This is a genomic window from Enterococcus pernyi, assembly GCF_045371165.1.
GTDB classification, from domain to species: domain Bacteria; phylum Bacillota; class Bacilli; order Lactobacillales; family Enterococcaceae; genus Enterococcus_B; species Enterococcus_B pernyi.
The window spans coordinates 287,982-345,652 of record NZ_JBIQDM010000001.1 but is presented as its reverse complement, the minus strand read 5'-3'; the positions used below and the strand labels follow the sequence as shown (position 1 = coordinate 345,652).

Genomic DNA, 57,671 nt, shown 5'->3' with positions numbered 1-57,671 from the left:
TAAAATGAAGCATATTACCTTCTTGTTGGACCGATAATTTTTCAATTGTACGTACTGTTGATTTTTTTGTTTTTTTCAATGCTGAAAATCCAATAAAATCATGTTTTCCTTCTAGTTTCCGACAAGCTTCTTCCATTTTCTCCAAATCAAGTGCCTTCGGATAATCAAAACTATGGTTTCTTTCAAACACTGTTGGAATTGGAGCATTCCAAACGTAGTAACTATATTTTTTCCCTTTTGCATTATATCTAGCATGAAAACGTTCAGGTACTTCTTCCACTTTTTTTACCACAATATCTCTTGGCAAATAACGATTAAGAAAATCCAGCATCTCCATTCGACTCATTGTACTAGCTGTTTTGAAATTAGCTACTTGACCTCTGGCGTGTGTTCCAGCGTCTGTTCGGCCAGAACCGATAATCTCAATCGTTTCCCCGGTCATTTGCGAAATGATCGCTTCGATTTTTCCTTGGATCGTTTTTTCATCATTACCAAGTCGCTGCCAACCAGAATATCTTTTTCCATCATATTCGATCGTTAATTTTATATTTCTCATGTATTCTCCTTCTATTGGATCAAATGATCCATTGTTTTCATTTAGTGTCAGTATAGCAGATAACACCATCTTCTTCTCAAAAAAAAAACGCAATCCAGAGATTTCTCTGTTTTGCGTTTTTTTCTTTTATAATTTTGATCAACCTAAGAATTTGAAGACTTCTTCCCGGTCGTAAAGTTTCAAGACTTTTTCAAATACCAATTGCGTAAATAAAGCAGCCGCGACTGGTACGACGAACCAACAAATCAACACCATCACGATATTTAGTCCAGCATCTAATGAAGCAAGAGGGCCAACTAAACCTACGATCCCAAAGCCCGCAGAAGCTGGTGTTCCTGATACAGAGAAAAGTGCGACAGGTATCGCTGTGATAACCGCACTTACTAAACATGGAAGCAAGATGATCGGTTTACGGAATAAGTTCGGCATCATCATCTTCATCGCACCTAACGCAATCGCGATCGTGACACCTGATTTATTGACACGCCAAGAATTGACGATCAACACAAATGTTGTGGCTGCAACACCCATAGCAGCAGCTCCTGCAGAAACTCCATCCAATTGGATCGCTAAACCAATCGCAACTGTTGAAATCGGTGAAATGATCAAAAAGGCAAATGAACAACCGATCAAAATAGACATCAAAATAGGTTGCAATGTCGTAAAGTTATTGATACCTTCACCAATTGCAGAGGTGATCGCTGTCACATAAGGGAATAAATAAAACCCAATAAGACCTGCGCCCACACCGACTACGATTGGTGTCAATACGATTGCGACTGAGCCAAAGCGGTCACCGATCAATAGGATCAGACCAACAGCAATCGCTGCAGTGATCATCGTATTGATGATATCTCCTGTACCTGCCCCTACATATACTCCTGCTTCACCAAGGTCTGGCATAAAGCGGACAACACCAGAGCCGACAAATGCAGCACCAGCTACTACCATCATTTGCATCGGATTAAACCCAAATTGTAACCCGATTAAACCACCAATGATCAACGGTGTCGCTAATTGGAAGATCACAGCTAGTTGTGCGATCGTCACAGCAACAGGATATTCACTGAAATACTTTAAAATAGCTCCTAAAACAGCATTTGGAATCAGTCCTACGATGATCCCTGTTGCTGTTCCAGCTAATACTTTGTTCAAAAAAATTCTTGGCGTTAATTTATTCGTCGTATCCATTTATTTGTTCCTCCTATTTCGCCTCTAAAATCTGTTCTTTTGCATGCACGAGCGCTGTCAAAAAGTCACAGTAAGGCGTAGCGATCCCGTATTTCTTTCCTTTACGTGAAATCGCACCGTTGATATAGTCGATTTCTGTCAAACGGTTGTTTTTGATCAAATCTTGATGCATTGATGGGAAGTGCATACCGATCGTTTCAGGATCAAAGCAAGTTTCACAGTGGGCGACTGCTTCTTCCACATCTAAATCAATATTTTCGGCTTTTGCTACTTGACCAAATTCATTTACGATAGCAACAACCATATCATGAGCTGTAGAAGTACGACCAAGTCCTGCCATATTCACGTCTAAAATCGTACATAAGCCGTTCATCGTGCCATTGACACAAGCTTTACGATAGATCGAGTAATGGATATTACTTGAATACTTCGCATTCAAACCAGAGTCAGCTAAAGTTTCTGCCAATTCTTTCGCAGCTTCTTCTTGACCGTCTCCTAAGTTTTGTAGTTCTACTGAACCACTACCGAATAATTTCACACGTCCAGGACCTTCTAAGCCTGCCGTCCACATTGTATTACCAATAAAAATATTTTTCATTGGTACAAATTTTTCAATAATATCTTCATGGCCGATTCCATTCAATAAACAAAGAACTTTTGTCTCATCTTTGATCATTGGACGGATATCTTCCAACATTTTTTCTAGTTGCATTGCTTTCGTGAATAAGACGATCAAATCAACTTTTTCTACGTCATTGATCTCTGATTGAAGAACGACTGGGATATCGACAACGATGTCCTCACCGTTAAAGTTAGCTTTCAATCCGTTTTCTTTGATCGCTTCTACATGGTCTTTCCAACCATCGATCAATGTCACGTCATTTCCACCTTTTTGCAACATGAGTCCAAACCGACTCCCCATTGCACCTGCACCAGCAATTGCTATCTTCATTTCTTTGTTCTCCCCCTTTAATTTGGTTATACGACGAATAAGCAAATAATTCCTCTCACGATCATTCAATCATTCACAATGTCCACTAGTTATGACTGATCATTCGCTTGAAAAACTATTTTACTTGACTCATTTTCCCATTTCCTTTGATTTATTTCAAATAGCCTGATTGATTACTCACAAACGTAAGCGTTATCTATCCATTTTAAGCCCTAGTAGATGGGTTGTCGTACGACACTAAGGAGTATTATACACTAAAAACAACCCGTTTTTTTAATATAACCTCGATTATTTTTGTTAATTTTCAAATCAACTACGTTATATAACTAATCAGATACAATTGTGAACTACCACACGATCCGATCCAAAAAACAGGTTATCTGGTACTTTATAAACATATATTTCGCTAAAAAATCCTATTCCTCCTATTTGTTTTAAAAAAAAGCAGCTACCAGAAAGGATCACTGGCTTGCTGCTATTCATTACGCAATCTTGTCTATTTTTTTCAATCAGGGTGCCGCATCAATCGATTGATATGCACACCTAGATAGGTAACTTCCTCTTTCGTGATTTCCTGTTGGATCATTTTCTGGATATACTGCCTTACTTTGTCTGCATTTTCCATCGCCAATGGATACAAGGTACACATTTGCTGATATAGCCCATCATCTTGTCCATCCAGCATTTTATTCGCAAACAACCGTTCAACGAAAAAACGAACATGAGTAATAAAACGACTATAATGGATCGAGTCTGGAGCAATGTCGATTCGAATCGAATATTTTACTAAGTTGACGATGCCACCAATCATTTTCGCTTGCTTCATACTATCGGTTCCCTGACTTTCTTGAGACAATGAATTAATGACATGAAAGGCGATATTTGCCGCTTCTTCAATGGGTAACTCGACATCGGATTTTTCATTGAAGATCATTAGCGCTTGCTCCGCTGCTTGATATTCTTCCGGATAGTAATTCTTGATCTCCCAATATAACCGATTGGTGATGATGATTCCTTTGGCCATACGTTCAACTGAAAAATGTAAATGATCAGGTAATGTTAAATAAATACTAGAGTTTAACCGTTTCCCTAGTCGTTTCTCCATACTGGAGACCATTGCTTTCGTTAATTCAAAATAGGTCAAAGGAACCTCTTTGATCAAATCCAATAATTGCATGGCTTTGCCTTCATCATAGGGCAGATAGATCTCATCAATCGAATCATCCGAGATGATCTCACCGGGCTTTTTGCCAAAACCGATCCCTTTTCCTAAAGCAATCATTTTTTGCTGATTGCTGTCGATCAATACCACACTGGAGTTAAGCACCTTTAGTATTTTCCTCATGATATCCTCCTTCGCTCATGGTTACTCCTTGAGCGCATCGAACAGTTCCTTCACTCGATGGATCGACCGTTCGTTCCAATAACTTCTTTATACCAGTAAAATGAATCTTTACGCAAGCGATCATAACTTCCATTTCCTTCATCATCTGCATCTACATAAATGAATCCGTAACGTTTTGACATTTGAGAGGTTCCGGCACTGACTAAATCAATAGGTCCCCAACTTGTATACCCAATCAAATCAACCCCTTCATCGATGGCTGCTTTCATTGCTTTGAAATGTGCAGTAAAATAGGCGATTCGATAGGGATCATGGATTTCATCGTCAATCACTTCATCAAAAGCCCCCATGCCATTTTCAACGATCATCAAGGGTACTTGATAACGGTCATATAATTCTAGTAAAGAAATTTTCAAGCCTAAAGGATCAATTTGCCAGCCCCAATCTGTCGCTTCTAAATAAGGATTTTTAACACCCAAAACGGTATTCCCCGGTGTCCGCTCTGCCTTTGGATCTGCGGATTCACACATAGACATATAATAACTAAACGATAGGAAGTCTGCCGTATGTTCTTTCAATAATTCTTTATCACCAGGTAACATGTCGATCGTGATATGACGGTTGGCTAAGTCTTTCAAAACGAGTGGCGGATACATACCTTTGACTTGAACATCCGCATAAAAATGATTGTTCATATTCTTTTTCAATGTTCGTTCCACATCTTCTGGTCGACTCGTCAACGGATAGGTCATCAATTTGGTCAACATACAACCAACTTGGCTACCAGGGATCTTTTCATGGCAATGTTTCGTTGCTAAAGCCCCTGCCACAAATTGATGATGTAACGCTTGATAGATAGCCGCTTCGATTTTGTCTGGTTCGATCGTATCAGTCAAAATCCCGGCAGTCGTAAATGGATGTCTAAAAATACTATCCACTTCATTGAACGTCAACCAGTAATGAACGTACTCCCCAAATTCGTCAAAACAAGTATCTACAAATCGAACAAAGTCATCCACCACACTTCGTTGAATCCAACCGTTGCCTTTCATCGCTAATGCTAATGGCATCTCATAATGAGACAAGGTCACAATCGGTTCGATTCCTAAGCGCTTCATTTCTTTAAAAACTTCTTTGTAAAATGAGACACCTTCAGGATTAGCTGTCTTTTCATCCCCGTTTGGAAAGAGTCGGGACCACGCAATCGACAAACGTAATGTAGTAAACCCCATTTCTGCAAATAAAGCTAAATCCTCTTTGTAACGATGATAGAAATCGACCCCTCGTCGTTTAGGGAACCACTTGTCTGTAAGGTCGGCTATTGCTTCTTCTACTTTTTCGATTGTCACCCCTACATGGGCTGCGTAATCTTTGTTGTCTACATTAGGTTTATAAGTTGCAACATCTGCCACAGATAGCCCTTTTCCACCAATATCCCATGCTCCTTCTACTTGGTTTGCTGCAATTGCACCTCCCCATAGAAATCCTTCGGGAAAACCTGTTTGTGTCATATCCATTTTTCTATTCCTCACTTTCATTTCTTCATTTTACTAAAGCAGAAATCATCAATAACTCAGTTTCGGGTGTCACTGATTGATTTTCTACTTGATGATCGATGTGATACTCCTTCTGATTGGTCACGACCACCACAACGACTGGATCAAATCCTGCTTGTTTGATTTTTTCAATATCAAACGCAAGCAAACGCTCGCCTGGTTGTACCATCTGACCTTCTTTAACAAAAGCCTGGAAGCCTTCACCTTGTAACTTGACTGTATCGATTCCTACATGAATCAGTAATTCTACTCCGCTCACCGTTCGTAAGCCGATGGCATGACCTGTCTCAAATAGCATGGTCACTTGTGCTTCTTCAGGAGAAAAAACAATACCTTCTTCTGGAATGACTCCGACACCTTCGCCAACCATCCCACTAGAAAAGACATCATCTGGGACTGTTTCAAGAGGAATCACTTGACCTTTGACTGGGCTCACGATACCCCAAGTTCCTCCCCTACGACTCTCGTTCTCTTCTTGTGAAGTTGCTTCTTCTTGATCTTTAAAAAATACCAAGCCACCTACAAACGACACGACAAAAGAAAGAGCTGTACAGACAAATGCCCAGACAAGGTTCATCGGTTGATCTGCACTAGCAAACATCGTGATACTCGCAATCCCTGGTCCAACCAATGCGAAGGCTTCTAAAGCCATGATCCCGGCAAATATCCCGCCGATGAAACTAGAAACCATCACGATACTCAATACCCGTTTGTGTAAGATCGTGACCCCATATAATGCGGGTTCAGTGATACCAAATAAAGCTGAGATTCCTGCAGAAATCGCTGTTTGTCGCAATTTTGTATTTTTTGTCTTTAAACTTACGGCAAAACATGCACCAGATTCAGCGATATTATGTGCCAAAGAAGCCGGTAAATAGAGCATCTCTTTTCCTAACTCTCCCATTGAAGAAACAGCATAAGGAATCATCGCTTTGTGCATGCCAGTAACGACCATCAATGGTAGAACTGCGGCAAGTAAGCCTGTCGCTAACCAGCCTAATCGTTGATATAACTCGACGATCAAATATGAGAATGCGCTACCAACGTTATAGCCTAACGGTCCTAAAATCAGCAGTGCAACTGGGACAGTCACTAATAAAGCAACCATCGGAACAAAGAAAATACGAATCGGCTTCGGAGAAATTTTCGTGACATATTTTTCGACGATACTGTAAAACAACACCGTTAAGATTGCTGGGAAGACTTGAGAAGCATACGCAATATTTTCAATTGAGAACCCTAGAAAGGAGGTTCCGTCTGCTAGAAGGGTTGCCATTTCTGGTAAAAGCAAAGCACTCACTGCTGAAACAGCTACGATTTCATTGACTTTTAGCTTTCTTGCCGTCGTCATCGCAACTAAAATCGGTAAGAAGTAAAGAGGCGCTCCTCCGATCAAATTCAATAGCAGGTAAGTAGATGAGTTTGCATCCATCACACCCAATAAAGATAAGAGCAGTAAAAGTGATTTTAAGACACCGCCACCTGCAATCGCAGGGACCAACGGTTGAAAGACTGAAATGATAAAATCAAGTAAAATTGTTCCAATAGGTTTCTTTTCTTTGTTTATGTTCTGATCTGCCGAAATTTCTCCGATCAGTTTGGCTAATTCGTCATAAACTTCCACTACTTCATTCCCAATGATTACTTGGAATTGAGCATTGCTCCGAACACCAATGACCCCATCTAAGCGTTCTAACTCTTCACGATTTGTTTGTTTGACATCTTTCAACGTAAAACGAAGTCTAGTTGAACAATGTTCCAAATGAATGATATTTTCTTTTCCGCCAACGAATTGTAAAATATGCTTTGCTAAAGTTTGATGATCCATTTTTTCCACTCCTTCTTTCGTTTTTCTTTTTCGCTGCGCAGACAAAAAAGAAAAAAGCAGGCAAGACCATAAGAAATAACAACAAAGGATTCTTTGTGTGTCTTTCTTTAGGTCCTGCCTGCTTTACCAGTCACATGCCTGTTTTATTTACATTTACTATAACAAGTATTTTTTAAAATTGCAACCCCTTTCTTTTTATTCATTTAGCCACGGCTAAAAATCTCATAATCGATTTCATCGACTGATTTCGCCACGAGGATTGCTGAATACACATCAGAATTGACATTCAAAATCGTACGCAACATCCCTACCAACCATTCAACACCGCCAAAAATGGCAATACTTTCAATAGGTAACCCCATTTGCGGCACGATGATGGCTAAAGAAACGAGCCCCGCACCAGGAACTACCGCATTGGCTAAAGAAATAAAAGTGGCTAAAATCGCAAGATAGACCATGGTCGTCCATCGAAACTCTACTTGGTACATCTGGGCGATCGTGATCACCGTCAGTGCCATGTGCATTGCTGAGCCATTACTGTTCAATGACATTCCTAATGGTAAGACTAAGTGACTGATTCGCTTACTCAACCCTAATTTATGTTGTGTTTCTTCTAATTCGATTGGTAAAGTGATGGCTGAAGAAGTCGTTGCAAGTGCCATGATCGACATATTCTTCATATTCATGATCAATTTTAACGGATGTAATCGGCCGTATATACTGACAACAACTAACCATCCCAGTAAGAACAATACTGTAGCTAAGCTATACACCAGTAGATATTTTACCATTGGCAGAATGACTTGTGCGCCTAATTGGCTGATACTGCTACTCACCAAGGCAAATATCCCAATAGGGGCAAAATGCATCACATATTTGATGACTTGGATAATCACTTCGTTAAAATCAATGATTAGTTGAAACAACTTCGATTGGGGCTGTTTTTGTCCATATTGATTCAAGGCTAGGCCAAAAAAAATCGCGAAAACAATGATTTGGATAATCGAACCTTGCGTAAGGGATTCAAAAATATTTTTAGGCACAAACTGGAGAAACGTTTCTTGAATCGACAGCTCTTGCGCCTCGATCGTAGGACTTAATCGCTCTATATGTTCCATGCCAGATCCAGGCGTAAACAAAACAGCCAATAACACACCCCATAAAGCTGCCAATAAGGAGGAAATCCCAAAGATGAGCAAGGTGCGTGTCCCAATACTTGCTAATTCCTTCAAATCAATACTACCTAAAGCTTGAATGATCTGACCAAGAATCAATAATGGGATCGCCATCTGCATCAGTCGTAAAAATACTTCGCCAATCGGTTTTAACACAGACGCACTCATTGGCCAGAACATCCCTACCAAAATACCTAAAGCCAATGCAAGGCTAATTTGAATGATCATGGCATTTTTTTTCATCACTCGTTACCTCGTTTGTTGGATCACTGTTCCCGCACCTTCAGTCAAATGGTTCAATTTTTCAATGGAAGTAATGACTGCTTGACGTTTTGGATCACTTGCAACAAAACGGACCGCTGCCTCTACTTTTGGCAACATACTTCCAGCTGCAAAATGACCACCAGCTACGTATTCTTTTGCTTCTTCGGGAGTCATCGTCTCTAAGGCTTGTTCTTCTGGTTTTCCATAGTTGATATAGATATGCTCGACACCAGTTAAAATGATCAAACGATCGGCACCCACAGCGTCTGCCAATACGGCTGCTGAGAAATCTTTATCATTGACCGCTTCCACGCCTTGATAAAGCCCAGATGATTCAATTACTGGGATACCACCTCCACCTGCACAAATCGTGACAACATTAGCTGCTACTAACGCTTGAAGTGCTTCTTTTTCCACAATTTCTTTTGGTTGAGGAGATGCAACGACTTTACGATAACCACGTCCTGCATCTTCCACGTATGTTCCTTCATTTTTTTGTACCGATTTTTTTGCCTCCTCTTCTGTATAAAATGGTCCAATCGGTTTCGTTGGCTTCTGAAACGATGGATCATTCGGATCAACTAACACTTGTGTCACGATGGAAACGACCGGTTGGGTGATCCCATGTTGCGTAAACGCATTGGTTAACGCTTGTTGTAACCAATAGCCAATACTTCCTTGTGTCATTGCGACACATGTATCCAAGCTCATTGGAGGATTTTTTGCGCTTATTCCTGCTTGTTGCTGCAATAATAAATTGCCAACCTGCGGACCATTGCCATGACAAAGAATGACTTGTTCTCCTTGTTCAACAAAAGCTGCGATAGCTTCAGCCGCCTGTTCGACTATGGCTTTTTGTCCTTTATCGGTTGGATCAGTTTCTAAAATAGCATTCCCACCTAAAGCAATCACATTTAATCCCATGTCTTTCCTACACCTCTTTCTATTACTTCAGCGTTTGTGTACGATCCTCTTTTGCCAATAGGGCAAAGAGAATCAACCCGATGATCAACAAGACACAAGAGAGGTAAAAACCAACTTGCATCGAACCTGAAGTATCTGCTAAATAACCAGTAACGTAAGGAGCTAAAATCGATCCTGACATCCCGATAAAATTATACGCACTTAACGTCGTTCCTAAGGCTGCTCTTGGTGCATGTTTCGTGACAAACGTCACCATGATCGGGTCAAGTGCTAATTTCCCAGTCAATCCATAAAGAATCAGCACTGTGATCAATAAGGTACGATTGGTAACAAAAGCGATAGCAAAAACCGAAACGATTGCTAATGGAACCAAAACAAAGACTAGTTTCTTCGTCGCTCCTGTCTTATCATTGATCCGTGCAAAGAGTAAGGCGCCTGGTATCGATGCCCAAGGGACTAAAGAAGAAATAAAGCCAACACTCGCTCCAGTAAATCCACGTTCTGCAATCAAAAACTGCGGCAACCAAGTAAGAATCACAAAATTAGCATAAATGCTGGTAAAACATAAAATAAAGGCTGCTACTAAGTTACGATTTGTAAAAATCTGCTTCAAAGAAATTTTTTCTTTTGGACCTTCTTCCACTTCTGCTTCTTCACCCGGACGGATCACTTTTTCTTTCAACAATACATAAAACAAAATGCCGACAATCAATGTAGGAATCGCCATCAGATAAAATGGCTTGCTCCAATCATCCCCGTTTTCTAAGACCAATTTACTTGATAGAAGATAACCGCCTGATGTTCCAAAAGCCATACCACTATTAATGATGGCATTTCCAATCGTCCGTTTACTCTTTGGAATCGCTTCTGTCGACAAGGCAAACTGTGGACCGTAGTAAGCACCTTGCCCGATCCCAGCGATGGCACGAATCACTAAGAATAAAATAAACGTCGTGGCTAATCCGGTGAAGTATGTCGCTACTGCCAAAAGTAAAAATCCCACTGTGATGACTAACTTTCGTCCAATTTTGTCTCCGACGATCCCAAAAGGAATCTGAGCGATGGCATATGTCAGAAAAAAGATACTATTTGCTAAGCCTAATTGCGTATTGCTTAAACCGAATTCTTCCCCGACCACTCCCATGATCGGGTTAAAAATCGTTCGTGTGGCATACATCAAGATCCAACCAATAAAAAAGATTGCTACTACTTTGATCCAGTAAGTATCACTGACTCTTACTGCTTGTTTTTGTTTACTCGCTTCCATGTTTCACCCTCACTTTCTTCTCCTTCGATTGCTTGTAGCGCCAACCAAATACCAAAAGCTAGATCCTTTCCCGAAGAATGACCAATTCTCATGATTTTCTCTAACTGTTCTTCTATTTTCTCCTCTTGGTTTTGTGCTAAGTCTGAAAATAATTGATACACTAGTGAATTGGCGTACCCCTTTGTCGCACAAGTTAGATATGCTTGGCTGATTGCAGTCGTTGCCGTTTGGGCTTCTCCCAGAGCAACCGCTAGCGCGATTCCTCTGGGATCTGAAACAGTCCCTAAAACAAGCTGATAACCCATCAATAGGTCATCACCACTAGGCGTCAACCCTTTGCCTCTGCCTAAAAGATAACCAACGACTTCTTGCCATTCAGTTGTCGTCCACTCTCTGTTTGGTTGTGCCATTCGAGCAAACAGCGTGGATGCACGTTTATCTACCGGTAACCCGATTTTTGTCTGCCAGTTTTTTTCAGCCAAAAATGGTTTCAATAAAAGTAGTTGTTTTTTCGATAGCCCTAACGTGAAGACGTTGAGAGGAACCAGCCGACACGGTTTTAATGTCACTTGTCTGACACTTGAAATACTGTAAATCGTCAATACATCATCACTTATTTTTACACGATTTCCTGTTTGAAGAGCCGAAGCAAGTGTGTTAAATCGATCTTCAGGAAGATTGATACCAAAACTAGATAGATAGTCATGAAAACAGGCGATATTGATCAATTGTTGCTTGATTTCAACATTAAAGGAATGCTCAAATACGCTGTGGATCACACCTATTTTTCCAAATTGCAAAAGTGGAGATAGATACTCGCTCATTTGAATTTCTTGATTACTCAACGTTGATCCCTAGCTCCTTAGCATAGGCCTCTAAGGCTTGTTCAAAGCAAGCGAGTGGTGCCCGAACTGTACCTGCGCCAATTTGCCCCACTCCAGCATTTTTGTGCGCGATCCCAGTATTTATAACAGGAGTGATTGCTGTTTCCACCACTTTGCGAATATCGATTCCTAAGCAAGTTCCTTGAAAATCCCAAGTTGGTATCGAAAACGTTGGGTTATGCCCTTCGCAGATTTTCGCCATTTCATTTGAGGTTGCTAACGCATCTTCAAAACCACCTGCACCAACAAAACGGGTCACACCTGGTGCTGCGACCATGGCCATTCCACCTACACCGACAGTTTCAGTGATAGCACTATCGCCAATATCGGGATTACCATCTTCTTCATTGAATCCTGTAAAGTACAAGCCCTTTGGTGTATTTACAGGCGCTAGATGCCATGTATCGCCTGTTTCTGCGATTCGGACACCAAAATCGACACCATTACGTGTCATCGTTGTCACGATTGTTCCTTTAGTCCCTTGGCGCGCACCATCGACGATTGCTTTTCCCGTAGCCATCATGATATTCAAGAAAAATTGATCCGTATCTGCTAAGAACTTGATTACATCATATTTTTGTTCTTCAGGAATCTCCGTTTGAATGATCAATGGAGCGATTTCTTTCAGGAAATTCAAAGAAGCAGCAATATTTCTTTGATGGAATTCATCCCCCATCGTAATCGACCGGGCGATCAAAACATTTAGATTCAATCCTTCCTCGGTGAATGCCAATGCTTGATGGATTGTTGGTCCTAGTACTTCTTTGATCCAATCTAAGCGATCAACGACTTCTTGGGAATACGCACCAAAACGTAATACCTTACCGATACCTTCATTCAAGATACAGAAGGCTTGATTGCCTTCTTTCCGGTTTTCAACAATGAAGACCGGCATATCACCAGAAGTGATCCCTCCCATCGGTCCTACTGCTTGTACATGATGACAAGGAATGAATCGCACTTTATTTGCTTCAAAAAGTGCTAATGCTTCTTCTTCGTTTTCTGCCCAACGTTCGAATAACGCTGCACCTAGACACGCGCCTCGCATCGGTCCGGTCATCGCCTCCCAAGTGATTGGCGGGCCTGCATGCAATAGTGTTTTTTGCTTTGGATCATTTAATTCAGGAATCACCGTTTTTGCAGGGACCACATCGACCAGAAACGGCTGTGCGTTCTTGATTTTTTCTGTCACTTTCTGATTTTCTTCATCAATTTGCTCCTGATGCTCTTCCAACGCATCTAAAATTTTGATCATTTTCTTGTTACCGCTCGCGCGAGGCCGCCAATCCAACTGGACTGTTTGTCCACCATAGGTGACAATCGATTTGTTGAAGCTTTTCAAACCGACATTCACTACACGCGGTTTCGTCGTCAACAACTCCATGACTTGCTCACTCGGTTGTGGTACAGAAACTGTTTTTCCATCATATGCTAAGACTTCTTTATCTGCTTCAGACAATCTGATGCCTTTTAACAACAACGCCAGTTGAACCGCTTTAGCATTACTCTCTGCGACAAAAACACCTGCTTCTTTCAAACGTTCCACTGATTTTTGGTAGTCTTGTGGATCATTCTTCGTCCCACACACTGTCGCCACGAAATAAAGTTCACGTCCTGCTTTTTCCGCTTCTGACTGCACAGATTGGATCGTTGGTAACAATGCACCCACCATGTCTTCATGGGCACCATATCCTAAAACAATATCAAATAAGATGACGCCAGTTTCTTCTTCCTTGGCGTACTCTTCTATTTTATGGATCCGGACTTCCGGATCGATCATTGGATGTGGTTTACCTTGTGTATAACGATCATCTCCTAAATCAATCACTTCATACCCTTGAGATTTCAAGATATACCCATCTTCTTTGACCAGACCACCTAAATCTAATGCTTCTGAAATCAGCATGCCTGCTTCAGCTGCGAGCGTTCCTCCAGAATATAGCCCTTTGACGACTTTTTCTTTAGCAAGCGTCAAGACACCCGGCTGTTCTAGTGCTTCAAAGTAATTTTTTTTCACTGTTGCTTCGTTTGCTAAATCCACAGCGATACGGGCAGTTTCCTCTAACGTGTGTGCCAGATAGACTTTTCCTTCGTGATTCGTTGGTTTTTCTCCTAAAAATATAGCGACGACTGGTTTTGAAATACTCTGCAATAATTGCACTACCTCGTCACGTACCTCTTTTGCAGGTGGCTTAGAAATCACACAGATCACATCTGTTGGTTCATGGTTTTCAAGTGCCACGATTGCATCTTTGACCGTTATTGCTCCCACCATGTCGCTCAAGTCACGACCACCGGTACCAATGGCATGAACCACACCTCCACCTAGACGATCAATGATTGTCGTCACTTCTTGGATACCCGTACCAGATGCACCAACTACGCCAATATTTCCAGGTGCGACAACATTCGTAAAAGCAATTGGGATACTCGATAAAATACCTGTCCCACAATCTGGCCCCATCATCAGTAATCCTTTTTCATGCGCTAGTTTTTTCAGACGGACTTCATCTTCGATCGCAATATTATCCGTAAATGAAAAAACATGCAGATTATTCTTCAACGCACGTGCCATTTCTGCTGCGCCGTATTCCCCCGGAATACTAAACAAGGCGACATTTGCATCTGGTAATTGTTTCAATGCTTCTTTCCACGTGGTCACTGATTTATTCGGTTGTGCTGTCTCTTTTGCTGATAGATCCGCTAAAAAATCATCAATCATTGGCAGTACCTTTTCCATGATTGATTCATCCTCACTCTCTACCACGATCATTAAATCGTTCGCAGACGCAGTTTGTGCCTTTTCTGTTAAAAGTGACGTGTTATTCAAAATATCTTTATTAGCATCCGTTCCCATCATGATCTGGCTCATGTTGACTTCCTCAAGCGAATTGATTTGATTAGTCAATAGCATCAAGTTGATGGAATCTTGATAATTATTTGGTAAAACAACCGTTTCTAACATAATGCCCCTCCTTATTCATTCTTACACTGTCATTGTAGAAGATTAAGAAAGTGTTTTCATCGGACGTATTTCTAAAAGAATGCTATACTTTTTATCCATAAAAGGAAAAAAGGAGAATATGATGAAATTAAGGGAGTTATTATTGCTAGGTGAACTAAAAAAAGGGAAGATTCTAACGAATGAGATTGGTTTAGATAATGAAGTCGAAACTGCAATGGTCTTAGAAGCCATTGATATCGAAAATTGGAGCAAACAAAATCAGCTGATCCTGACCTCGTTTTATGCATTGAACGACTTGTCAGAAAAAGAACTGGAAGATTTTTTCATCAAGATGTGTCAAATCGGGATCAGCGGTCTTGTGTTAAAAACCGATCGTTTTATCAAGGTGATCCCCGAATGGTTTATTGAGTTATGCTTCAAATATGAAATCCCATTGATCAAAATCAGTCAAGAGATCAGCTATGAAAAAATTCTATTAACGATTTATGAGCCGTTACTCAATGCACATGCCCATACTTTACGAACCTACTATGAAGCACGCCAAAGATTCAACCGTCTAGAAAAACAGTTTTCTTCTTTAGAAACGATCATGCAAGAGTTTTATCAAATCATCGAACTTCCTTTTTCCTTAAAATTGCTTGATAAAGAAATCGAAATTTGCGAAGGGATGATTCCAACCGATGCCATCGTACTCTCACGTGAATCGCTGCCACAAACAGATTTCATGAAAAACGATTATTCTTTACTGACACTTTATGCTCAAACAGACTCGAAAAAACGCTATGCATTAGAGATTGCGATTTTCAATAACTATTCTCTCAATTGCTTATTGCTTGTTTATCTGAACAACCAACAAATCAAAGAAACCGACCTAGTCATTATCGAAAATGCCATTGACGCCTTGCAAGAAAAATTCAATACAGAAAGCCTATTGAAAAAAGAACGCTATACTCGTTTAAATAATTTAGCTGATGCGATTTTACAAAATACACCACGAAATCCTGAAGAACTAGATAGCTTGCTACAAGAAGCGCATATGCAGTCAAAAGATACTTACCAGACAATCGTCTTTTCAACTAAAGAGATGCAAACGCAATTAATGAAAAATCGCATCCTTACACTTTTACGGACACTGAAAAAAGAGGCGATTTTCTTTGACCAACATCAATATTCAGCTGTTTTATTCAACTTTGCTCAATCGGAAGGGCCTATCACTAAAGATCAGATTTCACGTCTGATGGTAGAAATACTCGCAGAAAATCAACAAGTAACATTTGCCATCAGCCAAGCAAAACCACGACAGGAAATCAAGGAATTGTTGTTTGAATGTTTGGATATTTTGAATTTCAATACCTCATTTTACAATGGCCCTGTTGTGACATCCGAAGATATCGGCATATTCAAACATTTTATTCGAGAAAATCAGATAGCAACATTGCAAGAAGCAATCCCTCTAAAATTGGCGCAGTTGGCTCAAACAGACTATGACTTATTTGAAACTTTTTATTGTTTTTTACAACACAATCGGAATTACAAACAAACAGCAGAAGCAATGTTTTTACATGCTAAAACGATTCGTTATCGTCTCCACAAAATTTCCAATTATCTATCAATTGATTTAACAAATCCGTTACAAATGATCAATCATGAGATTGGCGCCTATATTATCAAAATGAGGAGACAGGCAAATGAAAGAAACCAAACAACTACTCGATGACATTACAGTAACCATTTATCCTGCTCAGAGTGATACACCGAAATATATCCTTTATTTGCATGGTGGCGGATTGATTTACGGATCAAAAGGTGACATACCCAATAGGCTAAAAGATCTCTTTTTAGCTCATGGCTACACTCTGCTAGCTCTTGATTACCTGTTGGCACCAAATACATCTGTAACAGAAATCATTGCAAAACTAAATGAAAGCTTTGATGCCTTAAAAAAGACAATCATTCATGAACACCCCTTTGGTATTTGCGGGCGTTCTGCCGGAAGTTATTTGATGTTCCACCTAACCAAATATTTGTGTGTGGATCGAGGGCTTTCACCCAATTTCCTAATCAATTTTTATGGCTATGCTGATTTTGAATTTCTGAAGAAACAAACCACTCCCACCACACACACATTAACAGAAGAAATGCTTATAGACATTGATCAACAAACACCTACGGCAGACGATCCACTGATGGGTCGCGCCTTACTTTATTACTATGGACGACAACAAGGAATCTTAGCCGATTACTATCGCTTACCGAAATCACTGGATTGGTCGGATTATGCCATTAGTGAAACAGAACTTGCAGTTTTTCCTCCTTGCTATAGTACCGCCAGCACCTCAGACCAAGAAGTACCTTTTGCTTCAAGTAAAAGGATAAGCAAACAGATCCCGAATAGTCGATTCAAACCTGTTTATGATCTAGAACATGACTTTTTGAAACAAACAAACGAGCCCCAAGTCCAAACAGTCTTAAAGGAATTATCAGATTGGTTATCCACCAAAGAGTCACTTTGACATATGGCACAAAAATCTAGTAATAAAAATGAAAAAGCCTATCTCTCGATAAATAGGAGGATAGGCTTTCACTTTTTACGATTCATTCAAAACTTGAATCAATCAACTAGATATTATTTTTTATTGGTCATTCGCCACTCGCCACTCTAACTCGTTTAACAGTGGCGTATAATCCACTTTGGTGAAATCAGTCACATCGAATGTATAAAGCGTTCCAAGTTCAAAGTGTTCATACTTTCGATCATTTATAACAGCTCTAAATTCTTCTTTGGTGATATGATTGGTTCCTAACGATCGATCGTCCAACGTATCCCCATAATGATAATGGTCCATGATATAACTCAAATGACGTTCAGGATCACGATCTCTTTTATAACGTCGTTGCCATAGTACATCAAAGTCTGCGTGCAAGCGAATCGTGATCACTTCATATCCATATTTTTTTGATAACGCTCCTAATGGTCCTTTTTGTTTGTCACTGAAAGGATACTCTGAAACAATCACTTTCTTCCCTGCTTCCATGTACAGTTCCAATGCCTGATAAAAGAATGGATACACCTTGTTTTTTTCTTGCTCTGCTCGTTCAGCTAAATTATCGAACCCAATTGATTCAGCGTAATACTCTTTGACTTCATCTAAGGTAAGACGATACATCGTTGGAAAACGTTCGAACAGTCGTTCCATCAAATAAGTTTTTCCTGTCCCAGGACTTCCTGCCAAAAGAAACAAATATTTTTTCATTTTAGCTCTTTCCTGCATAGATCTCACTTCCTGTATTCAAAAACAGGCCGATTTTATGTTTGATGATTGCCTTTACTGCTTCGTTGGCTGGAATCACGTTGTGGCGTAATGATCGGCTGACTTCTGTTTCCCCAAAGCTTTCTTTTGCTGTTTTCGTCCAGTTAACAAGTAGCTCTGTCCCAACATTGAATTTACGGATTCCATGGTTGATCAACTCTGGATAATCTTCCTCTTTCACTCCAGTACCGCCGTGGATGACCAAGGGAACATCGACTACTGCGTCGATTTCTTTCAGGAGTGGTAGATTGACTTCTGTTTTTGATTTGAATTGTCCATGATTTGTTCCAATAGCAATTGCTAATGCGTCTACTCCAGTTGCTGCTACGAATTCTACCGCATCTTCGGGTTTCGTATACACTTTATCATCTTCTGCCACATGGATTCCTTCTTCCGTCCCACCAATCGTCCCTAGCTCCCCTTCCACTGAGACACCACGAGCGTGGGCGTATTCAACGACTGCTTTTGTTTTCAAGATATTTTCTTTAAAAGGTAAATGGGAACCATCATACATTACTGAAGTATAACCGCTATCGATTGCTTGCTTGATATCAGAGAAATCACGCGCATGATCCAGATGAAGAACAGCGTCCACCATTTCTTCTTCAGCGATCGTTTTCACTACATTGACTAAGACATTCATCCCAATATATTTCGCCGTATCCACACTTGTTTGGATAATGATCGGCGCACCCATTTCTTTGGCTGCTCGTAACATTTCTGGCAACATCTCTAAGTTATGCGTGTTGAATGCGCCCACGGTAAAATTCAAAGCTTCTGCTGTTTTTGTTACCTCTTTTAATGTCGTATACATTTTTTTTATAGCCACCTTTATTCTTATTTATTCCCTGTAATCGTAAGTTGTTTAGCAATTTGTCGCATCTCGTCCATTTTCCCCATATAATGATCAATTCCTTGATCGTCCCCAGCTCGTGCAGCTTCTGCTCTTTTTGCATTATATAAAGACATCAACTTCTTGTACCCATCATTGATACTTTTCTTCAGTGATAAACTTTTCTCAAGGTGTTCGATTGCCTGATCGTTATCCCCTAACTCAGCGAGCTTTAGTCCTACTTGTTCAAAAAGAACCGCTCGTTGGTCTGTTTCTTCTGTCTGGTCGATATCTTTCTTTAGTCGTTCGATCGTTGTTTGAAGTTCTTCTTTTTCTTCGATGGAAAGCGTCTGTATTGCTTCAGGTTGCTCTTTTTTCTTTTTCAAAAAACCAAACATTATGCTCCCTACTTTCACATTAGAATGCTTTTAAAATCGGACTTAAGATCCAAGCGTACAGTAGCGCTACCACTACTGTATCGACATCTGTCGCTGTCGCACTAACAAATCCCATTGAATTGAAAATCGTTACTAATAATGCTGGCAACAAGGTAATAAAGAAGCCATGAGCGATTCCACCAATGATTGCTCCTCGTCGTCCCCCAACTGCATTACCAAAAATACCCGCTGTCCCCCCAGCAAAGAAATTCGTCAACATCCCTGGCAGAATCATCGCTAATCCAAACATCGGCAACGTAAACATCGCAATGACCGTACCGATCGTTGTTGTGATAAACCCTAAAATCACTGCATTCGGACTATAAGGGAAGAACACCGGACAATCTAACGCTGGAATCGCATCAGGAACTAGTTTCATCGCAATCCCACGAAACGCTGGAACGATTTCGCCTAGTAATAAACGTACCCCTGAAAGTAATACGTATACACCAACAACAAACTGGATGGCTTGTAAAAAGGCAAACATGATATAGTTTTGACCTCCTGATAGCTCAGCCGCAAACGTCTCTCCTGCAAACAACACAGTCACGATATAAAGTGGCACCATCACCACCATGACTGATAAATACGTATCTTGTAAAAATTCAAAGTGAGCAGGCAATTTAATGTCTTCAATCGATTTCTTGTTCTCGCCTCTTTCACCAAAGATTTTTGCTACCCCAGCCTCAAATAAATAGCCGATCGTACAAAAATGCCCTAAAGCAATATCGTTTGAACCGGTGACCTTACGGATGATTGGTTGCGCCATCGCTGGCATCGCAATAGCAAACACTGCCCCAATGAAACCACCAACTAAAATCAAGACAAACCCACGTAACCCAGCGAAGTACCCAAATACAGTGGTCATCGTCGCCATCCATAAGATTGCTTGACCAGTCAAGAAGATATATTTCCACTTCGTAAAACGGGCAAGTAAGATATTAAAGATAAAAATAGCTAAAAAGGTTAACGCGATATCTCTACCTAGACCAAGTTCATTCATTGCTTGACCATTGATTGCTTCAATTGACGGGATGATCCCTTCCATTTGGAACCCTTCGGTAAAAATTTGCCCAAAATACGTCAAACTACCGACGATGATACTCGAACCCGCACTTAAAACTTGAAAGCCTAGCAATGTTTTCAATGTACCCGAAATAATTTGACCCGTTGATTTCTTTTGCAGGATCAGCCCTAGCATCGCAATCAAGGCAATCGTGATCGATGCTTGAGTCAAAATATTTTCGATAATAAAATTGATAACGCCCATGTTTTCTCCCCCTATTTTTTCTTGATTAGATAGCTCCCTTACTTTGTAAAACTGGTGTTAACTTCTCTTCGATCTCAACTTTTGAGACGATATTTTTCAAGTAAATCATGGCTGTTGTCGGATCAATGGTAAATTTTTCAAATTGTGAACGAAAATTCTCTGCGGTAATGATCACATCTGGCTTCATCGAAACGGCCGAAGAGATATCGCAGTGATCCAGCTTAGCTGTTACGCCTAATTTATTCAATACATCCTCGGCTGACATTTGAGCGGCAAAACTACTTCCTAGTCCTGCGCCACATACAAATAAAATATTCAATTTGTTCATTCCACTCTCTCCTTTTAGCTACTTAAATAGTCGTTTTTTAAATAAATCTACATTTGGACTTTCGATCAAACGAGTCAATTTCGTTTCGTCATTGATCAACTCGATCAACTCCTTCATGATGGTTAAATGGGAATATGAATCTACTGCTGCTAAGCAGAAAATGATTTTTACTGGGTCCATCTCTTCATTGCCAAAATCAACTGGCTGACGAATTGTCGCGACACTCACGCCTAACTTATTGACGCCATCTTCTGGTCTGGCATGGGCTAATGCCAGATTCTTGCCAATAACGATATAGGCGCCATACTCTTCTACTGCACGGACCATCGCATCAACATAACTTGACTCAACGATATTTTCTTTCAACAATGGTTTAGCCACTCGTTCAATCGCTTCTTGCCAATTGTCTACGTGTTCTTGGATCAATATATGATTATCTGTCAAAATGTCTTTTAGCATTGGTTGGATCTCCCTTTTATTGATTTCTAAATGATTTTGCTCAAATAATGTTTCTAATTTGGTGTAGATTGGCCGATCAATCTTGCCTCCACTTTCTTCCACGATCCGCAAGACGTCGGTAAACAATTCTGTTTGCCCACTCTCTGTCGGAATCAGTCGTTGGACCTTTTGGTGAGCATTTAAAAAATCTGCAATGATCGGACGATTCGCATCGGTTAAAATAGGCTCCAACACAAGCAGTGGTTTGTTCTGATCTGATAATTGGAACGTACTGAAAATCAAGTCGACATCTAACTTATCCACCAACTCCGCTTCTTTAGAACTCAATACCACGACAACTTCAATTTGTGGGAACTTCTCTTTTAAATTTTCTGCTAATAGATTGCCTGTTGCCAGTCCATGGTGACAAACCACCACTGATTTATACATGTACATGACATTCTGTTTGATCGTGCTAGCAATCGTCGAAAAATGGATCACTAGAAAAGCAAGTTCATCTTCGATTATCTCTCCACCAATGACTTCCTCGATCGTTGGGACAAATAATTCAACTGCTTCATAGATGGGGCGGTAATTGGCCCGAATATTTTCTTTCAAAGGATTCGTGACTTGGATTCGATGTTTGATGCGAATGATCAAAGCCGTCATATGTTTATAAAGATTTTCACACAGGATTTCTTCTTTTAAGTGAAATGGGATACGGGTCTGTTCCTCGACGAACTGGATCAGTTGGATCGTCAACAGTTGGGCTTGGACCCATTCCAACGAATTACTGATATCTTTTGAACTGAATGTCTCAATCGTAAAACGAAGGTAGTTTCTTTCAACCGGTGGAACGTCTGTCAAGCGAAACTCAACGATGACTTTTTCAATAAAATCAGTGAAACAGTCTTTTTTTTCGTTATTATTTTTCCAATTGATTGCTGAAATAAGTTCATGCTTTCTGACTCGCTGGACCCAGATCATTGTAAACAGCAACAGTTGATTTTTGTAGATATCATCTTCTTGTCTGATCATAGTATCTGTATAGATGGCTTCGAGCTTTACAATCTCCGAAGGTGAAAAATACTGTTGGAAAATTCTTTGAGCCGCAGTGATTTTCGTACCGTTTCTTGCTGAAAAATCAATTCTCCCTAGATTTTTATTAATCAAGTCATAAATCATCGTGCGGATGGAGCGCTCCGCTCCTTTATAGACCAATCCCTGTCTGCCAAAACTCACGATTTCGATACCGTATTTGATCAAATCCGCTCGCAAACGACGCATATCTTCGTCCATCGTACTTTTCGAGATCATGAATGCTTCTTCCTTACGATTCAAATAAACTGGCTGTTGCTCATAAGCAATTGATAACACTAAATCAAAGGTCCTCTCGTCACGATTCAACAACTCCTCTTGATAAGTCACCAATGCTTCTGTCAGTCTTTTTTCTTCCTCATCGCTTAAACGCAACAGAAACCCTTGCTTACGAACCGTTTGGATCTCTGCTAATTGATTGGCTCGCAACCAACTGTTGACATCCAGCACATCTTGACGAATCGTTCGTTGACTGACTTGATACTCTAACGCTAATTGTTCCGCTTTGATTGGATAATGATATGCTCTAAATCTTTGAAGTAACTCAATCGTTCTCGTTTTCATATGATTGATTTTCCTTTCTGAACCAAGTATATGTTTGCGCTTCCAAAATAAAAAGTAGAGATTTCTGCCAATTAAGTTGGCAGAAAAGTAAGAAAGCCTGTACTAATTTTTCAAGCAAGAATGTAGCAGAAGTACCTACTTTCGAGAAATGAGCCGCACAAGTCGAAAATAGTCTCTCCTATTTTTGGCTTGCGCGGCTCATTTCTCGAAAAAATCCTCTTCAGGAAGCTCGCTTATTCGATTGTTTAGAAATAACCATTTCGCTCACCCAAACAGCTATTTTGTCACTCGTTTTAGTTGGTTGGTACCTACTGATATGATCGTTAAATAATTGAAGAAGTAACTCAATCTTTGACAAAAACCTAGTTTATCTAATAGTGGAAGGTGATTCAGCACTGGGATCCTTGCCAGTCCGTAAATCATCGCACTCAGCAGACTCAAGCTGATTAAAACGATATACACTCGACTGATTGGTTGATTCGCTTCTTTTCGATAGAGCAATAAAGCAAAAACCGGAAATAAAAGAAAGCCACTATAACCTAAACTAGAACCAACATTATGTACCCACGTTGAGAAATCCCACGAAGTAGCTTGGGTGTTAAGACTAAACAATCCTGTAAAAAGGCAATCGCCTATCGCATAGAAACCTAGTGAAACAACCAACCATTTCGCTAAATGAGTAGATACTTTTTCAAACGAAGAATACAGCGCAGGTAAGGATAAGCTAAAAAAGATGCCTGAAAAAACAGAACAAACAAGAAAGAATGTTCTCACTGGACTTGTGACGTCACCGAATACACTGATTGGCAGCCTTAATTGATCTAAACCTGGATAGAACAAGCCCAAAATATAAGGTGTTGAAAAATCACTCAACACTCCTAGAAATAAAAAATAAAGCCCATAACGTCGTAAAAAAACCATGTACTCCTCCAAAACACTTTTATTCTTATATACAGAATAACATTTTCAATTTAATTGCAAAACAAAAAATCCTATTGATTCTGTCACATTCAGTGGTTTAAAATCAAAGGATTTTTTGCTTTGATAGAGCTTATTAACTATATTCTCAAAAAAGTTATCATTTTAAAATCAATGGTTCACGACGAGCTAGTTTAAGTGAATGGATAATGAATGACCTCTTTGTACGTTTCAAATAATTCAGCATTCAATTGATCGCCACCGTCTATATTGGCAGAATAAAAAATCGGTGGGTGTTTCACTCCCTCAGAAATCAACTGTTCACAAACTTCTACGATGATCGTATTGAGAATGGTCCCTCCAATCACCGTAGAAGAAGGCCCGACCTTTTGTGATAGCCCTGTTAGTTCACAACACGCATCTCCGATATCGCCGTGGTTATCGATCACGATATTCGCAATTTCAAATAATCGTTCCCCTGATGAATGGCGACTAGTTACAGATTTCGAGTAGGATACATTTGTTAGTGCGATGATTTTTACTCCTTTTTCTTTTGCCACTTTAGCTAAATCAATAATGATCGGGTTTCTGCCAGATACTGAATGAAGAATTAATACATCATTTTCTTTAAAAGGAATCGTTCCGGCTAGGGCCATTCCATAGCCTTCTAATCGCTCCATTTGACTCGTAAAGGTTACTGGATTTCGATCCAACATCACTTCTCGTCCAAATATTGCATTGATCGTCATCATTCCTCCAGCACGGTAATACATTTCCTCTGCTAAAATACCCGCGTGGCTGGCACCAAAAATATAAATAGAATGTTTTTGTAAATTTGATTGAGTCAATAATTCAATCGCTTCTCCAATTGATTGCCTTTCTTTTTCTTCGACAATTGTTAATAGTTCTCTGATTTTATCCATGTAACGAAACATTTAAAACCCTCCAAATAAACTGCTGATTCCTCGTCCAATCATTCCCCACAATGACAAATCGTTTCCGCCAAAAATCAAGATCCAACTTTGGATCGTTGTACTGAAAATCATGGCAGAAAAACCAACTAAAGCAACCATTGTGACAGATGCTGCAATCGTTCCGAGAACTGCCCCACGAAAACCGCCTTGGCCTTCACCAATGACTGCGGCTCCACCACATTCAAAGAAACTTGTAATGACCAATGGTACGATCAGTACACCAAATAACTGGAATGAATTTGCTAAGACAACTAAAATCGTTGAAGTGATCATCGCAACGATAAAACCAATAATGACCGCATTCGGACGATAGTTGAATAGGATCGGGACATCAAAAGCAGGTTTCGCACCTGGTACCACTTTTTCAGCAATCCCTTGGAAAGCTGGAATAATTTGATTAATCAATAAACGAACACCATACAACATGATCAATAATCCAGCACCGAAATTCAACCCAGCTTCAATGGCAAACATAACAAGATTCCCACCTTCTGGAATCAAAACTGGTGCGATGATCCCCACTACCACATTCATAAGAAACATGACCAATGCTCCCGTGATCGAAATTTCACGAAAAAATGAAAGGTTCTCTGGAACATTGATCTCTTCTGTCGATTTTTCTTTATTTCCCACACGCTTTGCCACAAATCCTGAAATCAATGATAAGATCCCTGTCGGATGACCGATCAAGAAAGAATCATCACCGGTAGCATCCCAAACATATTTGCGCATGATCCATGGCATGAATGACCAATAGCAAGCAGACAATAATGCACTAATCCCAATCAGTAAAGTACCAGTTAGACCAGCCTCTACTCCGGCAGCTACAAATACAAATGGGAACCACCACAGCATATGTCCAGTCAGAAAAATCGTTTTGACTGGTGTAAAACGAGCAATCAACAAATGGATGATCAATCCTAAGAACATGGCTAAACCGACTGTACCACCGTATTCTGCTGTAAAAGTCACATCAGATAACCCTTCAGTAACTTGCACACCTAATTGTGTCTGGACCGCCGTATTTATAGGAGCTATCGTCCCTACCAACATATTTACACCAGCCGTTAAAGCCACCATCCCAAAGGCTGCGGTCAAGGAACCTTTAATGATTTCTGAAAATGACTTTCGTTGGATGATCAAACCGATCATCGCGATCAGGGCTAAAAGAACAGGTGGATTTTTCAAAATATGATTGCTAATAAAATTCATCAGTCTAGCCCTCCTTATTTGCTAAATATTGTTCTAATTGTGCCTTTACTTCATTTGTATCCATATATTTTTTGATTGGATAAACAGGCGCTTTGACCGAAGCTTTCAGTTCTGGTAGTAATTCATTACTAGTAAAATAAACATCTGCTTGAGTCGCTTTTGCTGAGGATAAATCAGTATTCTCTACTGTAGCTTTGAGCCCTAGTTCTTTGATCACCTTATCAATCGACATTTTTAAAACCATTGAACTTCCAACACCAAATCCACATACTGCTAAAATTTTCATTTTTTTTCCTCCTTAGGTTAGTAATTGGATTATTTTTTCCTTATTTCCCGATAAAATAGTTTGATACTTCACTTCATCCATAAATATGGACATGATTTCTTGCAATTTATCCAGATGGCTCTCACTATCTTTCGCAGCTAAGATCAAAAATATTTTCACCGCTTCGTCTTTCATATCTACTGCATTTTTTACGACTAAAAGACTCATGCTTTGTTCATTCACTCCTACGCCTGGTTTGGCGTGCATGAGGGCAAAATAATCGGTTAAAACCATATATGGACCATGCTCTTCTACACTTTTGATCATATTATCCATATAAGTATGCGTTATCATTTTGCTTTTTAACAAAGGCTCACTTGCAATCTCAACGGCAGTCTCCCAATTTTCCACTGTATCGATTACTTGGATCTGCTCTTTTGCCAATAATGGATCAATTCTACTCATTCTTTTACCTCCAACATTTTTGAGATGAACCAGTTTTTATCACCTATCCCTTGCATGATCAGTTTCATCACTGCTTCAACTTCTTTCACATCTTCTTCTCGGATCATCAATAATACGATGATATCTGCTTTTTGATTTCCCCAATTAACTGGTTTATCCGCTACTAATATCGCAATAGCAGTCTCTTCTACGAATAGCGGATTACCATGAGGAATCACAAAACCATTATCGAGATAAGTAGATTGGATTGCTTCTCGGTCAAAAACCGACTGGGTGTATTGTTGTTTCTTATAGTCATTTTTAAAGTTTTGCTGCTCCATCAGAAAATGGATTGCTTCTTCTTTTGACCCATAATGACCAAAATAAATATTGGACGCAAGCAATTGTTTTGTTTTTTCAGGTAAGATCCGCCTTTCTTTCATATGCTCATGATCAATCACTAAATCGATATAATGATTCATGATTCGTTTCATATCGCGACTAGTCACCATGGGTGAAATTCTGACGACAGGCTTTGATTGCTTGGGTATATCGACTGTAGAAATAATAAAATCAATTTCTGATAGATCCATGTAAGTCAACTTATCAATAGAGGCAGTTTCAATGCTGTCAATATCAGGTAAGATTCTTCGTATTTTGGCTGAAACAAATGAACTTGTTCCAATGCCATTCGGGCAGACAAATAATAATTTGTTTAATCGTTTGATCCTCTCGATAGCAGCTTGAAAATGAATGGTGACAAACCCAACTTCATCCTCAGATAGATTCACTTCACTTGGCCAACGAAAATCTTTTAATGCAAACCATACAACCCCATAAATGGACGGATAATTTTGTTTGATTCCATCAATCAATGGATTGACGATCGTTGTTTGCGCTTCAATTCGTAAAAGTAATTGATACAGATGTACTAGAAGATCTTCTTCTAGACGGTTATCTTGTGTTAAATCAATCTGGATACCTTCGCTAACCTTTTGGATCAATTGTCGAATTTTCCCGCGAAAAGCAAAAGGAATATTTTCACTTTTCATAAAGAATTTCAAGCCACTTCCTACGATAATGTAAGTTAAATATTGGACCTCTTCTTGTGTGAACTGATAAATTTTCTGGTCCTCTAATTTTTTTAATAGTTCATACACCAGCGGGTACTTATTGAACTCCAAGAAATATTTTCCATACTGATTCTTACCGATCAAATCTATTTTTTCACCCATTTTTGAGCGTTGGATAATCAATAAAATTGAAATCACAATGCTTTTGAAATAACTTTCTGGAATCTCCATTTGTTTTTCGTTGATTCCTTGACGAAAAGCTTGCTCGATTCTTCTTAAAAGCTGCTGATCTATTAGTTCTGCTACCACTTCTAGTTCATTGAAATGATTAAGGATGGTCCGCTTCAACACACGTTGGATTTGAATTTCATTTCCTTCAAAAAATGTTCCCGAACGATCAAATGTCAAATTCAATCCTTCTTTGGTAAAAATATCTTTCACATAAGAAAGATCATTGGCAATACTACTTCGTGAGACAAAGTATTCATCAGAAAGCTGTTGGTAACTTAAGTGTTCAAAATTCAACAGTCGATTGAGAATGGTTATTCTGCGCATTTTATTTTCCTGATAGTGCATAACTTTCATTTTCCATCACCTTCTATGTTTACTATAATTTTTCAAACAACCGATTAGAAGACCACAAAAATCATTAAAAAATAATGAGATAGTATGCACATTACTAATCGAAGTCTTTTTTTAGTATACTCAGAAACAACTAAATAATTCTACTCACAGTAAAAAATATGAAAAAAGCCAACAGACGATTGCTGTTGACTTAAAAAATGTAATTTGAAATGATGGTAGAAAGATGCCTCTATTGCAATTCACTCAAACGACTTTTGATCGAAACATCCTCGCCATTTCTTTTTCTAGCACCCAATTCACCAATTGCGGTGAATAGTAAGTCACTGGAAGAATTTAAAGCTGTCTCAACTGAGTCTTGGATGACCCCAATAATAAACCCGATTCCTACCACTTGCATCGCAATATCATTTGAGATACCAAATAAGCTACAAGCCAAAGGAATCAATAGTAATGAACCCCCAGCTACTCCAGATGCACCACAAGCAGCTAAAGCCGCCAAGATGCTTAAAATCAATTTTAAGGCGAAAGAAGCTTCGATACCTAGTGCTTGAACAGTCGTTAACGTCATCACTGTAATCGTCACTGCTGCTCCCCCCATATTGATCGTTGCTCCTAATGGAATCGAAATAGCATAAGATTCTTTTGTTAATTTCAGTTTTTCTGCCAACATCATATTGATCGGAATGTTCGCCGCAGAACTACGCGTAAAGAAAGCAGAAATTGCACTTTCTTTTAAACAAAAGAAAATTAATGGATAGGGATTTTCTTTGATAAACAAAAAAGTAAGTAATGGATAGATGATCAAAGCAACAAAGAGCATCGTACCTACTAACACAAGAACTAATTGGAGATACTCGGTCAGTCCAGAAAGACCTGTTGTTGCAATTGATTCATAAACTAACCCCAAAATACCGATCGGAGCGAAAGAAATAATCAATTGAACCACCTGTGACAATGCGACCGAAATCTGATCGATAACTTCTTTCGTTGCTTCCGTACGTGCCCGCAATGCCAATCCTAATAATACCGCCCAAAATAGCACACCTAAATAATTAGAGTCAATAATTGCTTGAATCGGATTTTGCGTGACATTGGTCAGCATCGTTGATAAAACAGTCCCAATATTTTGAGGCGCTTGTTCCGAAGCAGTTTCCTGCAGAGTGATCGGTACCGTAAAAATCGAACTAGTGATCACCGCCACAAAAGCCGCGAAAAAAGTCCCCCCTAAATACAATCCTAAAATCGGTTTTACAAATGTCTCATTCCCCATTTTATGTTTTGCAATTGAAGCTGCAGTCAAGAAAAACACTAACAGCGGCGCAATCGCTTTTAAACAACTAACGAACAACGTTCCTAATAAAGCAATAAATCCCCAGGTCGGTAAAAAAATACCTAATATTATACCAATTAAAATACCGCAACCAATACGTTGAACTAACGACATGTCCAAGAATTTCTCTAACAAACAATCACCCCTTTATAGTTTAACAACCATTTTAACATCTTCATGAGAGAAACAAAAGAGTAATTTTCAGAAAATTCTTATTATTTCGCATATCTATGTGTCCCTTAAAAAAATAACGAACGATTTTGATTTGGAAAAATAAAAAACATCATTGTAATCTTAGGCATAAATTACGAATCCTCTTTCTCAATCCCCCACGATGATACCTTATCAAATAATTATTACAAGATTCCTATGGAACAATGAATGATTTCCTAATTTTTCTTTATTTGGTAGGATTTCTTGATAGATACTCAAAGATACAGCACCTATGTTCCTAAATACTTAAAGGTGGACTAAAAAATAAATACACATTCTATATAAACTTAAATTTTGGAAATTCTAGTAGTCATATTCTTTCTTTTCAAACGTTCTTCTGTTTATTCCCGTAATAGATTAGAATAATGGTTTTAAATGTACAATCATTTCAATTGATAATCTTTCATGTGATTTTTATCTTTTTTCAATTTGATATTTAGAAGATACATCTGGGACTTCTCTAAAATTTGATATGATTTTTCCAAATATTAATGAAGTTGTAGGTGATACTAACAAAACAAAAATAACCTCCCAAAAGTCACCTGATAAAATTGCTGATATAAATAGGTAGCCTACAAATATACCATATACACATGAAAAAAAATTACTCTGAACAACATAGATTTTTGACCTTTTATTTTCAACAAGTACTAACTGTACAATTGTCGTATCTTTAACTAGTTCTTTCACTTTCTTATTGTTATGTAATAGTCGACAGGTTGATATTATTCCATATGTACTAAGAAGACTAGCAATCAATAGAGCTAAATATATTGATTCAAGATAGCCCAAAAATATAAGAAAAGGACTAATTACAAAAACACTGAAAATCCCATAAGATTCAGGAACATAAAATTGTATTTCAGGTGTTTTTTTACCTTCAAAAATTTCTGCTGATCCAGTTACTTTATATGCAGTCCAACTTTCTTTCGGAGCGTTGTTGTAAAAGGTACTAAACGGAAAAAAGTTTCTCAGCCTCATTAACTTAAAATAATCAACAATGTACAATCTATCATTTAATTCCAGTAAATAATATCTGCTATTAATTCTTTTAATCTCTTGGGCACAGTTGTTTCCTATCCTCTAAAGCCTCCTTCAAGTTTCTCAGTTGATTCTGAAAAATTTAGCACTATAAGCTATTACTTAATTAGTTTCAAAACAGTTCTATAGTATTTTATTTCTGTTATTCCATATTAATAACTAAATTTTTAAAACCCAAAAGTTTCTGGTTCCTCTTCATTCTCTCTTTCAATCACTAATTTAGGATAAGGTATGTTTTTTATGTTTTCTTCGTAAGAATCAGCAAACGCTACTTCTTGCTCATCTCGATATCCTTCAAATAAGACTTTCTTTATATCTTTATCATTAAAAAATGCAAAATTGGATTCCGCTATTACACCTTGCGGATAACCTAAAGCAGAATAGTCAAAATAACCAATCGCTCCTTCATTATTAAAAAGCTGTGCCCGTCCAACAATAATAAGTTTGATATCTCCGCCTTTTAATCGCACTACACTTCCTAATGGTAAAATATGTTTATTGATTATGAAATTTTCCTTCCTTTATTTGTTTTTTTAGTATTCCCCCTGCTTTAATTCCTAAAATAGGCGGTACTATTTTTCTTAAACTTGCTAAACTAAACACACCAAATAAAAGTTCTATAAAATCTTCACCTTTTAGCATATGATTAAAAATCGAAATAATAGAAACAAAGAGTATTCCTATAGTCAATAAAAACTCGACAAACAACAATATCCAAAACTTTGGTGAGTTAGATACAACTCCTTGAATTTCATTGGGAGAAAAATTTCTATATTCTTTTTCTCCCAATGAATTAGTTATCATTATTCCTATAAAAACGTGTGCTAACACATATCCTAGACACCACACAAGAAGTAAACTAACTAAAGCTGGAAAAATAAGTAATCTATCTAAAATGGTTCCAAACGTCACCATTCCTACCATAAGAACTTGACTTGTCCAAAAAGTTCTACTTTTAGAGTAGCTTTTTCCTGCTGTTTCCGTATAAGCCCCTTTAAAATGTTGTACATATGGAGTGCTCTTTTCAAAATCAAAATATATTGATGAATTTCCTGATATTTTCAAAAGTGGAATAATCTTCTTTTTCATCCGAATATACTCCCTAATGATTGCCCAAAACCGGCAAAGACTTTACCAACATCGTTTTTCAAACTGTTTATTCCTAAAGAAATAGTTTTTCCAATATTATCAAAAGCTTTTTTAGCTTTCCCCGTTTCAATCCAATCATATACATGCTCTCCAAAACTCCCAATACCAGCTCCAATAACTGCGCCTAGTACGGATCCTGCACCAGGTATTGGTATCAAGGTTCCAAGAATGCCCCCAATATAAGCCCCCATAACTTTGCCACTAGCATCTATTATCGTATATGCAACTGTATTTCTAGTTGCTCTTTCAATATCATTATATTTACTCATTTGAGTATCATAATCAAAAGCTATACCTGCAATCGTACCAGCAATCCCTATACCTTTCCACATATTATTACTTCTTACAATTTCCACTGAATCTAATAAATCATCACTAACACTCTCTAATGTTTTAGCGTACCTAGTTGTACGAGAGAACGAATAACTAGAAACTGACTTAGACCCAAGTCTTATTGCTTTTACTTTAGTTGCTTTACCATATTCTTTGATGACACTTAATGTAGTGTTCCCTATAGAATGGGCATAGTCTATCTTCTCAGTCAATTTCTCCAATATTTGCTTCACCTTATTATCAGTTCCAACCTCAGTAAACCACTTTTTATTTATCCCCTCGGGTAACAAATATGAACCATCTGTCCTCACTCTCGTATTCTTTAACACTAATACACCCTGCATTGCCAGTTTCAATTCATCCAAACTATGACTGAATAATCCACTAGTTTGAGAATTGAAATTATGTAATTTTTTTAGCTTATTTTGTAATTGATCAATATCTTGTTGAAAGCTCTCTGACATACGTTCTAGATATCGTTGGACATTTAGCAATGTTTCGAGAATGCCGACTAACGGATTACTTTGTGCTTTGGACTGAACAAAAGCAGAAGTCGTGTCTACTGATGCTTTCATAACTCGCGTCGTCGCCAGTTGCTGGTTCAGTTTGTTCTCATCCAAGTATCCTTCCATTGCTACAATCTGATCCGAGACTTTATACCTTTGTAGCTCCTGTTCAATTTTTTCAATCGCATTCGTTGTTCGTGTAATTGTCGGAATGATCAATTTACTAAATAATCCTTTTCCTGCTGCATATGCTGCACCAGATAATTCGTTTCTGTTAACAGCTGACACGACTTTTTGACTTCCTCTCTTTAGTTGATTGATCGTTTCTTTACTACTAGCTAAGTTCTTCTTTAACGCTGACATAAATTCTGATGATTCCCCACTCAAATGTTATCCTTTCTGCAAACAACTCTTCTCTTTCTACTTCTAATCCTTGTAAAGTTTTCCTGTACGAAAAATCAAGTTCTTCATGTGCCTGATGAAATTGTTGTTGAAATGTTTGTTGCTTTGCTTCATACTCCTTCTGCATCCAAATTGCATTGGTCATACCTTGTTGGATATCTTCATGATTCAATTCAGATAATTGGCGAAAACCTCTTTGAAGTTCTTTTTCTAATTGAAGGAGCTGGTTTTCTAACCTACGTTTCCCATTTACTAATTCGTCTTGTTGCTGTTCCACTTTCCAAATTTCTTTTTGATTCTCATAGATCATTTCATTGTCTATTGACATTCGTTCACCTTCTTAGATATTTGATGGTTGATTTCTTGCAACATTCTTTTTCCTAAACGATAGCTTTGCTCTTTAGATACTGGTTTTCTTAAACTAAATACGAATTTTTTCTGAATTATTTTCATATTTAAAACGATTAAAGCGATTTTTATTATTTCATAAAAAAATGAGCCCTTTGATCAAATAAAATAACTGATAAAATTAATTTTACACCTTCGACATATTTCCATTTTAATATAATAATCAATTGAAAAAATAAAATATATCATAAAACATCGTTTTAGTCTCATAATCGTTAAAATAACAAAAAAAGACCGCCATTTATTGACAGTCGATCTTGATATGGATAATTATTTCATTTGTGGTACGGAGCCCCAGTATTGATCCGAAATGCGCGATAAATTTGTTCAACGAGGATCAGGCGCATCAGTTGATGGGGGTAGGTCATTTTGCCGAAAGAGATTTGGGCATTGCTGCGTTGCATGACGTCATCGCTTAATCCTAACGAGCCACCGATGACAAAGACGAGCTGGCTTTTTCCTTGGATACCTAATTGATCAATTTGCTTTGCAAAGGCTTCACTAGTAGGATTTTCGCCTTGGATCGCTAAAGCGTAGACAAATTCATGATCTTTGATTTTTGCGAGTATACGCTCGCCTTCTTTTTCTTTGACTTGGCGCATTTGAGCTTCGCTAAGATTTTCTGGTGCTTTTTCGTCAGGTACTTCTATTAGTTCGATTTTCCCGTAGGCTTTAAGTCGCTTAACGTACTCATTGCTTCCTTGAATCAGATATTTCTCTTTTAATTTTCCTACTGAGATGATTTTTATATTCATAATTATTTCCTTTCCTCATTCTTCCATGTCGATTTATTCCTTCCTTATTATAATTGAGGATGCTTATTCAAGAAAGTGATTTAAAAAAGTTTTCCCACATAGTTATACACATCTTCCACAGGTTTATCCACAGTTTATCGTGGTTTTATTACTTGTTTCATAAGTATTTCTTAAGCAAACATATGTTTCGCACAGATTTTTCCACTTTTCCCACAAGTTGTTGATAACTTTTATGGACAATTATACGCATTTTTTACAAATACTTTTCCACAATTTCTGTGTATAAGTTTGTATTTAATTTTTTCATCTGAAAACAATTATTTTTCCTAATGTTTTTCATAAAAAGTTCACAGTCTGGAAGTAGACTAAATCTAGTAAATAAGTCTATACTTAACTTATCTAGAAAATAATAAATGGAGGCAGATCACATGGACAGAAGAGATGTGACACCAAAAATGAAAAAAAGAAAATCTAATGGCATTTGGCGAAAGCTAGGTCTTGGCGTAGTTGGTGGCGTGATTGGCGGATTACTGACTTTCGGTATTTTTTATGCAGCAACTGGAGGTGGTAACTCAGTAACGACTTCTTCTAGCAGTGGGACACAAAATGCATCAGGCGAAACAGTTGTCGAGAATGTAAAAGTCAATGTAGATTCAGATATCACTTCTGCAGTAGATAAAGTACAAGGAGCAGTTGTTTCTGTTATCAACCTACAAAAACAAAGTTCATCATCTGACCCGTTTGGTTCATTATTTGGCCAACAACAAGAAAGTAGTGGCGAAGATGGCGAATTGCAAGCTTACAGTGAAGGTAGCGGTGTGATCTATAAAAAAGAGGGCGGTTCCGCTTATATCGTGACGAATAATCACGTGGTCGATGGACAACAAGGGTTAGAAGTTTTATTAAAAGATGGAACAAAAGTGAAAGCAGAATTAGTCGGTACAGATGCTTACACTGATTTAGCTGTGTTGAAAATCAGTGCTGACAAAGTCGACACTGTTGCTTCATTTGGCGATTCTGCTTCATTGAAAGTCGGCGAACCTGCGATTGCGATTGGTTCTCCTCTAGGTTCTCAATACGCGAATTCCGTAACATCAGGGATCATTTCTTCCTTGAATCGCCAAGTGACAAGTACCAATGAATCTAATGAAACGGTCAATATCAACGCGATTCAAACAGATGCAGCGATCAACCCGGGGAACTCTGGTGGTCCACTAGTTAATATCGAAGGACAAGTCATTGGTATCAATTCAAGTAAAATTGCATCGACTTCTGATTCTTCAAGTGTAAGTGTTGAAGGAATGGGCTTTGCGATTCCAAGTAATGATGTCGTAAATATCATCAATCAACTTGAAAAAGATGGAAAAGTAACACGCCCTGCACTGGGTATCACAATGACCGATCTTTCCGCCGTTTCTACACAACAACAGGAACAGATCTTGAAATTACCATCTTCTGTAACAAATGGCGTGATCATTCGTTCGGTTCAACCAGCAACGCCTGCGGAAAAAGCTGGCTTAGAACAATATGATGTCATCACAAAAATCGATGATACAGAAGTCTCATCTGGTGTTGAATTACAGTCTGTGCTTTATGGTAAAAAAGTTGGTGACACTGTGAAGATCACTTATTACCGTGGCGAAGAAGAAAAAACTGTAGATATCAAATTGACAATTGATAATACTGCATTAAATCAAGGAAATTCAAATAGTTCCAATGGCTCAAATAATTAATAAAAAAAGACGACTATCTCAGTGGAGGTAGTCGTCTTTTTTATTATTGCTAGTTTTTGAATGCTTCGCCAACTATCGCATCTTCAGGTAAAACTAAGATGCCTTTTTTCTCTGGGGCGTTAGGTACGTGAAGTTCCTTTGCAGAGCAAATCATTCCATCACTTTTGACCCCTCTTAATTCTCCAGGCCAAATCATCATACCGTCTGGCATCATTGCACCAGGTTTGGCAACGACTACTTTTTGACCTGCTTCGATATTTGGTGCGCCACAAACGATTTGTAAAACTTCACCACCATCTACTTCAGTTTCAGTTACAGATAAATGATCTGAATCTGGATGGGGTTCACAAGTTTTGACGTAACCAACAACGATTTTCGGCTGGTTGTCTTTTTCGAGTGTTTCTTCAAAGCCAGCTTCCTTGATCAAACGGTTCAATTCAGCTAGTTGTTCTTCTGAGATTGTTACTTGGCCGTTGCCTTCAATTGTTAGATGATCTGAGATATGGAAAAAGTTCCATGCAACGATTTGGCCAGATTCATCTTTGATCTGCGCAACATTCCATTTGCGAATAGCGGTATTTTCCGTCCCTTTATCGTCGGCTACGATCACCATTAGTGTGTCGCCCACATGTGCGCGATTATAAGCAAAAATCATTTTGTTTCCTCCAATATCATTTGTTGAAGTTGTTTTTTATTTATGGCAACTGAATACATCGTACTTTCGGGAAACCCCACATAGTCCAGCGCCAAACTCTCTTGCTTTATCTTAACAAAAAAAGGCGGTTCTTGCATGATAAATTCTCTTAGAAAAGCTTGCCGGAATAAAAAGAAAGCACGGATCACAAAAAAAGACGAGGAAACGAAATGCACCATCTTTCGTTTCCTCGTCTTTTTTGTTCAAGGATCTGCCTATTGAATCAAAAACTAGGCTTCTCTTGGTTCTGAAACGACTAAGACATCACACGGAGCTTGTCGAATCACATAGCTTGCCACACTACCAGTCATAAAACGTTCAACGGCATTTAACCCTGATTGACCAATCATGATCAAGTCGATTTGATATTTCTTTGGTAGTTTTACTGCCATAGATTCTCTGACCGAACCGTAAGCCACAATACCTTCTATTTTTTGGTAGTCAACGGATTTGCCGTAATTTTTACATTCTTCAATCAATTCTTTTGCTGATTCAGTCTGTTGATCGATCAAGGATTGGTCAATAGGCGTATACCCCATAAATTGATAAAATTGTTGGTCGATCACATTCGTCGCATATACTGTGCCTTCATTTCTACGAGCTACCTCAACGGCTTTTTTGAATGCAGCAAACGCTTGCTCGCTTCCGTCAATTCCAACTAATATTTTCTTATATGCTTGTTCCATTTTTCCCACTCCTCTCGTTTCTCACTGCTGAATCGTTTTTTTTAAAAATTGTTCGATTTCTTCTTTTGTTTTACGATCTTTATTGACCAGACGACCTAGCTCTTTCCCATCTTTGATGACAATAAAACTTGGAATACCGAAAATATTCCATTCTGCTGCTAAGTCGATATACGCATCACGATCCATTTCGACAAATGTCCAATCTGAAAAGCGACGCTCGATCTCTGGCATTTGTGGTTTGATGAAGCGACAATCACCACACCAATCGGCAGTAAAGAAAAAGATATGATTGCCTTTTTCAACATAACCGGCTACTTCTTCAAGACTTTTAGGAGTAATCATAGGTTTACACTTCTTTCTTATTCTATATTTTACTTAAATTATACACCTTTACAAAAAACTGACCAAACTATATCTAAAAAATAAAAAACGAGCAAAAGCGGATAGCCTTCACTCGTTGATTACTTATTTTCCGTAAACGATCGTATTCACCGTTGATTTATCTAAGCCCTTCAATGTTTGGATCAACATTTCTCTGGCTGCTTCAAAGTCACGGATACTAAACATCGTTTGATGCGTATGGATATAGCGCCCAACCACACCGATAACGGTACTTGGGATTCCTTCATTTTGTGTATGAGCAGCACCCGCGTCGGTACCACCTTTTGATACAAAGTATTGATATGGAATATTGTTTGTTTCAGCAATATCTAGTAAATATTCACGTAAACGTGGCAACATGATCAATCCTGGATCTTGGATACGCATCAAGGTGCCTTCTCCTAGATGACCAAATGTGCCTTTTTTCGTTACTGTATCATCTGCTGCAGAGCAGTCTACCGCAAAGAATAGATCAGGTTTGAATTTGTTCACTGAAGCTTTTGATCCACGTAAACCAACTTCTTCCTGGACGTTAGCGCCGGCGATCAGCGTATGACCTAATGTTTCTTTTTCTAGGGCTTCTAATGCTTCCAAGACCATCGTACAACCGTAACGGTTATCCCATGACTTACTGATAATATTTTTGCCGTTTGCTGTTTTGATCGTTTCTGCATAAGGTACGATCGTATCTCCTGGTAGGACACCAAAACTCATTGCTTCTTCTTTTGATTCAAAACCAGCATCAAATAAAATATCTGTTACTTCGACTGACTTTTGACCGCTTGTACCACGTAATAAATGTGGAGGCACGGAAGAAGAAATACATGGGTAATTTTTCCCTGTTGATGTCTTCAATGTAAAGCGTTGAGCCGACACTACATAAGGATTCCAACCGCCTAGCGGAACCACTTTGAACAATCCGTTATCTTGGATTTGTGTCAACATAAAACCAACTTCATCCATGTGTGCTGCCACCATGACACGAGGGGCATCCGCTTCTTGGTGATGGCGCAATCCAAAGATCCCACCTAATCCATCTAATTGTAATTCATCAACTAGTGGCTCCATGTGTTGTTCCATGTACGCGCGGATATCTTGTTCAAAACCGCTTGTTCCTTGTAATTCTGTTAATTCTTTGATACGTTGAAATGTTTTTTCATCCATAATAATGATCGTCTATAATTCAGACTTGTCTCCTTTCAATCTCAGCTTTGATTTGTCTTAAAAAAATAGCATCTGGACAAATCTATCGTGATCATTATACCGTATTTTATTTCAAAACGGTTATTTATTTCAAAGAAAATCCGATAGTGTGGTAAAATAAAGCCAAAGAAACTTGTGTAATTGTAAAGGAGGGCAAGCAGTATGTATGAAGAAAGTGAACAGGCCTATTTCAAAGGTGGTTTAGCTGTCGGACTTGGTTTAGGATTATTAAGTGGCGTGGCAACTGCACTATGGTACAACCGTAACAAAACGATGTCCGCTGATGAAGTCTTAGCTACCATCAAAGAAGCATTTTTAGACGAAGGCTCGATTGAAGGCTCCTGGATCTCTTTTGAGAAAGAACCGACACGTAAATTTGCAATCCATTCAAAAGCTTATCGTGGTGGGATTTCTCGCATAGAAGATGGTGAAGTCGTCTATTATGAATTTTTAGCAGATGCCTATACTGGTACTGTTTTAGATATTTCTAGAAAAAAAGGAACAGATGCTTGATTTCATTTTTAAAAGATTCTCTTAGAAATAGGCTTTCCTATGGATAAGAGCTTCTTTTTTTGCGTAAAAACTGGTATAAACGTACATGATAGGTTATGCTTAGTTTAAACTTTTTCAATTTATTTAGGAGAGTGAAAAATGAATCACACAGAAAAAATTGCTGTCCTGATTCCTTGTTATAATGAAGAAGCAACGATTCCCACAGTCATTGCCGACTTTAAACGAGAGTTACCAGAAGCAGATATTTATGTATACGATAATAACTCAACGGATAACACCTACGACTTAGCAGTTGCCGCGGGTGCTATTGTAAAAAAAGAACCTCGTCAAGGTAAAGGAAATGTCATACGTCAAATGTTTTTTGACATTGATGCAGATTATTATTTGATGGTAGACGGAGATGATACATATCCAGCCGAAGCCGTACATGGACTTTTAGAAAAATTACGTTCTGGCGAAGCTGATATGGTTATTGGCGACCGTCTTTCTAATGGCACTTACTTTGAAGAAAATAAACGCGCCTTCCATGATTTTGGCAATAATTTAGTTAAAAATACGATCACTCGTTTATATAAAACAAAAATAAGAGACGTGATGACTGGCTATCGCGGATTTAATCGTATTTTTGTTAAAAGCTTCCCAATCATGAGTGCGGGATTCCAAATCGAAACGGAATTGACCATTCATGCCTTAGATAAAAAATTCAAATTAGTTGAGCTCCCTATTGATTACCGTGATCGCCCAGAAGGTAGCGAATCAAAATTGAATACCTTTTCTGATGGCTTCAAAGTCATTATGATGATTATTAAAATGTGTAAAGATTATAAACCTATCCTATTTTTCAATATCTGGACAGTCATTTTCTTTTTAGCTGGTCTGTTCACTGGGATTCCTGTCATTCGGGAGTTTATGTTGACGAGCTTTATTACTAAAGTCCCTTCAGCCATATTAAGTACAGGATTGATGATCCTAGCTTTACTTTCACTAGTTACCGGTATGATTTTAGATACGGTCGTTACAAATGCAAAGAAAGAGTACGAACTGAACCTCTATCATGTTTATCATGAGTATCATCAAAATAAAAAAGAAGAGAGATGATTTTATGCAATCATCCCTCTTCTTTTTTATCTTATCATTTATTTCTCTGATGCAATCGTCACAAACTTCACTTCGACATATTCTTCTACCCCAAAAGTTCCGTTCTCACGGCCAAATCCTGAATGTTTGACTCCCCCAAATGGCGTCGCAGAATTTGAGATGGCCGTGTCATTGACGCCAACCATGCCATATTGCAATTTATTGCTTACATTGTGGATCGTATGGATATTTGTCGCAAAGAAATACGATGCTAAACCAAAAATCGTATCATTGGCATCTTTGATTACTTGTTCTTCGTCTTCAAATGTAATGATTGGAATCACTGGTCCAAATGTTTCATTGTAGAAAATATCCATTTCCTTTTTTACACCATCTAATACTGTCGGTTCAAAGAAGAAGCCATTTGCATATTCTCCGTCCGTTAGACGATGACCGCCAGCCAAGATTTCTGCTCCTTTAGCTACTGCATCTTCTAGTTGTTCTTCAACTTTTTTTACGCCTTCTTCATTGATCAATGGCCCCGTAGTTGGATCGTCTAATCCATTTCCAACAGTCACTTCTCTGATTTTTTCCACAATCAATTTTGTTGCTTGTTCTTTGATTTCTTTATGGATAAAAATTCGATTTGGTGACGTACATACTTGTCCATTGTTGATAAATTTCGTTTTGATCAATGTATCGACTGCTAATTCTACATCAGCATCTGGAAAAATAATAAATGGCGCATGTCCACCTAGCTCCATGGAAACTTTTTTCAAGGTAGGTGCTGCTTGTTCATTTAGAATTTGTCCGACTTCTGTTGAGCCTGTGAATGTGATTTTTTGGATATCATCCGATTCAGATAAAATCTTCCCGATCGTTGAGGAATCACCCATGACGATATTTACAACGCCATCTGGAAAGCCAGCTTTGTGGAATAGTTCCATCAGCGCAAGTGCTGATAAAGGTGTTGATTTTGCTGGTTTTAAGATAACCGTACATCCTGCGGCGATTGCCGGTGAGATTTTACGAATGATCATATTAGAAGGAAAATTCCATGGTGTGATGGCACCGACGACACCAATTGGTTGTTTACGTGCTTGCCATTGTTTTCCTTCAGGTGAAGGAATGATTTCTCCCATGATTCGTTGACCTTGCGCTGCATTCCAGCGAAGGTTCTCGACATTTGTTTGGATTTCTGCCGTCGCTTGAGCAAGCGGTTTTCCTTGTTCCATCGTCATGATTTTTGCTAAACGTTCACTGTCTTCTTCTACAAGATCAGCCATTTTATTCATTAATTTTGCTCGTTCGCTTGGTGCTGTTCTTGACCAATCTTCGAAAGCCTTGTTGGCAGCCTTGATTGCTTCTTTTGTCTCTTTTTCGCCACCTTGTTGAACGCTTGCTAATGTTTCACCAGTTGTTGGATTGACGACATCAACTGTTCCTTCAGAGCCTTCAAGCCATTTGCCATTAATATAAAGATGAGTTTCTACTTGCGGTAAATCATATTTCCCCATAGTTTTCCTCCTCTATTCTTAATTACATAACAACCGTAACACTAATAAAGTCAAAGCTCAAACCATCTGTTTAGTATGAATCGATCCAACTTAGACCTACATCTTCAATTTTTTCGTTCTTTTGAAGAATAAATTGATCGTTCATTCAAAACCTTTGTTACAATGAAATAGAAGTATCACTATAATTTTATCCTACGACTAAAGGAGTGCTTTTATGGGACTATTTGATGGCTTGATGGGAAATGCTACCCAAAAAGATACAACCAATATCACAAGAGAAGTTCAAGAAATCCTGATTCCAATGGAACAGGTAGAGTTAGCGTTCAAATTAGTACGTGATTTGATTATTTTTACCGACCGTCGGATGATTATCGTCGATAAACAAGGAATGACCGGTAAAAAAAGCGAATATAAATCGATCCCTTACCGTTCGATTTCACGTTTTTCGATTGAAACAAGTGGGCATTTTGATTTAGATGCCGAATTGAAAATTTGGATCTCTAGCGCAGAATTACCCGCTGAATCGTTACAATTTAGAAAAGATAAGAATATCATCGCTGTACAACAGGCACTTGCTGCAGCTGTTTTATCTTAAACTTACGATCATCACAAAGAGCCTCCACATCCAAAACTTGAAGAATTTTGGGTGTGGAGGCTGATTGTGCATTGTTGACGACTTATGCAAAAACGCTTCTAGAGACTTAAAATTTTATAATACATAGCCTTCATTTTTTGATCTTTTGTTCTTTTTTCTTTAAAGTCCATTTTTTCTAGTTTAAGTTTCTTCATATTTTTCTCTTTGATTTTATTGATTTCTGTAAAAGAACGTTGTTTGATACCCTCGATTTTTTGTCTTCTTTTCTCTTTTAACTTTTCTAGATCTTTTTCTCTCATCACGCTCTCCTTTCTTTCGAAGAAGTTTGGTTTCTAAGATTCACTGTGACCATACAAATCTAGAAAGTAGTATCAATCGAACAGGATGGCGGGACGTCCAAGTCTCTTCTATTCATATTCTAGATTTTTGAAAATTTATCTCTCTTTATTTTTTTCGCTTTGCACAATAGTCTGAGAATCACCACTGTGTAATACTTCTTTACTATCTTTAGTTACTTCTTTATTTCTGTCGACTTCATTTAATGCTTGCTCTTTAACTGATGCTAATTTACGCTGTTTTCTTTCTCTAAGCCCTTCCAATGTTTCGTGTTCCATCGTAATTCCCCCCTTTAATAATTATTCTATTGGATAAATGTCGAAAGAATGAACCAATTTTTTTTGAAAATAAAAAAAGTATTTCCTTCAAACTATAAAGTAAAAAATCCCGCCTAGATAGTCGCTTGTGAACATTCAGCAGACTAACTGTATTATTGATTCATCACTTAACTCTTCAAACAAATAAGAATATACAAAAAAAACTACATGTATCCACTTGATCCAGCGAATACATGCAACTATCTATTTTGCTATTATTTACTCATCCTATCAGCCTTGCTCTTTTTGAAGAAATTCCTTGAACCAATAGAAGCTTTTTTTAGGTATGCGTTTCATATCACGTAGATCATGATTTCCTCTATTGACGTAAACCATCCCGTATCTTTTTTCCATATCACCTTTTGAGCTAGGTAGATCAATTAATCCCCAGCCAAGATAACCTAGTACTTCACAGCCGTCAATGCTCATTGCATCTTTCATTGCTTTAATATGTTGTTCATGGTAATAAATGCGGTAGTCGTCTTCAATAGGTGTATGGCCATCCCAATTTTCCTGCGTGCCTATCCCATTTTCAACGGGAAAAATCGGTAGATTGTATTTTTGATACATCTTGTTGATGATATCTCTAAAGCCAAGAGGATCAATTCCTAGATTCCAGTCATTCATCGAAACAAATGGATTTTCTACTTCACCATACGTCAAATAATAATTTGGTGCAACGTCTGCTGGAATATTTTTATGACTGATACTTCCTGTACAATAGTAACTGAACGCTAAATAATCACTTGTTAGTCTTCCGATTTCAGTAAGTTCTTCCTCTGTCATGTCTACATTCAAATACTGTTTTTCAAACGTCAAAACTTGTTTCGAATAACTACGCCCACAAAAAGCATCCAAAAGATTCTGGTTGATAAACTCATCCCATTCTCTCGCAATTAATACATCTTTGGGGTGATTTGTCGCAGGGTACATATTGGAATAGGCTAACATCCCACCGATTTGTCCATCTGTCGTTTCATGGATATAGTTGGCGATTTTGGCATGTGCGACCATGATATTATGCGCGATTTGATGAATGTTATCCGTTGTATTTTCAGTATTCAATGTTCCCCCGTATAATAGTGCCAACGGTGTTGAATACAAGTTTTGTTCATTGAAAGTTACCCAATACTTGACTTTATTCTTGTAACGATCCACCATTTTTTTCCCATATTCCACAAAAGCATCTACGACGTGTTTACTCATAAAACCATCGTAATTTTGTGCAAGATGGAGTGGCATATCAAAATGATAGAGACATAGCATGGGTTCAATATTCCGTTTTAGCATCGCATCGATATAATGATCATAAAATAAGAGACCCTCTTCATTGAATGCTCCATCACCTGTAGGATTGACACGTGACCAAGAAGTTTGAAAGCGATAAAAATTCATACCCATTTCTTGCATCAAATCAAGATCTTCTTCATATCTATGATAGCGATCAATCCCATGTTTCCAATCTGAAGTAGTTTCAGTCGCTTCACGAACGTCATAAACAGACAATCCTTTTCCGCCTTCCTTCCAAGCACCTTCAGTTTGCATACTTGAGGAGGAATCTCCCCAGAAAAATTTTTCCTTTACCATCTTATCATCCCAATCATCGTTCTATTTATCATTTGTCTATTTCCTTTTAGCAATCGTTTAAGAAAGACTCATCTCAGCATTTATACGAGCAACCCGTTCACTGATTTTCAAGAATGGAAGATAGAAGAAGACTAACGCAACGATAATAACTGCTTGAACAACAATTGCTCGCCAATCACCTGCTGTTGCTAAAAATCCACTTAAAAATGGTGGTGTCGTCCATGGAATTGGAACCACACATTGATTAACTAGTTCCATCGATGTTGCTAAATAGCCAATGGTCGTACCTACGATCGGTGATAATACAAAAGGAATGATCATCGGTAAGTTGAAGACGATCGGTAATCCAAAAATCACAGGTTCATTGATGTTGAAAATATTAGGGCCTAACGCCAACTTAGATAAATCTTTATATGCTTGATAGTGACTAAAAATCAATATTGCTATCACTAAAGCAATGGTCGAACCAGTTCCCCCCATCAAAGCGCCATATACTTGGTGGAACGCTGAGTTGATGATGTGAGGAGCAGCCTCACCATTCGCAGTAGCTGCCATATTCTCATTCATATTTACCATCAATAATGGATCTAGGATCGGACCAGTGATGACAGATTGGTGAATACCGAATGAAAATAGTAAGTTGCCAAAACAAACTAAAAATAAGTAACCAATAAATGAAGTACCTACACCACGTAACGGTTCTTGGATGAATTGCTCAATGATTCTCATAAAATCATTTCCTGTTAGTTGGATCAAAAATGAAGCAAAGGCAAACAATGAAACGACAATGATCAATGGGAACATCGTGTTAAAAGATTTTCCTACTGCTGGCGGAACACTATCTCCTAAGTTGACTTGCAACTTTTTAGAACGTGTCAGACGAATGTATAGCTCTGTTGCCAATAATCCAGTAATGATTGCAGCAAATACTCCTTTTGAACCAATATTTCCGTAACTGATGACTCCACTGATTTCCACAGCCGTTTCCGCATTGATCGGTGTTGTCTCGATCATTGTTGGGAGTAACGTCAAAAATGCTGGAACAACAGCGATCACAACGCCGATTGGATTATCAAACCCTCTATTTTTTGACAAGAAATAGCCAATGGTGAGTACAAGAATAATCCCAGTGATATTAAGGGTCGAGTTCGTAATGATCGATCCCCAGTTTTGCCAAGATGCCATTGTGTCCGCGCTAATCATATTTTGGAACCAACCTGACGGATCTAACACTACCGAATTAATTAAAATAGCAATACCTGCTAAAATAAATAAAGGCATGATAGTAGCAAATGAATCACGCAGTGTTCTTAAATAAATTTGATTGCCGATTTTTTGAGCTGTTAAAACAAATCTTCCCATCAAAGCTTCCCTTTTTTTCTCATCCATTTATTTATGCCTCCTGAATTGTCTAAAGTTGTATATCAACTTCTAATACAGAATATCACCTGCAATAACTTTTGTAAATACATAATTAAAATTAGTATATACTTATTTGTCGACGAAAGAAAAAAGACCACACTTGATCGTGACAAGCACAGTCTTTTAAACATTATGATCTAATTGATGTCTGCTACTATTTTTCCTGACGTATAGGGATATCTTGTCTTAGATAGATCAAACGGCGTACCATCATCAAAAAAGACGATCTGATTGGTTTCCAAAATCGGGTCGCCTACCTCGATCTCAAACTCTTCACTATCTAAATGATTTGCCTTTGAAGCAATGATCACTCGACGGGCCGCACTAACCACATAACCTAACTCTTCTCTGATATAGTTATAGATGGACCCCTTTAAAATCTCTTCGTCCAAATTTTTGATGTACTTAAGAGGCATGATAGATGTCTCTATACTTCTCGCCTCTTCATTGACATATCTCACTCGTTTAATATCATAGACCGGATCAGTCGCCTTTATTTTCAATTCTTCAGACTCATAAGAAGTGGGAAAACGCACATCAAAGCGGATGATTTTACTAGTCACCGCCGTCCCTTCTTGAGCAGAAGTCCCAAATACGCTATTGATCTGGGTCACACTCTCATTGTCCTTTTTTATGTTGCTCCTAACATATGTCCCCGATCCCCGTCTTGTGTAAAGCAAAGATTCATCAATCAATAACTGTATCGCTTTTCTGACAGTTACTCGACTCGTATTATAGGTTTTTGCCAATGCTTCTTGGTTTGGTAATAGCTCGCCTTCTTTAAATTCACCCTCGATAATCTTATTTTTCAAAGAACGAGCAATTTCGATGTATTTAGGCATATTCATTTCACCCCCCCAAAAATTTGTATACACTTATTATATTAATAGAATAACAAGAAAATGTAAATAACCTTTACAACTTTAACTAACAAATAAACAAATGACTAGTCAGGAAGACGTTTATTCAATTATTAACATATCCGCTTTTTGGAATCCAAAAAAAGCCTTCAGAGAAGCCCAATTCTCTGAAGGCCAGGTGTCACTCAAGTCTTTGTCATTTGTTGCCTAATGATTTTATCATGTTATATCTAAGATAGGCGTACAACTATTTCTGACTTTTGTAATGAATGTTGAAGTACGAATAAAGATGATTTACTTTGCCAAACGGTAGATGGCATCTGCATAAATCGCTGTAGCACGGAATAAGTCATCTAGACTCATAAATTCATTTGCTTGGTGCATTGTATCTGTGTAGCCTGGAAACATTGCGCCATACGCAACACCGCGTTTTAATAAGCGTCCGTATGTGCCGCCACCGATGATTTGTTCGTAGCCTTTTTCGCCGGTATGATCTTCGTAGACTTGTAATAATGTTTCAACCAACGGATCATCCATTGGTACATAATGTGGTTCCATTACACGGGCACCACGAGTAACTGACGCACCTTCGTCTGCTACTGTTTTGTTCAGTTTGCTTTCTAATTCATCTGTGGTTGTGCCCTTAGGAAAACGGAAGTTCATGTTGATATAGTTATCGTCTTCTGAACCATTTTCTTTAAACGCAAACAACCCAGCGTTCATTGTTAGTTTACCCATTTTTTCGTCTTCGTGGGCAACGCCTAATTTCTCACCATAAAAGTCTTCATGGACGTAAGTAGCTGCCACATGGATGAATTGTTTAGCTGCACCAATAAATTCATAATCATCAAGGAAGCTCGCTAAGAAAGAGCCGGCATTGATCCCAGATTGTGGGCTTGCGCCATGTGCTCCTTTTCCGACTACGTTGATCGTAACAAATGTATGCTCTGCTTCGATCGAACCGTTGATTGGGTTTGCTTCAACAAATTCATAAAATGCCTTTTCTAAAGCAACTGCTGCATCTGCGCTTGGTACTTCGATTTTTGCAATCGCTGTTCCTGGCACCATGTTTTCACGTAAACCTGACGTAAATGATTTCAATACATAGTCACCGGCATTATCGCCTTTAAAACGGAATCCGAAAGAAACATTGCCTTTTTCTCCGTTGATGATCGGAAATTCCGCATCTGGTGAGAAACCGAAATCAGGTTCTTCTTCATGTTCAAAGTAGTAAGCCATATCTGCCCAACCACTTTCTTCGTCACTACCTACGACAAAGCGAACTTTTTTCGATAATTCTAAATCTAGGTCTTTGATGATTTTCATCGCATAATAGGCAGCCATACTTGGTCCTTTGTCATCACTTGACCCACGAGCAAAGATTTTTCCGTCTTTGATCACTGGTTCGTAAGGATCAGTATCCCAACCATCGCCAGCAGGCACAACATCCATATGCCCAAAAATCCCTAAGGTTTCGTCTCCTTCACCTAGATCGATGTGTCCTGCGTAATTGTCCACGTTTTTTACAACGAAGCCATCACGTTCACCATAAGCAAGCATGTGTTTCAATGCGTCACGAGGCCCAGGTCCAAATGGTGCATCTGCAGTTGCTTTTGAATCATCACGTTCACTGCTTACGCGTAAAAGATTTTTTAAGTCTTCAAGCAAGTCTTCTTTACGTGCTTCGACTTCTTTTTGCCAATTGATTGTCATAAAGTTACTCCTCCACTCATTCAGTCTACGAGTTCATCATAACATAAATCAGACAAATTGTTTAAAAAATCAGACAACGGATAAACGAAACAGTTTTTTCCCTAAATATTATGGGCTATAATGAAAAAAAGGAGGTTTTCTCATGGAATTAAATGAACGATTACTCCAACAAGTGATTACTCCTCGTCCTGTGGAATCCCATAAAGGTACGTTTGGAAAAGTCGTACTGATTGGCGGAAATGAACAGTTTGGCGGTGCGATCATCATGAGCGCTTTAGCAGCTGTCCATAGTGGGGCTGGCTTGACAACTGTTGTAACAGATCCTAATAATCACGTGACCGTCCATAGTCATTTACCAGAGGCAATGGTAGGGGATTGGACAAATAAAGAAACATGGCATTCGGCTTTTGAAGATGCCGATGTCTTACTGATTGGTCCGGGATTAGGGACCAACCAACAAAGCCTTGAACTTCTGCAATTTGTCCTGACAAATCAAACAGAAAAACAATGGTTAGTCATTGATGGTTCTGCTTTGACACTGCTCGCTACGTATTCGCTGGAGCTTCCTTATCCAGAGCATACCGTTCTCACACCCCATCAAATGGAATGGCAACGCGTCAGTGGATTGCGTTTAGATGAGCAATCTGAAGAGAATAATCAGCAGAAGCAACAAGAATTAGGGGCATCTCTGGTTTTAAAAAGTCATCAAACAACGATCTATGGGCAAAATGGCATCTATTACAATACAGCAGGTACACCAGCTATGGCAACAGGTGGTATGGGGGATACGTTAGCTGGCATGATTGCTGGTTTTTTAGCTCAGTTTCCAAAAAATGACCAAACGATCAGTGCCGCTGTCTATTTGCATAGCTTTATCGGCGATCAATTAGCAAAAGAGCAGTATGTCGTTTTACCGACTCAAATCAGTCAGTACATCCCAAAATGGATGCATTATTTTAGTCAAAGATAAGAAGGAGCATAACAATGGAAAAATATACCGGCTACCTTAGAGAGCCTTTTTATTATGAAACCGATCAAATGGGTATCATTCACCACAGCAACTATATCCGCTGGTTCGAAGAAGCACGTGTTGCCTTGTTAGAACACTTGGATTTTAGTTACAAGAAAATCGAAGAACAAGGCATCATCATCCCTGTACTAGGCGTAAGTTGCGAATACAAAGAGATGATCCGTTATGGGGACAAAATCTTGATCCAACCGATTATCGAAAGCTACACAGGCACACGCTTGAATTTCCGTTATGAGATCTACGACACAGAAGATCAGCGTTTACGGACGACCGGTACAAGCCAGCACTGTTTCTTACTTGCAGAAAATCAACGTTTAGTCAAACTAAGCCGTGTCAACCCTAGCTTGGATAGTCTGTTTAAAACTTATGCAAACATCGACGCAGCCCCTGATTCTGCAACAGAAATAAAATAAAATAAAATAAAATAAAATAAAAAATAAGTGTTTATTCTTGCCTTTTAACCCCCGATTTGTATAATGGAAAGAAAAAAAGCAGGTGATTATGATGTATGTCGTGAAAGTACTACACGGTTATATTGATAAAACTGGCTGTCGCACACGTGAAAAAAACCCGGAAAACTTGCTTGTCTTCAAAGACAAAAAAGAATCAGAAACCTTTGCCAATCAAATCGGTGGTCGTGTCAAACAACTGCAGGAAGTTCGCCCAGATTGACTGTTGCTTTCGTGAAAGGATGAGATGTTCGCACTATGGATATGTATTGAAAAGAGTCGACAAACCAATTGTTTGCGGCTCTATTTTTGTGTTTCCGTTCGCTGTTCCTATTGCTTCCTCCCTTATTCTGTTCCTAGTAAAGGATATGCTATACTGGATATAACTTTTTGAAAGGGGTGTTCTATGGGGAACAATTTGCAACAACAAGCATACGAAGCTATCAGACAACAAATCATCTATTCTGAATTAGCTCCAGGGAGTAAGATTTCCGACAGAATCTTAGAAGAACAACTAACGATTGGACGCACGCCAATTCGAGAAGCATTGATCCAACTTAGAAATCAGGAATTGATCAAAACAATTCCTCAATCCGGTACATATATCTCAAAAATCGACATACGTTCCGCAGACTTGGCACGTTACATGCGAGAAAAATTAGAACAACCGATTTTACAAGAGTGCAGTGCTAAAATGAACGATACCGCTCATCAACGCTTGGAGATGATTTTAGAACAGACGGATCAAGCCATCTTGGCACAAGACAAAAAAACCTTCTTTCTTTTGGATAAAGCCTTTCACCAAATGTGTTACAAAGTTGCGGGGAAAGAAGAAATATGGACTTGGCTTGAAAGCTATAGCACTCACTTAGATCGTTTCCGTTGGTTGCGTTTGACGATTTCTGAATTAGATTGGGGCCGTGTATTAGATGAACATCAAATCTTATTGAGAGCCATGAAAGAACACGCACTTGATGAAGTGGGATTTCTTTGTAACCTCCACCTCCATATGATCATTGAGGAACAAGAACAAGTGATCCTTCATTATCCGAATTATTTTGAAGCATCCTCTGAAGGATGATTCAAAAGAGGCGTAACGCTCCGCAATTTTTAGGAACGTTTGCGCCTTCTTTTGCCTTATTCAAATAGATTTACAATGACTGAACAAGTCGCTCACAGAGTAGAGGATCATACGGCCAAATCATAGCGACTTCTAACACATATGGTGAAAATCCTACGTTATTCAACTTCTCCGAAAAGCTCATCGCTGCAATCTCACTCAATGTTCGGATCTTAGACTGATGGCGATACCCAAAAAATCGCCATAGTTCTACAGTTTTCTGTTGGGTATACAATGTAGGATCGCATGTTTCAAGATGATGATACAATTCATGTGCTAAAATCAAAGAAGTCACTTGTTCCAGTGGGAGAGCAGTGATCTTTTCCTGTTCAAACTTCTGGATTGGTTCTGTCATTAAACAGATCCCCGTTGTTTCATCGTAAGTGGCGAGTGTCAAACGATCATTCCGCCATGCTGTTTCTCCATAGGAGATAGCGACATTTAATGTACGACAAAGCGCATGAATATTTCTTGTATGGTACTTTCGATAAATCAGTTCTGCTAACCTTTCTCCACATTGTCTCGCCAGTTCTCCCCATGCTCGTTGCTCAGAAAGTGAGAGTTTCCCTACTAAAATCTCTCGTTTAAATTGATAATCACACCACTGTTTATCAGAAATCGTCATTAATTTTGAAATCAACTCATCTAGTTTACTTTTGCTTGATATTTCCCGCAATCACGATCACTTCTTCCGCTGGTTCCAACATCGCGATTTCTAACTCCATCAAGAGTTGTAGTTGTTCAAATTCTGTCGCTGAAAAATCTGCGACACGCGCGCCGATACATAGATAAAATTCCGGTCGAGCAATCAGCTCCGTCTGATAGACCGCAAGTTCTTCCCATAATTGTTGGACAGCGGAGAGATACTGTTCAGCTGTAGTTTTCAGACATTTTGCATACCCTCTTTGAACTTTGATGAATCCTTTTTGGTCGATGATCCGTAATGCGCCGATTGAATGTTCTGGACTATTTTCCCCAACCACATAGAAGTAGTCAGTATTCGCTAATAAACGAACATCTTTGAGGGACATCCGTAAATCTTCTGCAGCTAATGTCAACGCCTCTGTTTCACTGATCTGCTTTGTTAAATCAGTCGCTTTGACTTCCGTTGAACCTGTAGCAATTGCCGTCACTTTCGATGTCTGTGGATCAATTTCAACATGGACCTCAATCGATTCTGGTGTAGCGCCAGATTCGATTGCTTTATTCATCGCTTCATTTTTCAATCCTCGAATATCTTCTTTACTTGGAGAAGGAATGATTCGTTCAACCACATCTCTCACCATCGCTAATGCCACACCGATAGATGAGATCACTTCCGCATTTTCTGGTATTGAATACTTAACACCCATTTTCTGACTAAAATAAGTAATCAAGGACGCTGCTCCACCGCCTACCCCAACCAAGGAGATTTGCTCTTTTTCCAATTGATATTTTTCTGCCAGTTCCAAAATCACTGGTTCGATTTTGGCATAAGCTTTTGCCATGATCTGCTCAGCGATATCTTCCACAGAAGTCTGACAATAAGCTGCTAAAGCTTCCATGGCTTTTCTTGCGGCTTGTGGATCACCATAAGAAAAGTGTTCTTCTTGGACAAGCCCAAGAACATTCGCTGCACATGTATTGGTAATAGTGACCTCTTTTCCGTCTGCCAAAATCACTTTGACATAATCAGCCGGATCTCCCTCAATGGGTGAGAAAAAAACGATTTTCGGTTGATCGATTTTTTCAATCGGTGTGAATACAGCATAATCCAATCCAGCAATATGGGCTGAACGTGGTCCCACATCAAGGATCCCTGTGCGATCTGCCCGAACCATTGAACCACCGGCCACACCTAAGACACGAACATCTAACGATGAAATATAGGTCGCATGACCGCCGACCACTGAGTAATCGATGGCTGGACGCCCATTCCTGATAACACCAATATTAGTCGTTGTCCCTCCAACTTCAAAATACACACCATTCGAGGCACGTAAATACATCAAAGAACCCATGACAGAGGCAGCTGGACCTGAAAGCATCGTTAATACTGGTCGCTTCTTCATTTCAGCAATTTCCATTACACCACCATCACCACGCATGATCATCAAAGAAACATTGACACCGGCAGTTCGAACGGAACGTTCAGTTGATGTCGCTGTTTCTAACATTTTAGGTAAAATCGAGGCATTGATCGCTGCCGTTCGTGTTCGTCTCGTCAAACCATAAAGCTTTGTGATTTCAGAAGCCATCGTTGTTGGTATCCCTTGTTCCGAAGCAAGTGAATAGATGACTTGTTCTGGTTCACTATTATCTACGCCAAAAGCCATGGAAGAAACTAAAACTTCCGCCTGTTCTTTTTTAAGTGTAGCAATCGTCTCTAACACTCGTTCATTTGTCAATTGTTTGATTGGCAAGAACACATTTGCAATGTCTATTTTTCGATTATTCCCTAAATCAATCGGTGCTAATCGAGTTTGTCTTTTTGCCAAAAAACCTTCGAACCCGCCCTTTGCCATTCCGATCACTCCTACTTTTGCCACATCTCCTTCAATCAAGGCATTCGTTGCTTGAGTTGTAGAATGCGCGACAAAAACAACATCCTCGGGGCTGATCTGATTTTCTTGCAAACAATTTTGGAACGATTGTACGACCCCTGCAGCTACACCCTCTGGATGGTGATGCGTTGTTTTAACAGATGATTTACCGATGACTTCATGTGTCGCATTGTCGATTGCGACTGCTTTTGTATGGGTACCGCCTACATCAATGCCCATTCTTACTGCACGCTTCATTTTGCATCCTCCAAATTTTTTACTTTCTATACCTATCAAAAATTACCATAAAGGATCAACGTCAAGATACAGACGATCACACCGATCGCCCACCCTGTCGGAATCGATTTTTTCATGAATTCACGAGAGGAAACCTTTGTATACCCTAATCCCCATGCAATCCAGGATTGAGTGATATCTAAATGCTGTGGCGCAATGGTCGTCGTCGCAAATAACGGAAATAAGAAGGCCACAGGCATTGTCGGATTGACTGCTAAAACTACTGCTAAAATCGCTGATCCCGAACCGACTAGACTCAACGGACCACGGAAAAAACCTAGAGGCGTCAACAATGCAAAGGCAAGTGCCAACACAAAAGGTGTCTGGGGAATAAAGTCTCCCAAAATCGCAGAGAAATAAGAAGAAGCATATACCGCCGAATTATTGAACATCGCTAAAGTCATCAAAAAGCCAACCATCGGTGCTACATCTGTTGCTCCATCTGTAAATAATTTAGCGAATTGCCGACAGATCTCCTTGTATCCACCACGTAATTTCCCAGTAAATAGCAACGCCCAGATCCCTGCCAACATGAAACCAAGAATAATCGGAATTTCTAATAACACCACTCCCAACACAGGAATAACGACTGCCAACCAAGAAATCATTGGCGCTTCCCCACCTTCTCGTGGAAGTTCAGCTGCCATTGCATAGCGTTTCTTCGTGTTCATTGATATATTAGCTACAAGCAAAACGATTACTAAACTTACGATCATGCCAATCATTCCGATTTGAAAGTAATCATTGTATGTATAATTTTCAGCCGCAGAATTAAACCCTGCATAGATCGTTTGGTATTGCTTGAAATTGACAATATTTGCAAAGATCCCTGCCATAATCGAACCCATGAATGCAAATAGAGCAACAGGTGCAGCAATTCCTAACGACATCAAAATCGGTAAAACGATCACGGCAATTGAAATCACTGGGCCGATCCCGGTCATCGACATAAAAATAATTGACGTTACAAGACATAAAAGGCTCATCGTGATCCGCGGTTTATCACCGCCAAGCTCTACGACTTTTCGAATCAATGTAGCCGCTATCCCACTATCTACCAATACTCGACCAAAAAAAGCACCAAAGAATACATTCACTAAAATCGATTTCGCATATTCCGCTGGACCAGTAGCATATACATGGGTCAACACATCAATGACTGACTGTCCTTCCATTGCGGCATTCGGTGAGAAAAAATTACCAATCAGCGCCAATCCCATCCAAATCGTCGCCATGATCGCTAAACCAACCATCAAATTAAGTCCTTTGACACAATACCAAACCATAAAAAAGAACGACAAAATCAACAACATGCCAATAATCATTTCGCTCATAGACTCACTCCATTCTATTTCATCCCACTGATATATCAGTTGCTTCATTTTACCCTATAAAGAAACCGCTTTCATTAAATATCAACGACAGAATAAGTACATATGATTAAAAAAGATTCATTACGAGCTACTGAAATGTTTTTTGAAAAAATATTTCAGTCAGATAACTATATACAAAGATTCATTATCTAAGACAAAAAATGAGCTATGGTCACCTTTCTTTTCAAAAAAATATCATGTACTTTATCTATTTGGTTATTTCAATTTATTTGTACATAACAGAAATTTTATTGAAGTTTGTTAGATATAAAAAAACACATCCAGAAAACCTGGATGTGTTTAGCTATTCTAGCGCTTATTTAGCTAAAGCATCTTTTGCTTGGTCAGCTATTAAATAACTTTATCAGAATTTAATAGCACTTAAAGTATACTGATAAATTAAGCTTTAAGAACGTAATCATTTAACAGAATTTAACTCAGTTTAAATTTATTCTGGGTCAAATCTGGGTCAAAATTCTTCATCTAGCGTGGGGCGGCCGTTCACTTTGTGGGCGGTTTTTACTTGTTTTCAGCGTTCTCATTGTCGCCCCCTTTTTTATTTGATAGAATGGGATGAGAGGTGATAACTATGGGCAAAATATTAAAGTATTTTTTTATACTAGCACTATCCATTGCTTATTTATTTGTACAATTTGTGAATCCAGATTTTTTACCAGGCTATGAATCCATATGGACGTTAGTAACAGTAATTGTAGCCTTGGCATTGTACTTCTATAATGACTCTTTTTTTGTATTCTCTGTTGTCAATAATGCTTTAAATCATCTTTGGAGAAAACCACAAGTGACTTGGGAATTATATTATGCCTTTCAAACTTACAATGAAGATGCATTCAATGTGTCTTCTAGTCGCCTTACTAGCCTTATTGCCCAAACTTCTCAACTATCAATATTGAATAATGAAGAAAATTATTTAGAGTTTGAAATTGAATCTCCAGATATAAGAAAATACAGAATATCAAGTATTCAGATAGATGAGGAATTGCAAGAAATAACCTGCTCTTATAAATGTACTTTGTCCTTCAAATCCTCAAAAAAAGAACTCGATAAAGCAAATGATTTTTTTTCAAAACTCTTTAATACTATAGGAAAACAAGACGACCATGGAACCGAGCGGCAAACTGGACCAATGCTTATAAATCCGATATATACTCTTAAACTCTCTTTTTCAGGGTATAATCCCGTGTATGGATTAATGGTAAGAAGAATAAATCAGAATGAAGTTGAGTCATTCTCACTAAAATTCGAGCAGGGCGAGTCTGTTATTATTATTGAGAAAAATTTTATGGAAATTCAATCTGAAAATCTAAAACAATTGGAAGAAATATCAAAACATTATTTAGCACTTTCAGATGTTACTTGAAACTTCCGTAAGTATTATAAGCATCTAAAAGTAACTGTAATTTCTTTTGAAGGTCATCTATACTGGGATCAT

The 57,671-nt window shown here is 38.6% G+C and carries 57 protein-coding genes (2 of these 57 cut by a window edge); 11 read left to right on the top strand and 46 right to left on the bottom strand.

The genetic code is table 11. The features are described from left to right. The 11 genes from truA to ACH0AK_RS01695 form a co-directional block, all read right to left on the bottom strand. Positions 1-556, bottom strand: partial view of a tRNA pseudouridine(38-40) synthase TruA gene (gene truA / locus ACH0AK_RS01745; protein ID WP_023519006.1) — the 5' portion only. It extends 182 nt beyond the left edge of the window; only the first 556 of its 738 coding nucleotides appear in the window; its start codon is at positions 554-556; its stop codon lies beyond the left edge, outside the window. 138 nt (positions 557-694) lie between these two features. Next, positions 695-1,747 (bottom strand): PTS sugar transporter subunit IIC, encoded by a 1,053-nt coding sequence (locus ACH0AK_RS01740; protein WP_010736492.1) that lies wholly within the window; start codon positions 1,745-1,747, stop codon positions 695-697. Between the two features lie 13 nt (positions 1,748-1,760). Further along, entirely contained in the window at positions 1,761-2,699 is a 939-nt protein-coding gene (locus ACH0AK_RS01735) for a 2-dehydropantoate 2-reductase (RefSeq protein WP_010736493.1), read from the bottom strand. A gap of 505 nt (positions 2,700-3,204) precedes the next feature. Then, positions 3,205-4,044 carry a PRD domain-containing protein gene (locus ACH0AK_RS01730; RefSeq protein WP_010736494.1) on the bottom strand — a complete coding sequence of 280 codons (840 nt, stop codon included), beginning with the start codon at positions 4,042-4,044 and terminating at the stop codon, positions 3,205-3,207. Positions 4,045-4,094: 50 nt separating this feature from the next. Then, entirely contained in the window at positions 4,095-5,555 is a 1,461-nt protein-coding gene (locus ACH0AK_RS01725) for a glycoside hydrolase family 1 protein (protein WP_197970083.1), read from the bottom strand. A 31-nt stretch (positions 5,556-5,586) separates the two neighbouring features. After that, positions 5,587-7,428: a beta-glucoside-specific PTS transporter subunit IIABC gene (locus ACH0AK_RS01720; RefSeq protein WP_023519004.1), complete on the bottom strand. Its 1,842-nt coding sequence runs from the start codon at positions 7,426-7,428 to the stop codon at positions 5,587-5,589. A 203-nt stretch (positions 7,429-7,631) separates the two neighbouring features. Next, entirely contained in the window at positions 7,632-8,846 is a 1,215-nt protein-coding gene (locus ACH0AK_RS01715) for a dicarboxylate/amino acid:cation symporter (protein ID WP_010736497.1), read from the bottom strand. Positions 8,847-8,852: 6 nt separating this feature from the next. Then, the gene (gene arcC, locus ACH0AK_RS01710; protein WP_062805817.1) at positions 8,853-9,791 is read right to left on the bottom strand and encodes a carbamate kinase; all 939 of its coding nucleotides are present in this window, start codon (positions 9,789-9,791) and stop codon (positions 8,853-8,855) included. Positions 9,792-9,813: 22 nt separating this feature from the next. Further along, on the bottom strand, positions 9,814-11,058 hold the full coding sequence (locus tag ACH0AK_RS01705) for an MFS transporter (RefSeq protein WP_023519001.1): 1,245 nt from the start codon (positions 11,056-11,058) through the stop codon (positions 9,814-9,816). Continuing rightward, on the bottom strand, positions 11,028-11,903 hold the full coding sequence (locus ACH0AK_RS01700; RefSeq protein WP_010736500.1) for an oxamate carbamoyltransferase subunit AllH family protein: 876 nt from the start codon (positions 11,901-11,903) through the stop codon (positions 11,028-11,030). Before ACH0AK_RS01700 ends, ACH0AK_RS01705 begins: the two co-directional genes overlap by 31 nt. Then, positions 11,896-14,907, bottom strand: coding sequence for a bifunctional FdrA/YlbE family protein (locus ACH0AK_RS01695; protein WP_023519000.1), 3,012 nt, complete (start codon positions 14,905-14,907; stop codon positions 11,896-11,898). Before ACH0AK_RS01695 ends, ACH0AK_RS01700 begins: the two co-directional genes overlap by 8 nt. 121 nt (positions 14,908-15,028) lie before the next feature. On the opposite strand from ACH0AK_RS01695, the gene ACH0AK_RS01690 reads away from it, so the two are divergent. After that, on the top strand, positions 15,029-16,624 hold the full coding sequence (locus ACH0AK_RS01690) for a PucR family transcriptional regulator (protein WP_023518999.1): 1,596 nt from the start codon (positions 15,029-15,031) through the stop codon (positions 16,622-16,624). Further along, entirely contained in the window at positions 16,596-17,420 is an 825-nt protein-coding gene (locus tag ACH0AK_RS01685) for an alpha/beta hydrolase (RefSeq protein ID WP_010736503.1), read from the top strand. Before ACH0AK_RS01690 ends, ACH0AK_RS01685 begins: the two co-directional genes overlap by 29 nt. A 120-nt stretch (positions 17,421-17,540) precedes the next feature. On the opposite strand, the gene ACH0AK_RS01680 is transcribed toward ACH0AK_RS01685, so the two are convergent. The 19 genes from ACH0AK_RS01680 to rlmH form a co-directional block, all read right to left on the bottom strand. After that, a complete protein-coding gene (locus ACH0AK_RS01680) occupies positions 17,541-18,161 on the bottom strand; it encodes a P-loop nucleotide/nucleoside kinase family protein (protein WP_041684352.1) in 621 nt (206 codons plus the stop codon). 1 nt (position 18,162) lies between these two features. Continuing rightward, positions 18,163-19,032 carry a class II fructose-bisphosphate aldolase gene (locus ACH0AK_RS01675; RefSeq protein WP_023518997.1) on the bottom strand — a complete coding sequence of 290 codons (870 nt, stop codon included), beginning with the start codon at positions 19,030-19,032 and terminating at the stop codon, positions 18,163-18,165. Between the two features lie 23 nt (positions 19,033-19,055). After that, the gene (locus ACH0AK_RS01670; RefSeq protein WP_023518996.1) at positions 19,056-19,448 is read right to left on the bottom strand and encodes a hypothetical protein; all 393 of its coding nucleotides are present in this window, start codon (positions 19,446-19,448) and stop codon (positions 19,056-19,058) included. Positions 19,449-19,467: 19 nt separating this feature from the next. Beyond that, entirely contained in the window at positions 19,468-20,757 is a 1,290-nt protein-coding gene (locus tag ACH0AK_RS01665; RefSeq protein ID WP_023518995.1) for a PTS sugar transporter subunit IIC, read from the bottom strand. Between the two features lie 25 nt (positions 20,758-20,782). Beyond that, the gene (locus ACH0AK_RS01660; RefSeq protein ID WP_010736508.1) at positions 20,783-21,085 is read right to left on the bottom strand and encodes a PTS sugar transporter subunit IIB; all 303 of its coding nucleotides are present in this window, start codon (positions 21,083-21,085) and stop codon (positions 20,783-20,785) included. A gap of 18 nt (positions 21,086-21,103) precedes the next feature. Then, positions 21,104-23,185, bottom strand: coding sequence for a BglG family transcription antiterminator (locus tag ACH0AK_RS01655; protein WP_062805823.1), 2,082 nt, complete (start codon positions 23,183-23,185; stop codon positions 21,104-21,106). A gap of 276 nt (positions 23,186-23,461) precedes the next feature. Further along, complete coding sequence (locus ACH0AK_RS01650) at positions 23,462-24,106, bottom strand: DUF998 domain-containing protein (RefSeq protein ID WP_023518993.1); 645 nt, start codon at positions 24,104-24,106, stop codon at positions 23,462-23,464. 191 nt (positions 24,107-24,297) lie between these two features. Further along, positions 24,298-25,038 carry a sugar isomerase domain-containing protein gene (locus ACH0AK_RS01645; RefSeq protein WP_010736512.1) on the bottom strand — a complete coding sequence of 247 codons (741 nt, stop codon included), beginning with the start codon at positions 25,036-25,038 and terminating at the stop codon, positions 24,298-24,300. Next, on the bottom strand, positions 25,039-26,289 hold the full coding sequence (ulaA, locus tag ACH0AK_RS01640; protein WP_023518992.1) for a PTS ascorbate transporter subunit IIC: 1,251 nt from the start codon (positions 26,287-26,289) through the stop codon (positions 25,039-25,041). 4 nt (positions 26,290-26,293) lie between these two features. Then, entirely contained in the window at positions 26,294-26,575 is a 282-nt protein-coding gene (locus ACH0AK_RS01635) for a PTS sugar transporter subunit IIB (RefSeq protein ID WP_023518991.1), read from the bottom strand. A 12-nt stretch (positions 26,576-26,587) separates the two neighbouring features. Next, positions 26,588-27,019, bottom strand: coding sequence for a PTS sugar transporter subunit IIA (locus ACH0AK_RS01630; protein ID WP_023518990.1), 432 nt, complete (start codon positions 27,017-27,019; stop codon positions 26,588-26,590). Next, positions 27,016-28,656: a BglG family transcription antiterminator gene (locus ACH0AK_RS01625; protein ID WP_023518989.1), complete on the bottom strand. Its 1,641-nt coding sequence runs from the start codon at positions 28,654-28,656 to the stop codon at positions 27,016-27,018. The genes ACH0AK_RS01630 and ACH0AK_RS01625 overlap by 4 nt, the downstream gene beginning before the upstream one ends. A 229-nt stretch (positions 28,657-28,885) precedes the next feature. Beyond that, entirely contained in the window at positions 28,886-30,121 is a 1,236-nt protein-coding gene (gene sstT, locus ACH0AK_RS01620) for a serine/threonine transporter SstT (RefSeq protein ID WP_034691300.1), read from the bottom strand. Positions 30,122-30,613: 492 nt separating this feature from the next. Next, on the bottom strand, positions 30,614-31,207 hold the full coding sequence (locus ACH0AK_RS01615) for a hypothetical protein (RefSeq protein WP_023518987.1): 594 nt from the start codon (positions 31,205-31,207) through the stop codon (positions 30,614-30,616). Between the two features lie 200 nt (positions 31,208-31,407). After that, positions 31,408-31,731 carry a DUF4176 domain-containing protein gene (locus ACH0AK_RS01610; RefSeq protein ID WP_438846754.1) on the bottom strand — a complete coding sequence of 108 codons (324 nt, stop codon included), beginning with the start codon at positions 31,729-31,731 and terminating at the stop codon, positions 31,408-31,410. 4 nt (positions 31,732-31,735) lie between these two features. Next, the gene (locus ACH0AK_RS01605) at positions 31,736-32,329 is read right to left on the bottom strand and encodes a hypothetical protein (RefSeq protein WP_023518985.1); all 594 of its coding nucleotides are present in this window, start codon (positions 32,327-32,329) and stop codon (positions 31,736-31,738) included. Then, positions 32,326-33,591, bottom strand: a complete 1,266-nt coding sequence (locus tag ACH0AK_RS01600; RefSeq protein WP_499796704.1) for a hypothetical protein — start codon at positions 33,589-33,591, stop codon at positions 32,326-32,328. The genes ACH0AK_RS01605 and ACH0AK_RS01600 overlap by 4 nt, the downstream gene beginning before the upstream one ends. Further along, the gene (locus ACH0AK_RS01595) at positions 33,563-33,958 is read right to left on the bottom strand and encodes a hypothetical protein (protein WP_023518983.1); all 396 of its coding nucleotides are present in this window, start codon (positions 33,956-33,958) and stop codon (positions 33,563-33,565) included. The genes ACH0AK_RS01600 and ACH0AK_RS01595 overlap by 29 nt, the downstream gene beginning before the upstream one ends. A 355-nt stretch (positions 33,959-34,313) precedes the next feature. Next, on the bottom strand, positions 34,314-34,793 hold the full coding sequence (gene rlmH, locus ACH0AK_RS01590; protein WP_010736523.1) for a 23S rRNA (pseudouridine(1915)-N(3))-methyltransferase RlmH: 480 nt from the start codon (positions 34,791-34,793) through the stop codon (positions 34,314-34,316). Positions 34,794-35,221: 428 nt separating this feature from the next. Here rlmH and ACH0AK_RS01585 point away from each other — a divergent pair, with 428 nt between their 5' ends. Then, positions 35,222-36,526 carry a S1C family serine protease gene (locus ACH0AK_RS01585; RefSeq protein ID WP_010736524.1) on the top strand — a complete coding sequence of 435 codons (1,305 nt, stop codon included), beginning with the start codon at positions 35,222-35,224 and terminating at the stop codon, positions 36,524-36,526. A 49-nt stretch (positions 36,527-36,575) separates the two neighbouring features. On the opposite strand, the gene ytpR is transcribed toward ACH0AK_RS01585, so the two are convergent. The 5 genes from ytpR to pepA form a co-directional block, all read right to left on the bottom strand. Further along, positions 36,576-37,181: a YtpR family tRNA-binding protein gene (gene ytpR / locus ACH0AK_RS01580; protein ID WP_010736525.1), complete on the bottom strand. Its 606-nt coding sequence runs from the start codon at positions 37,179-37,181 to the stop codon at positions 36,576-36,578. Further along, on the bottom strand, positions 37,178-37,399 hold the full coding sequence (locus ACH0AK_RS01575) for a hypothetical protein (protein ID WP_010736526.1): 222 nt from the start codon (positions 37,397-37,399) through the stop codon (positions 37,178-37,180). Before ACH0AK_RS01575 ends, ytpR begins: the two co-directional genes overlap by 4 nt. 51 nt (positions 37,400-37,450) lie before the next feature. Next, complete coding sequence (locus tag ACH0AK_RS01570; protein ID WP_010736527.1) at positions 37,451-37,906, bottom strand: universal stress protein; 456 nt, start codon at positions 37,904-37,906, stop codon at positions 37,451-37,453. 21 nt (positions 37,907-37,927) lie between these two features. Beyond that, positions 37,928-38,248, bottom strand: a complete 321-nt coding sequence (locus ACH0AK_RS01565; protein WP_023518982.1) for a thioredoxin family protein — start codon at positions 38,246-38,248, stop codon at positions 37,928-37,930. Positions 38,249-38,371: 123 nt separating this feature from the next. Further along, positions 38,372-39,451 (bottom strand): glutamyl aminopeptidase, encoded by a 1,080-nt coding sequence (gene pepA, locus ACH0AK_RS01560; RefSeq protein WP_023518981.1) that lies wholly within the window; start codon positions 39,449-39,451, stop codon positions 38,372-38,374. A gap of 201 nt (positions 39,452-39,652) precedes the next feature. Here pepA and ACH0AK_RS01555 point away from each other — a divergent pair, with 201 nt between their 5' ends. Together ACH0AK_RS01555 and ACH0AK_RS01550 are read left to right on the top strand one after the other, a co-directional pair. Next, the gene (locus ACH0AK_RS01555; protein ID WP_019724280.1) at positions 39,653-40,003 is read left to right on the top strand and encodes a PepSY domain-containing protein; all 351 of its coding nucleotides are present in this window, start codon (positions 39,653-39,655) and stop codon (positions 40,001-40,003) included. A 138-nt stretch (positions 40,004-40,141) separates the two neighbouring features. Next, entirely contained in the window at positions 40,142-41,101 is a 960-nt protein-coding gene (locus ACH0AK_RS01550) for a glycosyltransferase family 2 protein (protein ID WP_062805833.1), read from the top strand. 38 nt (positions 41,102-41,139) lie between these two features. Here ACH0AK_RS01550 and ACH0AK_RS01545 read toward each other — a convergent pair whose 3' ends face one another. Further along, a complete protein-coding gene (locus ACH0AK_RS01545) occupies positions 41,140-42,597 on the bottom strand; it encodes an NAD-dependent succinate-semialdehyde dehydrogenase (protein ID WP_226075856.1) in 1,458 nt (485 codons plus the stop codon). Between the two features lie 214 nt (positions 42,598-42,811). Here ACH0AK_RS01545 and ACH0AK_RS01540 point away from each other — a divergent pair, with 214 nt between their 5' ends. Beyond that, positions 42,812-43,192, top strand: a complete 381-nt coding sequence (locus tag ACH0AK_RS01540; RefSeq protein ID WP_010736533.1) for a PH domain-containing protein — start codon at positions 42,812-42,814, stop codon at positions 43,190-43,192. Positions 43,193-43,290: 98 nt separating this feature from the next. On the opposite strand, the gene ACH0AK_RS01535 is transcribed toward ACH0AK_RS01540, so the two are convergent. The 6 genes from ACH0AK_RS01535 to pepV form a co-directional block, all read right to left on the bottom strand. Then, positions 43,291-43,491: a hypothetical protein gene (locus ACH0AK_RS01535; RefSeq protein ID WP_010736534.1), complete on the bottom strand. Its 201-nt coding sequence runs from the start codon at positions 43,489-43,491 to the stop codon at positions 43,291-43,293. A 135-nt stretch (positions 43,492-43,626) separates the two neighbouring features. After that, positions 43,627-43,806 carry a hypothetical protein gene (locus ACH0AK_RS01530; RefSeq protein ID WP_010736535.1) on the bottom strand — a complete coding sequence of 60 codons (180 nt, stop codon included), beginning with the start codon at positions 43,804-43,806 and terminating at the stop codon, positions 43,627-43,629. Between the two features lie 270 nt (positions 43,807-44,076). After that, positions 44,077-45,432, bottom strand: a complete 1,356-nt coding sequence (locus tag ACH0AK_RS01525) for a glycoside hydrolase family 1 protein (RefSeq protein WP_010736536.1) — start codon at positions 45,430-45,432, stop codon at positions 44,077-44,079. A 57-nt stretch (positions 45,433-45,489) separates the two neighbouring features. Beyond that, a complete protein-coding gene (locus ACH0AK_RS01520; protein ID WP_023518975.1) occupies positions 45,490-46,821 on the bottom strand; it encodes a PTS sugar transporter subunit IIC in 1,332 nt (443 codons plus the stop codon). A gap of 170 nt (positions 46,822-46,991) precedes the next feature. After that, positions 46,992-47,702, bottom strand: a complete 711-nt coding sequence (locus tag ACH0AK_RS01515) for a GntR family transcriptional regulator (RefSeq protein WP_010736538.1) — start codon at positions 47,700-47,702, stop codon at positions 46,992-46,994. Positions 47,703-48,008: 306 nt separating this feature from the next. Further along, positions 48,009-49,427, bottom strand: a complete 1,419-nt coding sequence (gene pepV / locus ACH0AK_RS01510; RefSeq protein ID WP_137071932.1) for a dipeptidase PepV — start codon at positions 49,425-49,427, stop codon at positions 48,009-48,011. Between the two features lie 142 nt (positions 49,428-49,569). Between pepV and ACH0AK_RS01505 the strand changes: the two genes are divergently transcribed. The 4 genes from ACH0AK_RS01505 (at position 49,570) to ACH0AK_RS01490 (ending at position 51,987) form a co-directional block, all read left to right on the top strand. Beyond that, positions 49,570-50,397: an NAD(P)H-hydrate dehydratase gene (locus ACH0AK_RS01505; protein WP_023518972.1), complete on the top strand. Its 828-nt coding sequence runs from the start codon at positions 49,570-49,572 to the stop codon at positions 50,395-50,397. 14 nt (positions 50,398-50,411) lie between these two features. Next, positions 50,412-50,870 (top strand): acyl-CoA thioesterase, encoded by a 459-nt coding sequence (locus tag ACH0AK_RS01500; protein WP_010736541.1) that lies wholly within the window; start codon positions 50,412-50,414, stop codon positions 50,868-50,870. Positions 50,871-50,958: 88 nt separating this feature from the next. Continuing rightward, complete coding sequence (locus ACH0AK_RS01495; protein ID WP_010736542.1) at positions 50,959-51,129, top strand: hypothetical protein; 171 nt, start codon at positions 50,959-50,961, stop codon at positions 51,127-51,129. A gap of 183 nt (positions 51,130-51,312) precedes the next feature. Then, positions 51,313-51,987: a GntR family transcriptional regulator gene (locus ACH0AK_RS01490; protein WP_010736543.1), complete on the top strand. Its 675-nt coding sequence runs from the start codon at positions 51,313-51,315 to the stop codon at positions 51,985-51,987. Between the two features lie 70 nt (positions 51,988-52,057). On the opposite strand, the gene ACH0AK_RS01485 is transcribed toward ACH0AK_RS01490, so the two are convergent. The 3 genes from ACH0AK_RS01485 to ACH0AK_RS01475 are packed head-to-tail and all read right to left on the bottom strand — an operon-like array spanning position 52,058 to position 56,179. Continuing rightward, entirely contained in the window at positions 52,058-52,702 is a 645-nt protein-coding gene (locus ACH0AK_RS01485; RefSeq protein ID WP_023518970.1) for a hypothetical protein, read from the bottom strand. Then, positions 52,677-54,806, bottom strand: a complete 2,130-nt coding sequence (locus ACH0AK_RS01480; RefSeq protein WP_010736545.1) for a hydantoinase/oxoprolinase family protein — start codon at positions 54,804-54,806, stop codon at positions 52,677-52,679. The genes ACH0AK_RS01485 and ACH0AK_RS01480 overlap by 26 nt, the downstream gene beginning before the upstream one ends. Positions 54,807-54,841: 35 nt before the next feature. Then, positions 54,842-56,179 carry a hypothetical protein gene (locus ACH0AK_RS01475; protein ID WP_023518969.1) on the bottom strand — a complete coding sequence of 446 codons (1,338 nt, stop codon included), beginning with the start codon at positions 56,177-56,179 and terminating at the stop codon, positions 54,842-54,844. A gap of 628 nt (positions 56,180-56,807) precedes the next feature. On the opposite strand from ACH0AK_RS01475, the gene ACH0AK_RS01470 reads away from it, so the two are divergent. Continuing rightward, on the top strand, positions 56,808-57,599 hold the full coding sequence (locus ACH0AK_RS01470) for a hypothetical protein (RefSeq protein ID WP_499796703.1): 792 nt from the start codon (positions 56,808-56,810) through the stop codon (positions 57,597-57,599). Here the strand turns inward: ACH0AK_RS01470 and ACH0AK_RS01465 are convergent. Further along, a protein-coding gene (locus ACH0AK_RS01465) for a hypothetical protein (protein ID WP_499796702.1) crosses the window boundary here: on the bottom strand, positions 57,592-57,671 show its 3' portion. Its footprint extends 610 nt past the window's final position; 80 of the gene's 690 nt are visible here — the last part of the coding sequence; its start codon lies beyond the right edge, outside the window; the stop codon is at positions 57,592-57,594. The genes ACH0AK_RS01470 and ACH0AK_RS01465 overlap by 8 nt on opposite strands.

Bases quoted from the DNA above. Each gene is read 5' to 3' on its own strand.
- ACH0AK_RS01740 (WP_010736492.1), bottom strand. From the start codon at position 1,747: ATGGATACGACGAATAAATTAACGCCAAGAATTTTTTTGAACAAAGTA.
- ACH0AK_RS01735 (WP_010736493.1), bottom strand. From the start codon at position 2,699: ATGAAGATAGCAATTGCTGGTGCAGGTGCAATGGGGAGTCGGTTTGGA.
- ACH0AK_RS01730 (WP_010736494.1), bottom strand. From the start codon at position 4,044: ATGAGGAAAATACTAAAGGTGCTTAACTCCAGTGTGGTATTGATCGAC.
- ACH0AK_RS01725 (WP_197970083.1), bottom strand. From the start codon at position 5,555: ATGACACAAACAGGTTTTCCCGAAGGATTTCTATGGGGAGGTGCAATT.
- ACH0AK_RS01720 (WP_023519004.1), bottom strand. From the start codon at position 7,428: ATGGATCATCAAACTTTAGCAAAGCATATTTTACAATTCGTTGGCGGA.
- ACH0AK_RS01715 (WP_010736497.1), bottom strand. From the start codon at position 8,846: ATGAAAAAAAATGCCATGATCATTCAAATTAGCCTTGCATTGGCTTTA.
- arcC (WP_062805817.1), bottom strand. From the start codon at position 9,791: ATGGGATTAAATGTGATTGCTTTAGGTGGGAATGCTATTTTAGAAACT.
- ACH0AK_RS01705 (WP_023519001.1), bottom strand. From the start codon at position 11,058: ATGGAAGCGAGTAAACAAAAACAAGCAGTAAGAGTCAGTGATACTTAC.
- ACH0AK_RS01695 (WP_023519000.1), bottom strand. From the start codon at position 14,907: ATGTTAGAAACGGTTGTTTTACCAAATAATTATCAAGATTCCATCAAC.
- ACH0AK_RS01690 (WP_023518999.1), top strand. From the start codon at position 15,029: ATGAAATTAAGGGAGTTATTATTGCTAGGTGAACTAAAAAAAGGGAAG.
- ACH0AK_RS01685 (WP_010736503.1), top strand. From the start codon at position 16,596: ATGAAAGAAACCAAACAACTACTCGATGACATTACAGTAACCATTTAT.
- ACH0AK_RS01680 (WP_041684352.1), bottom strand. From the start codon at position 18,161: ATGAAAAAATATTTGTTTCTTTTGGCAGGAAGTCCTGGGACAGGAAAA.
- ACH0AK_RS01675 (WP_023518997.1), bottom strand. From the start codon at position 19,032: ATGTATACGACATTAAAAGAGGTAACAAAAACAGCAGAAGCTTTGAAT.
- ACH0AK_RS01670 (WP_023518996.1), bottom strand. From the start codon at position 19,448: ATGTTTGGTTTTTTGAAAAAGAAAAAAGAGCAACCTGAAGCAATACAG.
- ACH0AK_RS01665 (WP_023518995.1), bottom strand. From the start codon at position 20,757: ATGGGCGTTATCAATTTTATTATCGAAAATATTTTGACTCAAGCATCG.
- ACH0AK_RS01660 (WP_010736508.1), bottom strand. From the start codon at position 21,085: ATGAACAAATTGAATATTTTATTTGTATGTGGCGCAGGACTAGGAAGT.
- ACH0AK_RS01655 (WP_062805823.1), bottom strand. From the start codon at position 23,185: ATGAAAACGAGAACGATTGAGTTACTTCAAAGATTTAGAGCATATCAT.
- ACH0AK_RS01650 (WP_023518993.1), bottom strand. From the start codon at position 24,106: ATGGTTTTTTTACGACGTTATGGGCTTTATTTTTTATTTCTAGGAGTG.
- ACH0AK_RS01645 (WP_010736512.1), bottom strand. From the start codon at position 25,038: ATGTTTCGTTACATGGATAAAATCAGAGAACTATTAACAATTGTCGAA.
- ulaA (WP_023518992.1), bottom strand. From the start codon at position 26,289: ATGAATTTTATTAGCAATCATATTTTGAAAAATCCACCTGTTCTTTTA.
- ACH0AK_RS01635 (WP_023518991.1), bottom strand. From the start codon at position 26,575: ATGAAAATTTTAGCAGTATGTGGATTTGGTGTTGGAAGTTCAATGGTT.
- ACH0AK_RS01630 (WP_023518990.1), bottom strand. From the start codon at position 27,019: ATGAGTAGAATTGATCCATTATTGGCAAAAGAGCAGATCCAAGTAATC.
- ACH0AK_RS01625 (WP_023518989.1), bottom strand. From the start codon at position 28,656: ATGAAAGTTATGCACTATCAGGAAAATAAAATGCGCAGAATAACCATT.
- ACH0AK_RS01605 (WP_023518985.1), bottom strand. From the start codon at position 32,329: ATGAAAAAGAAGATTATTCCACTTTTGAAAATATCAGGAAATTCATCA.
- ACH0AK_RS01600 (WP_499796704.1), bottom strand. From the start codon at position 33,591: ATGTCAGCGTTAAAGAAGAACTTAGCTAGTAGTAAAGAAACGATCAAT.
- ACH0AK_RS01595 (WP_023518983.1), bottom strand. From the start codon at position 33,958: ATGTCAATAGACAATGAAATGATCTATGAGAATCAAAAAGAAATTTGG.
- rlmH (WP_010736523.1), bottom strand. From the start codon at position 34,793: ATGAATATAAAAATCATCTCAGTAGGAAAATTAAAAGAGAAATATCTG.
- ACH0AK_RS01585 (WP_010736524.1), top strand. From the start codon at position 35,222: ATGGACAGAAGAGATGTGACACCAAAAATGAAAAAAAGAAAATCTAAT.
- ytpR (WP_010736525.1), bottom strand. From the start codon at position 37,181: ATGATTTTTGCTTATAATCGCGCACATGTGGGCGACACACTAATGGTG.
- ACH0AK_RS01575 (WP_010736526.1), bottom strand. From the start codon at position 37,399: ATGGTGCATTTCGTTTCCTCGTCTTTTTTTGTGATCCGTGCTTTCTTT.
- ACH0AK_RS01570 (WP_010736527.1), bottom strand. From the start codon at position 37,906: ATGGAACAAGCATATAAGAAAATATTAGTTGGAATTGACGGAAGCGAG.
- ACH0AK_RS01565 (WP_023518982.1), bottom strand. From the start codon at position 38,248: ATGATTACTCCTAAAAGTCTTGAAGAAGTAGCCGGTTATGTTGAAAAA.
- pepA (WP_023518981.1), bottom strand. From the start codon at position 39,451: ATGGATGAAAAAACATTTCAACGTATCAAAGAATTAACAGAATTACAA.
- ACH0AK_RS01555 (WP_019724280.1), top strand. From the start codon at position 39,653: ATGTATGAAGAAAGTGAACAGGCCTATTTCAAAGGTGGTTTAGCTGTC.
- ACH0AK_RS01550 (WP_062805833.1), top strand. From the start codon at position 40,142: ATGAATCACACAGAAAAAATTGCTGTCCTGATTCCTTGTTATAATGAA.
- ACH0AK_RS01545 (WP_226075856.1), bottom strand. From the start codon at position 42,597: ATGGGGAAATATGATTTACCGCAAGTAGAAACTCATCTTTATATTAAT.
- ACH0AK_RS01540 (WP_010736533.1), top strand. From the start codon at position 42,812: ATGGGACTATTTGATGGCTTGATGGGAAATGCTACCCAAAAAGATACA.
- ACH0AK_RS01535 (WP_010736534.1), bottom strand. From the start codon at position 43,491: ATGAGAGAAAAAGATCTAGAAAAGTTAAAAGAGAAAAGAAGACAAAAA.
- ACH0AK_RS01530 (WP_010736535.1), bottom strand. From the start codon at position 43,806: ATGGAACACGAAACATTGGAAGGGCTTAGAGAAAGAAAACAGCGTAAA.
- ACH0AK_RS01525 (WP_010736536.1), bottom strand. From the start codon at position 45,432: ATGGTAAAGGAAAAATTTTTCTGGGGAGATTCCTCCTCAAGTATGCAA.
- ACH0AK_RS01520 (WP_023518975.1), bottom strand. From the start codon at position 46,821: ATGGATGAGAAAAAAAGGGAAGCTTTGATGGGAAGATTTGTTTTAACA.
- ACH0AK_RS01515 (WP_010736538.1), bottom strand. From the start codon at position 47,702: ATGAATATGCCTAAATACATCGAAATTGCTCGTTCTTTGAAAAATAAG.
- pepV (WP_137071932.1), bottom strand. From the start codon at position 49,427: ATGACAATCAATTGGCAAAAAGAAGTCGAAGCACGTAAAGAAGACTTG.
- ACH0AK_RS01505 (WP_023518972.1), top strand. From the start codon at position 49,570: ATGGAATTAAATGAACGATTACTCCAACAAGTGATTACTCCTCGTCCT.
- ACH0AK_RS01500 (WP_010736541.1), top strand. From the start codon at position 50,412: ATGGAAAAATATACCGGCTACCTTAGAGAGCCTTTTTATTATGAAACC.
- ACH0AK_RS01495 (WP_010736542.1), top strand. From the start codon at position 50,959: ATGATGTATGTCGTGAAAGTACTACACGGTTATATTGATAAAACTGGC.
- ACH0AK_RS01490 (WP_010736543.1), top strand. From the start codon at position 51,313: ATGGGGAACAATTTGCAACAACAAGCATACGAAGCTATCAGACAACAA.
- ACH0AK_RS01480 (WP_010736545.1), bottom strand. From the start codon at position 54,806: ATGAAGCGTGCAGTAAGAATGGGCATTGATGTAGGCGGTACCCATACA.
- ACH0AK_RS01475 (WP_023518969.1), bottom strand. From the start codon at position 56,179: ATGAGCGAAATGATTATTGGCATGTTGTTGATTTTGTCGTTCTTTTTT.
- ACH0AK_RS01470 (WP_499796703.1), top strand. From the start codon at position 56,808: ATGGGCAAAATATTAAAGTATTTTTTTATACTAGCACTATCCATTGCT.